Origin of the sequence: Oceanivirga miroungae, assembly GCF_902505095.1 — a bacterium.
In the GTDB taxonomy this organism is placed as follows: domain Bacteria; phylum Fusobacteriota; class Fusobacteriia; order Fusobacteriales; family Leptotrichiaceae; genus Oceanivirga; species Oceanivirga miroungae.
Map to the genome: position 1 here is coordinate 692,058 of NZ_CABWIB010000001.1, position 57,671 is coordinate 749,728.

At 26.6% G+C, this 57,671-nt stretch carries 60 protein-coding genes, 1 tRNA gene and 1 other annotated feature (2 of these 62 cut by a window edge); of the genes, 60 read left to right on the top strand and 1 reads right to left on the bottom strand.

Annotated elements, in window-relative coordinates; genetic code table 11:
- The 4 genes in view from OMES3154_RS03420 to OMES3154_RS03435 are tightly spaced (at most 21 nt apart) and all read left to right on the top strand, a layout consistent with a single transcriptional unit that may run on beyond the window.
- Nucleotides 1-411: the end of a mannose/fructose/sorbose PTS transporter subunit IIA gene (locus OMES3154_RS03420; RefSeq protein WP_156683400.1), read on the top strand. Its footprint begins 546 nt before the window's first position; 411 of the gene's 957 nt are visible here — the last part of the coding sequence; its start codon lies off the left edge, out of view; its stop codon occupies nt 409-411.
- Between the two features lie 13 nt (nt 412-424).
- Nucleotides 425-1,240 carry a PTS mannose/fructose/sorbose transporter subunit IIC gene (locus tag OMES3154_RS03425; protein ID WP_156683401.1) on the top strand — a complete coding sequence of 272 codons (816 nt, stop codon included), beginning with the start codon at nt 425-427 and terminating at the stop codon, nt 1,238-1,240.
- A 21-nt stretch (nt 1,241-1,261) separates the two neighbouring features.
- Complete coding sequence (locus OMES3154_RS03430) at nt 1,262-2,122, top strand: PTS system mannose/fructose/sorbose family transporter subunit IID (RefSeq protein WP_156683402.1); 861 nt, start codon at nt 1,262-1,264, stop codon at nt 2,120-2,122.
- A 1-nt stretch (nt 2,123) separates the two neighbouring features.
- Complete coding sequence (locus OMES3154_RS03435) at nt 2,124-2,486, top strand: DUF956 family protein (protein WP_156683403.1); 363 nt, start codon at nt 2,124-2,126, stop codon at nt 2,484-2,486.
- Nucleotides 2,487-2,532: 46 nt separating this feature from the next.
- Here OMES3154_RS03435 and OMES3154_RS03440 read toward each other — a convergent pair whose 3' ends face one another.
- Nucleotides 2,533-3,411, bottom strand: a complete 879-nt coding sequence (locus OMES3154_RS03440; RefSeq protein ID WP_156683404.1) for a metal ABC transporter solute-binding protein, Zn/Mn family — start codon at nt 3,409-3,411, stop codon at nt 2,533-2,535.
- A 234-nt stretch (nt 3,412-3,645) separates the two neighbouring features.
- Here OMES3154_RS03440 and OMES3154_RS03445 point away from each other — a divergent pair, with 234 nt between their 5' ends.
- From OMES3154_RS03445 to metG, 56 genes are all read left to right on the top strand, one after another.
- On the top strand, nt 3,646-4,644 hold the full coding sequence (locus OMES3154_RS03445; RefSeq protein WP_156683405.1) for a class II fructose-bisphosphate aldolase: 999 nt from the start codon (nt 3,646-3,648) through the stop codon (nt 4,642-4,644).
- A gap of 66 nt (nt 4,645-4,710) precedes the next feature.
- On the top strand, nt 4,711-6,306 hold the full coding sequence (locus OMES3154_RS03450; protein ID WP_156683406.1) for a CTP synthase: 1,596 nt from the start codon (nt 4,711-4,713) through the stop codon (nt 6,304-6,306).
- Entirely contained in the window at nt 6,306-6,749 is a 444-nt protein-coding gene (locus tag OMES3154_RS03455) for a COG2426 family protein (protein ID WP_156683407.1), read from the top strand. Before OMES3154_RS03450 ends, OMES3154_RS03455 begins: the two co-directional genes overlap by 1 nt.
- Before the next feature lie 82 nt (nt 6,750-6,831).
- Nucleotides 6,832-8,979: a peptidase U32 family protein gene (locus tag OMES3154_RS03460; protein WP_156683408.1), complete on the top strand. Its 2,148-nt coding sequence runs from the start codon at nt 6,832-6,834 to the stop codon at nt 8,977-8,979.
- Between the two features lie 112 nt (nt 8,980-9,091).
- The gene (locus OMES3154_RS03465) at nt 9,092-9,370 is read left to right on the top strand and encodes a hypothetical protein (protein ID WP_156683409.1); all 279 of its coding nucleotides are present in this window, start codon (nt 9,092-9,094) and stop codon (nt 9,368-9,370) included.
- A gap of 63 nt (nt 9,371-9,433) precedes the next feature.
- A complete protein-coding gene (locus OMES3154_RS03470; protein WP_156683410.1) occupies nt 9,434-10,576 on the top strand; it encodes a GTPase in 1,143 nt (380 codons plus the stop codon).
- Nucleotides 10,570-10,692, top strand: coding sequence for a hypothetical protein (locus OMES3154_RS06590; RefSeq protein WP_269432412.1), 123 nt, complete (start codon nt 10,570-10,572; stop codon nt 10,690-10,692). The genes OMES3154_RS03470 and OMES3154_RS06590 overlap by 7 nt, the downstream gene beginning before the upstream one ends.
- On the top strand, nt 10,670-11,440 hold the full coding sequence (locus OMES3154_RS03475) for an MBL fold metallo-hydrolase (protein ID WP_156683411.1): 771 nt from the start codon (nt 10,670-10,672) through the stop codon (nt 11,438-11,440). The genes OMES3154_RS06590 and OMES3154_RS03475 overlap by 23 nt, the downstream gene beginning before the upstream one ends.
- A 5-nt stretch (nt 11,441-11,445) precedes the next feature.
- Nucleotides 11,446-11,994: a hypothetical protein gene (locus OMES3154_RS03480; protein WP_156683412.1), complete on the top strand. Its 549-nt coding sequence runs from the start codon at nt 11,446-11,448 to the stop codon at nt 11,992-11,994.
- Nucleotides 11,991-13,097 (top strand): redox-regulated ATPase YchF, encoded by a 1,107-nt coding sequence (ychF, locus tag OMES3154_RS03485; protein ID WP_156683413.1) that lies wholly within the window; start codon nt 11,991-11,993, stop codon nt 13,095-13,097. The genes OMES3154_RS03480 and ychF overlap by 4 nt, the downstream gene beginning before the upstream one ends.
- Before the next feature lie 8 nt (nt 13,098-13,105).
- On the top strand, nt 13,106-13,960 hold the full coding sequence (locus tag OMES3154_RS03490; protein ID WP_156683414.1) for a mechanosensitive ion channel family protein: 855 nt from the start codon (nt 13,106-13,108) through the stop codon (nt 13,958-13,960).
- Nucleotides 13,961-14,815 carry a mechanosensitive ion channel family protein gene (locus tag OMES3154_RS03495; RefSeq protein WP_156683415.1) on the top strand — a complete coding sequence of 285 codons (855 nt, stop codon included), beginning with the start codon at nt 13,961-13,963 and terminating at the stop codon, nt 14,813-14,815.
- An 8-nt stretch (nt 14,816-14,823) separates the two neighbouring features.
- On the top strand, nt 14,824-15,441 hold the full coding sequence (locus OMES3154_RS03500; RefSeq protein WP_156683416.1) for an MBL fold metallo-hydrolase: 618 nt from the start codon (nt 14,824-14,826) through the stop codon (nt 15,439-15,441).
- A 16-nt stretch (nt 15,442-15,457) separates the two neighbouring features.
- Nucleotides 15,458-16,030 (top strand): elongation factor P, encoded by a 573-nt coding sequence (gene efp / locus OMES3154_RS03505; protein ID WP_156683417.1) that lies wholly within the window; start codon nt 15,458-15,460, stop codon nt 16,028-16,030.
- A 56-nt stretch (nt 16,031-16,086) separates the two neighbouring features.
- Complete coding sequence (locus OMES3154_RS03510) at nt 16,087-17,985, top strand: ABC transporter ATP-binding protein (RefSeq protein WP_197271485.1); 1,899 nt, start codon at nt 16,087-16,089, stop codon at nt 17,983-17,985.
- Nucleotides 17,982-19,703: an ABC transporter ATP-binding protein gene (locus OMES3154_RS03515; protein WP_156683419.1), complete on the top strand. Its 1,722-nt coding sequence runs from the start codon at nt 17,982-17,984 to the stop codon at nt 19,701-19,703. The genes OMES3154_RS03510 and OMES3154_RS03515 overlap by 4 nt, the downstream gene beginning before the upstream one ends.
- Nucleotides 19,704-19,756: 53 nt before the next feature.
- Nucleotides 19,757-19,873: a sequence feature (ribosomal protein L10 leader region), on the top strand.
- Nucleotides 19,874-19,887: 14 nt separating this feature from the next.
- Nucleotides 19,888-20,376, top strand: coding sequence for a 50S ribosomal protein L10 (gene rplJ / locus OMES3154_RS03520; protein ID WP_156683420.1), 489 nt, complete (start codon nt 19,888-19,890; stop codon nt 20,374-20,376).
- A 34-nt stretch (nt 20,377-20,410) separates the two neighbouring features.
- Entirely contained in the window at nt 20,411-20,782 is a 372-nt protein-coding gene (gene rplL / locus OMES3154_RS03525) for a 50S ribosomal protein L7/L12 (RefSeq protein WP_156683421.1), read from the top strand.
- Between the two features lie 128 nt (nt 20,783-20,910).
- Complete coding sequence (rpoB, locus tag OMES3154_RS03530; RefSeq protein WP_156683422.1) at nt 20,911-24,369, top strand: DNA-directed RNA polymerase subunit beta; 3,459 nt, start codon at nt 20,911-20,913, stop codon at nt 24,367-24,369.
- A complete protein-coding gene (gene rpoC, locus OMES3154_RS03535; RefSeq protein ID WP_156683423.1) occupies nt 24,366-28,322 on the top strand; it encodes a DNA-directed RNA polymerase subunit beta' in 3,957 nt (1,318 codons plus the stop codon). Before rpoB ends, rpoC begins: the two co-directional genes overlap by 4 nt.
- 36 nt (nt 28,323-28,358) lie before the next feature.
- Nucleotides 28,359-28,922, top strand: a complete 564-nt coding sequence (gmk, locus tag OMES3154_RS03540; protein WP_156683424.1) for a guanylate kinase — start codon at nt 28,359-28,361, stop codon at nt 28,920-28,922.
- Complete coding sequence (locus OMES3154_RS03545; RefSeq protein ID WP_156683425.1) at nt 28,909-29,097, top strand: DNA-directed RNA polymerase subunit omega; 189 nt, start codon at nt 28,909-28,911, stop codon at nt 29,095-29,097. The genes gmk and OMES3154_RS03545 overlap by 14 nt, the downstream gene beginning before the upstream one ends.
- Before the next feature lie 59 nt (nt 29,098-29,156).
- Entirely contained in the window at nt 29,157-30,944 is a 1,788-nt protein-coding gene (dnaG, locus tag OMES3154_RS03550) for a DNA primase (RefSeq protein WP_156683426.1), read from the top strand.
- 29 nt (nt 30,945-30,973) lie between these two features.
- On the top strand, nt 30,974-32,080 hold the full coding sequence (gene rpoD / locus OMES3154_RS03555) for an RNA polymerase sigma factor RpoD (RefSeq protein ID WP_156683427.1): 1,107 nt from the start codon (nt 30,974-30,976) through the stop codon (nt 32,078-32,080).
- 11 nt (nt 32,081-32,091) lie between these two features.
- A complete protein-coding gene (locus OMES3154_RS03560; RefSeq protein WP_156683428.1) occupies nt 32,092-33,903 on the top strand; it encodes a hypothetical protein in 1,812 nt (603 codons plus the stop codon).
- A 135-nt stretch (nt 33,904-34,038) separates the two neighbouring features.
- Nucleotides 34,039-34,473, top strand: coding sequence for a division/cell wall cluster transcriptional repressor MraZ (mraZ, locus tag OMES3154_RS03565; RefSeq protein WP_156683429.1), 435 nt, complete (start codon nt 34,039-34,041; stop codon nt 34,471-34,473).
- Between the two features lie 14 nt (nt 34,474-34,487).
- Complete coding sequence (gene rsmH, locus OMES3154_RS03570) at nt 34,488-35,408, top strand: 16S rRNA (cytosine(1402)-N(4))-methyltransferase RsmH (RefSeq protein ID WP_156683430.1); 921 nt, start codon at nt 34,488-34,490, stop codon at nt 35,406-35,408.
- Nucleotides 35,409-35,410: 2 nt separating this feature from the next.
- Nucleotides 35,411-35,731, top strand: coding sequence for a hypothetical protein (locus OMES3154_RS03575; protein WP_156683431.1), 321 nt, complete (start codon nt 35,411-35,413; stop codon nt 35,729-35,731).
- Between the two features lie 96 nt (nt 35,732-35,827).
- The gene (locus OMES3154_RS03580) at nt 35,828-36,991 is read left to right on the top strand and encodes a M20 metallopeptidase family protein (protein WP_197271486.1); all 1,164 of its coding nucleotides are present in this window, start codon (nt 35,828-35,830) and stop codon (nt 36,989-36,991) included.
- The gene (gene rlmD, locus OMES3154_RS03585; RefSeq protein ID WP_156683432.1) at nt 36,988-38,340 is read left to right on the top strand and encodes a 23S rRNA (uracil(1939)-C(5))-methyltransferase RlmD; all 1,353 of its coding nucleotides are present in this window, start codon (nt 36,988-36,990) and stop codon (nt 38,338-38,340) included. The genes OMES3154_RS03580 and rlmD overlap by 4 nt, the downstream gene beginning before the upstream one ends.
- A 49-nt stretch (nt 38,341-38,389) precedes the next feature.
- Nucleotides 38,390-38,962, top strand: coding sequence for a glycerol-3-phosphate 1-O-acyltransferase PlsY (plsY, locus tag OMES3154_RS03590; RefSeq protein WP_156683433.1), 573 nt, complete (start codon nt 38,390-38,392; stop codon nt 38,960-38,962).
- A 12-nt stretch (nt 38,963-38,974) separates the two neighbouring features.
- Complete coding sequence (locus OMES3154_RS03595; protein WP_156683434.1) at nt 38,975-39,967, top strand: NAD(P)H-dependent glycerol-3-phosphate dehydrogenase; 993 nt, start codon at nt 38,975-38,977, stop codon at nt 39,965-39,967.
- Between the two features lie 8 nt (nt 39,968-39,975).
- Nucleotides 39,976-40,815 carry a sigma-70 family RNA polymerase sigma factor gene (locus OMES3154_RS03600; RefSeq protein ID WP_156683435.1) on the top strand — a complete coding sequence of 280 codons (840 nt, stop codon included), beginning with the start codon at nt 39,976-39,978 and terminating at the stop codon, nt 40,813-40,815.
- An 11-nt stretch (nt 40,816-40,826) separates the two neighbouring features.
- The gene (dnaN, locus tag OMES3154_RS03605) at nt 40,827-41,948 is read left to right on the top strand and encodes a DNA polymerase III subunit beta (RefSeq protein ID WP_156683436.1); all 1,122 of its coding nucleotides are present in this window, start codon (nt 40,827-40,829) and stop codon (nt 41,946-41,948) included.
- A gap of 119 nt (nt 41,949-42,067) precedes the next feature.
- On the top strand, nt 42,068-42,217 hold the full coding sequence (rpmG, locus tag OMES3154_RS03610; RefSeq protein WP_067142062.1) for a 50S ribosomal protein L33: 150 nt from the start codon (nt 42,068-42,070) through the stop codon (nt 42,215-42,217).
- Between the two features lie 6 nt (nt 42,218-42,223).
- Nucleotides 42,224-42,299, top strand: a tRNA-Trp gene (locus tag OMES3154_RS03615).
- Between the two features lie 23 nt (nt 42,300-42,322).
- On the top strand, nt 42,323-42,529 hold the full coding sequence (gene secE / locus OMES3154_RS03620; RefSeq protein WP_197271487.1) for a preprotein translocase subunit SecE: 207 nt from the start codon (nt 42,323-42,325) through the stop codon (nt 42,527-42,529).
- Nucleotides 42,530-43,105: a transcription termination/antitermination protein NusG gene (nusG, locus tag OMES3154_RS03625; protein WP_156683438.1), complete on the top strand. Its 576-nt coding sequence runs from the start codon at nt 42,530-42,532 to the stop codon at nt 43,103-43,105.
- A gap of 46 nt (nt 43,106-43,151) precedes the next feature.
- Nucleotides 43,152-43,577, top strand: coding sequence for a 50S ribosomal protein L11 (gene rplK / locus OMES3154_RS03630; RefSeq protein ID WP_156683439.1), 426 nt, complete (start codon nt 43,152-43,154; stop codon nt 43,575-43,577).
- Between the two features lie 50 nt (nt 43,578-43,627).
- Complete coding sequence (rplA, locus tag OMES3154_RS03635; protein WP_156683440.1) at nt 43,628-44,335, top strand: 50S ribosomal protein L1; 708 nt, start codon at nt 43,628-43,630, stop codon at nt 44,333-44,335.
- A gap of 199 nt (nt 44,336-44,534) precedes the next feature.
- Entirely contained in the window at nt 44,535-44,903 is a 369-nt protein-coding gene (locus OMES3154_RS03640) for a prepilin-type N-terminal cleavage/methylation domain-containing protein (protein ID WP_156683441.1), read from the top strand.
- Entirely contained in the window at nt 44,903-45,316 is a 414-nt protein-coding gene (locus OMES3154_RS03645; RefSeq protein ID WP_197271488.1) for a prepilin peptidase, read from the top strand. The genes OMES3154_RS03640 and OMES3154_RS03645 overlap by 1 nt, the downstream gene beginning before the upstream one ends.
- 17 nt (nt 45,317-45,333) lie before the next feature.
- The gene (locus OMES3154_RS03650) at nt 45,334-45,657 is read left to right on the top strand and encodes a hypothetical protein (protein ID WP_156683443.1); all 324 of its coding nucleotides are present in this window, start codon (nt 45,334-45,336) and stop codon (nt 45,655-45,657) included.
- The gene (locus OMES3154_RS03655) at nt 45,635-46,033 is read left to right on the top strand and encodes a hypothetical protein (RefSeq protein ID WP_156683444.1); all 399 of its coding nucleotides are present in this window, start codon (nt 45,635-45,637) and stop codon (nt 46,031-46,033) included. Before OMES3154_RS03650 ends, OMES3154_RS03655 begins: the two co-directional genes overlap by 23 nt.
- Nucleotides 46,030-46,218, top strand: a complete 189-nt coding sequence (locus OMES3154_RS03660; RefSeq protein ID WP_156683445.1) for a hypothetical protein — start codon at nt 46,030-46,032, stop codon at nt 46,216-46,218. Before OMES3154_RS03655 ends, OMES3154_RS03660 begins: the two co-directional genes overlap by 4 nt.
- A gap of 16 nt (nt 46,219-46,234) precedes the next feature.
- Nucleotides 46,235-47,071, top strand: a complete 837-nt coding sequence (locus OMES3154_RS03665) for a hypothetical protein (RefSeq protein ID WP_231679260.1) — start codon at nt 46,235-46,237, stop codon at nt 47,069-47,071.
- On the top strand, nt 47,058-47,576 hold the full coding sequence (locus OMES3154_RS03670; RefSeq protein ID WP_156683447.1) for a hypothetical protein: 519 nt from the start codon (nt 47,058-47,060) through the stop codon (nt 47,574-47,576). The genes OMES3154_RS03665 and OMES3154_RS03670 overlap by 14 nt, the downstream gene beginning before the upstream one ends.
- Nucleotides 47,569-48,300, top strand: coding sequence for a hypothetical protein (locus tag OMES3154_RS03675; RefSeq protein WP_156683448.1), 732 nt, complete (start codon nt 47,569-47,571; stop codon nt 48,298-48,300). The genes OMES3154_RS03670 and OMES3154_RS03675 overlap by 8 nt, the downstream gene beginning before the upstream one ends.
- 7 nt (nt 48,301-48,307) lie before the next feature.
- Nucleotides 48,308-49,309, top strand: coding sequence for a type II secretion system F family protein (locus OMES3154_RS03680; RefSeq protein ID WP_156683449.1), 1,002 nt, complete (start codon nt 48,308-48,310; stop codon nt 49,307-49,309).
- 71 nt (nt 49,310-49,380) lie between these two features.
- Nucleotides 49,381-52,878 (top strand): pyruvate:ferredoxin (flavodoxin) oxidoreductase, encoded by a 3,498-nt coding sequence (nifJ, locus tag OMES3154_RS03685; protein ID WP_156683450.1) that lies wholly within the window; start codon nt 49,381-49,383, stop codon nt 52,876-52,878.
- 81 nt (nt 52,879-52,959) lie between these two features.
- Nucleotides 52,960-54,111: a lactaldehyde reductase gene (gene fucO, locus OMES3154_RS03690; protein WP_156683451.1), complete on the top strand. Its 1,152-nt coding sequence runs from the start codon at nt 52,960-52,962 to the stop codon at nt 54,109-54,111.
- A 104-nt stretch (nt 54,112-54,215) separates the two neighbouring features.
- On the top strand, nt 54,216-54,617 hold the full coding sequence (locus OMES3154_RS03695) for a hypothetical protein (protein ID WP_156683452.1): 402 nt from the start codon (nt 54,216-54,218) through the stop codon (nt 54,615-54,617).
- Between the two features lie 29 nt (nt 54,618-54,646).
- The gene (locus OMES3154_RS03700; RefSeq protein ID WP_231679261.1) at nt 54,647-55,684 is read left to right on the top strand and encodes a ComEC/Rec2 family competence protein; all 1,038 of its coding nucleotides are present in this window, start codon (nt 54,647-54,649) and stop codon (nt 55,682-55,684) included.
- 26 nt (nt 55,685-55,710) lie between these two features.
- Complete coding sequence (gene ruvC, locus OMES3154_RS03705) at nt 55,711-56,274, top strand: crossover junction endodeoxyribonuclease RuvC (protein ID WP_156683953.1); 564 nt, start codon at nt 55,711-55,713, stop codon at nt 56,272-56,274.
- 6 nt (nt 56,275-56,280) lie between these two features.
- Nucleotides 56,281-56,733, top strand: a complete 453-nt coding sequence (gene trmL / locus OMES3154_RS03710; protein ID WP_156683454.1) for a tRNA (uridine(34)/cytosine(34)/5-carboxymethylaminomethyluridine(34)-2'-O)-methyltransferase TrmL — start codon at nt 56,281-56,283, stop codon at nt 56,731-56,733.
- Between the two features lie 10 nt (nt 56,734-56,743).
- Nucleotides 56,744-57,671 carry the 5' end (the start) of a methionine--tRNA ligase gene (metG, locus tag OMES3154_RS03715; protein ID WP_156683455.1) on the top strand. 947 nt of this gene lie beyond the right edge of the window, so only the first 928 of its 1,875 coding nucleotides appear in the window; it begins with the start codon at nt 56,744-56,746; its stop codon lies beyond the right edge, outside the window.

Genomic DNA, 57,671 nt, shown 5'->3' on the forward strand with positions numbered 1-57,671 from the left:
ATTGTAGTTTCAGATGCAGTTTCAAGAGATGCACTAAGAAAGAAAATGATAGAGGAAGCTGCACCACCAGGTGTTAAAGCTCACGTTGTACCAATTGACAAAATGATAGCTGTTGATAAAGACAGAAGATTTGGTGGTACAAAAGCTATGCTATTATTTGAAACACCTCAAGATGCTCTAAGAGCTATAGAAGGTGGAGTAAGAGTTAAATCTTTAAATTTAGGTTCAATGGCTCACTCTAAAGGAAAAGAAGTATTAACAAGAGCAGTAGCTATGGATATGGATGATGTTAAAACATTTGAAAAAATATTAAGTTTAGGTATAGAAGTAGAAGCAAGAAAAGTGCCTTCTGATTCACCTGAAAAAATTGAAGATATATTAGATAGAGCAAGAAAAGCATTTTCAAACTAGGAGGAATTAAATTATGTCAATAATAACAATAATATTAATTGCTATTGTAGCCTTTCTAGCAGGTATAGAAGGAGTTTTAGACCAATGGCAATTCCACCAACCAATAGTTGCATGTACTTTAGTAGGTTTAGTTACAGGAAACCTAGAAGCAGGTGTAATATTAGGTGGATCATTACAATTAATAGCATTAGGATGGTCTAATGTTGGAGCGGCAATAGCTCCAGATGCTGCATTAGCATCAATAGCATCAAGTATCATAATGGTATTATCAATAGGAGCAAATCCTACACCAGAAACAATAAGAACAGCTATAAATACTGCAATTGCGGTAGCAATACCTTTATCAGTAGCAGGATTATTCTTAACAATGATAGTAAGAACTGTTAGTATACCTATTGTTCATATAATGGATAAAAAAGCAGAAACTGCAAACTTTGCTGCAATAGAATTATGGCAATATGTTGCAATCTCATTACAAGGTTTACGTATAATGATACCAGCTATTTTCTTATGTTTAATACCATCAGAATCAGTTCAAGCAGCATTACAAGCAATGCCAGCTTGGTTATCAGAAGGAATGGGAATTGGTGGAGGAATGGTTGCTGCTGTTGGGTACGCAATGGTAGTTAACATGATGTCTACTAAGTCAGTATGGCCTTTCTTTATTTTAGGATTTACTGTAGCAGTTTTAGCAGACTTAACACTAATCGCATTAGGTGCAATAGGTGTTGCAATGGCTTTAATCTATATTGGATTAAAAACTATGGCTACAAGCAATAGTGGTGCAGGTAGTATGGATCCATTAGGTGACATTTTAAATGATTATTAGGATTTGGGGGTAGAAATACATATGGAAAAGAAAATAACATTATCAAAAGGAGAACGTTTTCGTGTAGCACTACGTCACCAATTCCTACAAGGTTCTTGGAACTATGAACGTATGCAAAACGGTGGTTGGGGTTATGCAATGATACCAGCTATCAAAAAACTTTATCCAAATAAAGAAGATCAAATAAAAGCAATGCAAAGACATTTAGAATTTTATAATACTCACCCTTATGTTTCATCGCCAGTATTAGGTGTTACATTAGCGCTAGAAGAAGATAGAGCAAATGGAGCAGATATTGATGACGTTACAATACAAGGTGTTAAAGTTGGTATGATGGGACCATTAGCAGGTGTTGGGGATCCAGTATTCTGGTTCACAGCTCGTCCAATTTTAGGAGCATTAGCAGCTTCATTAGCATTAACTGGAAGTATAATAGGACCATTATTATTCTTTATAGTATGGAATATAATGAGATTAGCATTTGAATGGTATACACAAGAATTTGGTTATAGAGTAGGAACTAAGATAACTAAAGATTTATCTGGTGGATTACTAGGTAAAATTACAGAAGGTGCATCTATATTAGGTATGTTTATAGTTGGTGCTTTAGTTAAAAGATGGGTTTCAATTAACTTTACTCTAACAGCTTCTCGTCCAATTGATACTGCAACATTAAATGCTGCAGGAGAAGTAGTAAGAGAAATTAAAAATGTTGAATACTTTAACTTACAACATACATTAGATTCATTAATTCCAGGATTACCTGCATTACTACTTACATTATTATGTTGTTGGTTATTAAGAAAGAAAGTTTCTCCAATAACTATAATAATTGTATTATTCGTAGTAGGGGTAGTAGCTCACGTTGCAGGAATTATGTAATATGATAAAAGGAATAAATACTGAAATTGATTATTCAATTAAATGTATTTCATACTTGGGTATTAGTAGTTATGGAAAAATGTACATTGGAAATATGGGAATAGAATTTTTTAATGATAAAAATATTAAAGATTTTATTCTAATTCCTTGGACTGAAGTTGAATATATATCAGCGTCTGTTATATTTGGAAGATATATAAATAGATTTTCTGTATTTACAAAGAAAAATGGACATTTTGAATTTTCAACAAGAGATAATAAAAAAACATTAAAAGCTATGAATAAATATATAAGTAGCGAGAAATTACTAAGATCCCCATCCTTTTTAGGGTATGTATCTAAATTTTTAAAAAAGATATTTTAATAAAAAAGCCTTATAAGTTATGCTTATAAGGTTTTTTCGTATAATTTTATTTTCTACCATTAATATCTAGTAGTGCATCAACTACTGAATCTAAATTCTTTTTAATAAATTTTTCAAAATTATCTTTAGTGTATTTACCACTAGTTAAATGATATAAGGTAGCAACATAAATACCTGTTTCATTTTTAATTAAATTTGCATTATTATGATTACTTGTTGCTTCGTCAAATAAGATATTTATTTTTTCTTTTTTAATAAGTTCTATAGCATTTTTAAGATCAACTGCACTAGGAGAGTGTATTACTGAAGGCTCTATTACAACGCTTACAGTAAGTCCAAAATCCGCTAGTAAATAATCATACCCAGCATGTGTTGTTGATATTTTTATATTATATAAATCAACATTTTTTAATTTCTTCTTAGCTTCAATTAACATAAGTCTTAGCTTTTTATTGTATTGACTTGCATTTTTTAAATAAAATATTCTATTTTTTTTGTCTATACTACCTAATTTTCTTGCAATTTGATTAACTTGTTCTATACTTCTACTAATTGAGATAAACGTATGCATATTAACTTGATCTATACTTGTTCCTGAAGCCTTCATAAGACCAACATTTTCATTTGCATTTATCACCTTTATTTTAGGGTCATTTAATGCGTCCAACATCTTATATGCATATTCGTCATGTCCTATTCCATTTACAACAAGAATGTCTACGTCTTTTAACCTAGTTAAATCTTCATAGCTAGGATCATAATTATGAGCATTAATATTTTCAGGTACAATTGACACAACATTCATTTTATCTCCAACAATATTTGTTACATAACTATAATACGGAAGCATAGTAACACCTACTGTTAATTTTGCAAAAATTATACTAGGTAGAAAAAGTAAAATTACTAATAATTTTTTTCTCATTTTTACCACCTCTTAAGTCAAATATTAACAAAAAAACATAATATTTTCAATAATACAATTCAGTTACAAGATCTATATTTTTCTAAATCTATATTATATAAAAGAAAATATTTATTAAAATTTTTTCAGTTATAATGTGTATAAAATCAGAAAAATAGTAAATTTAACATTTTATAGTTGAAAAAAACTAATAAATTTGATAAAATTATCACATAAGAATAGGGGAGGAAAAATATGAGAGAAGTAAAATACAATTACAGAGATTTAGGATTATCTAACACAAAAGAAATGTTATTAAAAGCAAATAGAGAAGGATATTCAGTACCAGCTTTTAACTTTAACAACTTAGAACAATTACAAGCTATAATAGAAGCATGTGTAGAAATGGGAGCACCAGTTATATTACAAGTTTCACCAGGAGCTAGAAACTATATAGGAAAAGATATGATACCATTCATGGCAAAAGCTGCAACATCTTACGTAGCTGCAAGTGGATCTGATATACCAGTAGCATTACACTTAGACCATGGTCCAAGTTTTGAAATAGCAGAAGACTGTATCTTAAATAGTGGGTTCTCATCAGTAATGATAGACGCTAGTAAATATGACTACGATGAAAACGTAGCTTTATCTAAAAAAGTTGCTGAATTTGCACACCAATATGATGTAACAGTTGAAGCAGAATTAGGAGTTTTAGCAGGAGTTGAAGACGAAGTATCTGCTGAAGAACATATATTCACTAAACCAAGTGAAGTTGAAGACTTTGTTTCTAAAACAGGTGTAGATTCATTAGCAATAGCAATAGGTACATCTCATGGAGCATTCAAATTTAAACCAACAGATGATCCACATATAAGATTAGATATTTTAAAACAAATAGAAGAAAAAATACCAGGATTCCCTATCGTATTACACGGTTCATCTTCAATACCACAACAATATGTTAGAATAATTAACGAAAATGGTGGAAAAATAGAAGATGCTTTAGGTATACCTGATAAACAATTACATGAAGCTTCAAAATCAGCAGTAGCTAAAATAAATGTTGACTCTGATGGAAGATTAGCATTCACTGCAGGAGTTAGAAAAGCATTTATGGATAATCCAGCTGAATTTGACCCTAGAAAATACTTAGCTAAAGGTAAAGAATTCATGAAGAAATACTATAAAGAAAAAATAGTAGATGTTTATGGTGCAGAAGGTGCATACAAAAAAGGGACAGAAAGAAAATAAGTAAAATTAAATAAAGGGGGTGTAAAAGCCCCACTTTTAATATATATAAAGAAAGGGTAATACTATATGACGAAATATATATTTGTAACTGGTGGAGTTGTGTCATCTCTAGGTAAAGGTATAACTGCTGCCTCACTTGGTAGATTACTTAAAGAAAGAGGTTATAAGGTAACAATACAAAAATTTGATCCATATATTAATGTTGATCCAGGTACTATGAGTCCATATCAGCATGGAGAGGTTTTTGTAACTGATGACGGGGCTGAAACAGATTTAGATTTAGGACATTATGAAAGATTTATAAACGAGGATTTAACAAAATATAATAATGTTACTAATGGTAAAATAATGTCATCAATAATAAATAAGGAAAGAAAAGGTGAGTACTTAGGAGCAACTGTACAATATATACCTCATGTAACAAATGAAATAAAACAAAATATATTAAATGCAGTTAACTCTACAAATTCTGATATAGTAATAACTGAAATAGGTGGAACTATAGGTGATATAGAAAGTGTAGCTTTTATTGAAGCTATTAGACAATTTAGATATGAAGTTGGTAGAGAAAATGTAGTATTTATCCACGTTTCTTTATTACCATATTTAAAAGCTGCAAAAGAATTAAAAACAAAACCAACTCAACAAAGTGTTAAAATATTACAAAGTATGGGGATTAATCCTGATATTATTGTTTTAAGAAGTGAGTACCCTGTATCTAAAGAAATAAAGAAAAAAATCTCCTTATTCTGTGATGTTGATGAAACATCTGTTATAGAAGCACTAGATGCAAATAGTATATATGAAGTACCAGTAAATATGGAGGAATTAGGTTTAGCTGATGAAGTTTGTAGAAAGTTATCATTAAAAAATATCAAACCAAATTTAGCTAAATGGAAAGAAATGTTAGATACATTTAAAAATTATGATAGAGAAATAAAAGTTGCTGTTGTTGGAAAATATGTTGAATTAAAAGATGCATATATTAGTATAACAGAAGCACTAGAACATGCAGCATATCAATTAAAAGCAAAAGTTAATATTGATTATTTAAAATCAGAAGAAATAGATATAAGTATGCTTGCAAACTATGATGGAGTACTAGTACCAGGTGGATTTGGTGGCCGTGGAATTGAAGGTAAAATAGCGTCTATAAAATATGCAAGAGAAAATAAAGTTCCATTTTTAGGTATTTGTTTAGGTATGCAAGTTGCTGCTATTGAATTTGGTAGAAATGTACTAGGTTTAGAAGATGTAAATACGGAAGAAATAAATGAAAATTGTAAAAACCCAGTAATACATTTAATGAAAAGCCAAGAAGGTATTGATAATTTAGGTGGAACAATGAGACTTGGAGCATATCCATGTAAATTAGATAAAAATAGTATAGCGTATAGAGAATACAAAGAAGAACTAATTTCAGAAAGACATAGACATAGATTTGAATTTAATAATAGCTATAAAAAAATGTATGAAGAAAAAGGATTTAAATTTAGTGGAGTATCACCAAATGGTAATTATGTAGAAGTAATAGAATTAGAAAATCATCCATATTTTGTAGCATCTCAATATCACCCAGAATTTAAAAGCCGTCCTAATAAAGCACATCCTCTATTTAAAGGCTTTATAAAGGCGATACTAGAAAGTGTTGAAACTAAATAATGATTTATTTACATCTATTTATAATCTCAATGCTACCTTTAATAGAATTAAGAGGAGCTATTATTTATGCTGCGGTATATAAATTAAATATATTTTTATCGATTGCAATTTGTGTTTTAGGAAATATTATTGTAATACCTATTATCTACATATTTGCAATGAAAACGATAGATTTATTAGCAAAAATTAAATATACTAAAAAAATTGCAGACTTTATTTTACATAAAGGACATAAGGCTGCATTAAAATTAAAAGCTAAAAAATCAAGCTATATTGCATTACTATTATTTGTTGGTATACCATTACCTGGAACAGGAGTTTGGACAGGAACACTAGCTTCAATACTATTAGGACTAGATCCTAAAAAAAGTTTTGTAGCTATGTTATTTGGTTGTATATTAGCAAGTATAATTATGTATTTAAGCTTATATGTAGTTATATAAAAGAAGTACAAAAAAAAGTGCTTCTTTTTTTCTATGTAGATGTTATGGTATAATAAGAAAAAAGAAAAAAACAAGGAGAATTATGGATATAGTAGGACCAGCAGGTAATTATGAAAAATTAAAAGCAGCGATAAAAGCTGGAGCTAATGAAGTATATATGGGTCTAAAAGGGTTTGGAGCTAGAAGAAATAACGATAACTTAGGATATGAAGAAATATTTGAAGGAATAGATTATGCTCATACAAGAGGTGTTAAATGTCTACTAACTTTAAATACTGTAATGAAAGATATAGAATTAAAAAATGCTATAAATGCTTTCATGCCAATATACGAACATGGAATAGATGCAGTTATTATACAAGATTTAGGGATGATATCAGTACTTAAGAAAAATTTTCCAGATTTAGTACTTCATGGTAGTACGCAAATGACAGTTGCAAATAGTGATGAAGCAAACTATATGAAAAGCTTAGGATTAAAAAGAGTTGTATTAGCAAGAGAACTTAGTTTTGAAGAAATAAAAACAATTAGAGAAAATACAGATATAGAATTAGAGGTTTTTGTATCAGGTGCTATGTGTATATCTTATTCAGGAAACTGTTATGTAAGTAGCTTTATAGGTGGTAGAAGTGGTAACCGTGGTATGTGTGCTTATACTTGTCGTAAAAAATTTAAAGAGGATAACAATGAATTAAAATATACCTTATCTCCAAATGATCAACTACTAAAAAAAGAGGAAATAGAAAAGTTAAAATCTATAGGAATAAACTCTATAAAAGTAGAAGGTAGAAAGAAAAATCCAAATTATGTTTTTGAAACTGTTTCATATTATCGTGATGTACTAGATGGAATAGAACATGAAAGTATGAGCTATAAGTTATTTAATAGAGGTTATTCAAAAGGATATTTTTATCTGGATAATAAGTTAATGAATACTAAATACTCATCTAACTTTGGTTATTTAATTGGTAAGAATAAAGAGGGTAAAATTACTTTATTAGATGAATTAGAAAATGGTGATGGAGTACAGTTTGTTGATGAAAACTTTGAAACTATTGAAGGTATTTTTGTTAATAGAATAATGTTAAATAATAAGAAAGTGGCTATTGCAAAAAAAGGTGATGAAATAGAATTGAATATGCCTAAAAACACTAAATATGTATACAAAAATTATTCGAAAAAAATAAATGATATCCTAGATAATCAAAGAAAAATAGTAAAAAGATACTTAGATATTAATGCAAAACTAATTGTAATGAAAAATGAAAAATTAAGTTTAGAGTATAGTTATAAAAATATATCTGCAAAAATAGAATATGATGTAGTAAAAGAGGCTAGTAAAAAGCCAATAACAAAAGAAATGTTAGAAAGTAAAATTTCAGAATTAGGTGATACTAGTTTTAATGTGAAAAATGCAGATATAGTATATGATGGAATAAGCTTTGTATCATTTAGCGAGTTAAAAAAATTAAAAAGAGAATGCCAAGAACTTCTGCATGAAAAAATTATTGATAGCTATAAAAGAGAAAAAGTTTTAGTTAATTACAATGAATATGATAAAACAGCAAGTAAAAAGGAATATATAATATCAGCACTTGTAGAAAATGAAGAACAAAAAAGAGCATGTATTGATTTTGGTATAGAGAAAATATATGAAGCAGGGTATGATATTTCAAAACAAAAAAATATTGATAGAAAAGAAATAACAGATACTAAAAATTTAGCATATAACTTTAAGCAGTTATTAGATGGTAAAAAGAAAAATATTAAGCAGAGCGTAAACTGGAATTTCAATATATTTAATAACTATGCAGTAGATGCATTTTCTTCATTTCCAAATATAGATACAATATTTTTATCACCTGAATTAAGTTATAAGCAAATAAGAAGAATAACTACAAATTCAAATAAAAAAGGATTAGTTATATACGGTTATCTAAAAGCAATGTACATAGAACACCCTCTTATAACTAAAGATTATATGGAAATACAAGGTGAATTTTACGATAGATATAGACTTAGAAAAAACTCATTAGATAATATAGAACTTTATTTATATAAGCCAATGAATTTAATACCAAAACTTGATTTAATAGAAGAGCTAGGTTTAGATGAATTAAGATTAGATTTCACATTTGAAACATATGATGAAGTAATTAAAATCTTAAAAAGTATTAAAAATAGAAGTGGTAAATACAATGGATATTCCTTTGATATGGGTGTAAGTTAGGTAGAAGTATTATAAATAAAAAATTAAGCAACTAGAAAAGGTTGCTTTTTTGCACTACAATAATTAAGCTATTTATAGTATAATAAATATATAAAAAATATTGGGAGAGAAGATGAAGAAAAAATCAAAAATAGAAGAAATAAAAGAAATAGATGAGTTTCACGATTACTTAGAAAGTCTTAGTATTGATGAACTAGATGAATTAGAATATATGGTTTGTAGAGATTTTGAAATGATGTCTAGTGATAAAAATATTGTAGAGAAACTAAATAAATCTGATAAAGAAGTTATAAGCTTATTTAATTGTTTAGTTAAAATGTATGAATTAGCAAAGATAAAAGAACTTAAAATAAAAAATGTAAAAAAAACAATATCTAGTGTGATTAATTAGCTTTTACAAAACAATTCATATATGTTATTATTTACATAGAATATACAAATATTAGGAGCTAGAATGAAAATAAGAAAATGCGTTGGTTGTGGTGAAATACTACAAAGTGATGATGAAAATAAATTGGGATATATACCATATGAAAAATTATTGCATGCAAGTGATGCAATATGTAAAAGATGTTTTAGATTAAAAAACTATAACGAACTACCTGATGAAAAAGATGAAAAGAAAAACTATTTAATTGAGCTTAAAGAAATCATAAATACAGTTGATTTAGTTATGCCAATTTTTGATGTTATTGATCTTGAAAGTTCTATGACAACTGAGATATTAGATTTAATAGAAGGTAAAAATATAATTGCAATATTAAATAAGGTAGACTTATTACCTAAAAGTATGCCAATGACTGATATATCTTCATGGTTTAAAGAAATAATAAATGGTGAAAATGTATTCCCATTAGATATATGTATGGTATCATCTAAAAAAAGCTTTGGGATAAAAGGAATAATAAAGAAAATATATAACTTATCGAATAAAAAAGATATTAAAGTATTAGTTTTAGGAGTATCTAATGTTGGTAAATCTTCAGTATTAAATAAACTTTTAGGAAAAGAAAAACTAACAGTATCAAAATTCTCAGGGACTACTAAAAAAGCAACAAAAAACTTAGTTAAGTTTAAAGAGAAAAATATATACTTTTATGATACAGCAGGTCTTATACCAGATGGTAGATTAAGTGAATTATTACCAAAAAATAAGGCAGATAAGCTAGTATTTGCAAAAGAAATTAGAAATACTAAGTTTAATATAAAAAAAGATCAAATATTAATGTTTTCTAACCTTATGTATATGAAATCAAATGAAAATATAGAACTTGATATTTTCGTAAGTCCAAAAGTAAAATTACATTTAACTAATATGGATAAATATAAAGACTTAATTGATAGAGTGGATTTATTTAATATACTAGATAAAGAAGAATTAGATACATATTTTGATAATAATGAATTTGTAGAAGAAAATATAGTTCTAGAAAAAGGATATGATTTAAGTATTTCAGGCCTTGGATTTATAAAACAAATAAGAGGAAAGTTTGATGTAAATATGATATATCCAAAATCAGTAAAGATAAAAGAAAGAATAAGCATAGATAGAAATAATAGAAAAAAAATTGATATGGAAGAAGAATTATTATGGTAAAAAAAATAGTATATAGTTTTCTATTTATTTCAATAATAACTTCAATAATATATGTTGATAGCATAAACAAATTAGAAAGTAGGATGCAAGAAATTGAAAATATCAGTTCTAGGTAGTGGAAGTAAGGGAAATAGTAGCTTTATAGAAATTGGGGATAAGAAGTTTTTAGTTGATGTTGGCTTTAGTATGAAAAAAATAGAAGAAAAATTAAATATGATAAATCAAAGTTTTTCTGATATTGATGGCATATTTATTACCCATGATCACGGAGATCATATAAGATCATTTGGTGCAATATCAAGAAAGTATGACATTCCATTATACATACATAAAAAGTCATTAAAAGAAGTATCCCATAAAATGGGTAAATTAAATCAAGATAAAATAGTTCTTTTAGAAGAAAAGAAAATATTAATAGATAATATAATGGTAGAAAACTTTGATGTTATGCATGATTCTGCTAATAATCTAGGTTATTCGTTTAGTTATAGAAATGAAAAACTAAGTTATGTTACAGATATTGGTAGAATTACAAATATCGTGAAAATGAATTGCATGAACTCAGATATATTAGCGTTTGAAACTAATTATGATTTAGATTTATTATTAGAAGGAGAATATCCATGGACTCTTAAAAATAGAGTTAAGGGTAATTATGGACATATTTCAAATGAAGAAGCTGCGAAAATGTTTTCAGATGTGCAAGAAAATAGACTAAAAAAAATAATAATGCTTCATTTAAGTGATGAAAATAATGATGAAAGTTTAGCATATGAAACAGTTAGAAAGTATGTTAAAAATGATATAGATATAGAAGCTTCAAAGCAAGATGAGCCAACTAAAATATATATGTTAGAAAAGTAGGTAATATGTGGGAAGAATTAGAAAAAGAAATTAAGTTATATGATGAATGCAATTATCTTAATTTAGATGTAGAGCCAATATTAGGTGTAGGAAATAAAAAAGCAAAATTTTTTGTTTTATTTGACTCTGTTACAGATTCAATGAATGAAAATAAAGATGTTGAAAAAAGTAAGGAATATGAAAAGTTAAAGGTAATTTTTAATTTTTGTGAGATTGATTTGAATAATTGCTATTTTACTTGCCTTGATAAGTATTATAGTAAAAATGAGAAAATTGATTTTGAAAAAAGAAAATATGCTATGTCAATATTACTAAAAGAGCTTTTTATAGTAAAACCAGAGTATGTAATAACTATAGGTGAAAATATTTTAAACTATATTTACTACTATCTAACAGATAGGAAGGATAAAATTGATATATTAAAAAGTGTAGGTAAAATATTTGATATAAATAATATGAAATTTGTACCGATATATGATATAGAGCATATAGGTAAATTAGATAAAAAAAAGAAAAAAGAATTAGTTGAAATATTAAAGGAGATAAATAAATGATAGGAATAGGAATAGTAGGTTTACCTAATGTAGGTAAATCAACATTATTTAATGCAATTACTAAAAGTAATAATGCACTTTCTGCAAACTACCCGTTTGCAACAATAGAACCAAATATTGGTACAGTATCAGTGCCTGATAAAAGAATGAGAGAGTTAGAAAAAATAATAAACCCTAAAGCTGTAGTTGAAGCTGTTGTTAAATTTGTTGACATTGCAGGACTTGTAAAAGGTGCATCAAAAGGTGAAGGACTTGGAAATCAATTTTTAACAAATATTAGAAATACTGAAGCAATTTGCCAAGTTGTTAGATGTTTTGATAATGATGATATAATACATGTTGATGGAAAGGTAGACCCTATAAGAGATATAGAAACAATAAACTTAGAATTGATATTTTCTGATATTGAAACTATAAATAGAGCACTTCAAAAACAAGTTAAACTTGTAAGAGCAAATGATAAAACTGCCAAAGCATTAGTTGAAGTTTTAGAAAAATGTAAAACACATTTAGAATCTGAAAACTTATTAAATAGTTTAGAATTAGATTCTGATGAATTAGAATTGATTAAAGTTTATCAATTTTTAACAATAAAACCTATGATGTATGCACTAAATATAGCGGAAGACGACCTAAAAGATCCAGAGTCAAATAAATATGTAAAACTTGTAAGAGAATACATAAAAGATAATAAAGAATCAGATATAGTAATTTTTTCAGCAAAAGTAGAATCTGAGTTAATTGATATTGATGATGAGGAAATGAAAATGGAATTTTTAAAAGAATTAGGAGTAAGTGAACCTAGTTTAGATAGACTAATATCAACAGGATATAGATTATTAGGACTTATTACTTTTTTCACAGCCGGTGTAAAAGAGTTAAGAGCATGGACTATAAAAAATGGAACGAATGCACAAAATGCTGCAAGTGAAATACATACTGATATATCAAGAGGATTTATTAGAGCAGAAACAGTATCTTATGATAAGTTTATAGAAGATAAAGGTTGGCAAGGAGCTAAGGCTAATGCTAATGTAAGACTAGAAGGTAAAGAATACATAGTAAAAGATGGAGATGTTATGTATTTTAGATTTAATGTTTAGGTGATAGTATGGATAGTATAACAAATATATTTAATGACAATCTAATTTTGTTTTTAAAATATAATAAGTTTGCGATTGTATTTCTAATAATCTTAATATTTACTTATACAAGAACTAAAAGATTTCTAGTTAGATTTTCAGAAAAGCTTTTAAAAACAACATTTGAAAAAAAACCAACGCTAGCTGGGTTTATAAATTCAATAATTAAAATATTACCAGATTTAATGATAATATATTTAATATTTAATATATTAGGCATAACCTTAATGCAAGCTTCAATAATTATTGCATCTGTGTCGGCTTTTGTAGGTTTTGCATTTCAAGGAGTTTTAGAAAACTTTTTTGGTGGAATGATAATTTTATCATTTCAACCATTTTTAGTTGGAGATGTAATAGAGTATAGTGGTAATTTTGGAGAAGTAAAAAAAATTGAACTTTATTATACAACTATAACAACATTTAATAATGAGGTTGTATTGATACCTAATGGATTATTAATAGCTAATAGAGTAAAAAATTTAAATGTATATGACCAAAGAAGATTAGATTTAAGAGTAGGTGTATCTTATGATGCTAATATAGAGCATGTAAAAGAAACTATAAATAAAATAGTACATAAAAGAAAAGATTTATTTGATTTTAGTATGCCAAATAAAATAGGTTTAGGCAATATTGGGGCCTCTAGTTTGGAATTTGAAATAAAAATGTTTGTTACACCAGGTAATTATTTACTTGCAAGATTCTATATACTAGAGAGTGTAAAAACAGAGTTTGATAAAGAAAATATCGGATTACCATATGATATAATAGATTTACAAATAAATAAGTCATATAATAAACTAGATATAAGTGAGGTGAAATAGATGGAGTTAATAAAAGAAATATTAAGTATAAACGAAATTGTTCTATATTTAAAAACTAATGGAATAAAGATAATTATATCAATTCTTTTAATACTATTTTACTCTAAAATTAAAAATAAAGTTATTAGTACATTAAAAAACATAACAAAAAAATTATTAAGTTCTAATATAGAGTTAAGAACTTTTATAAATTCAATAATAAATATTTTAATACAATTTATACTAATACTATTTATACTTTCATTATTTGGATTTGATTTTACAAAGCTAGCTGCAATGATAGGAGCAATATCATTAGTATTAGGGTTTGCATTCAAAGAAGTTTTAAGTAATTTTTTTGGAGGATTAATAATTTTAATATTTAAACCTTTTTTAATAGGTGATTTAGTTCAGTATTCTGGAGAATATGGAAATGTATATAAGATAGAATTATTTTATACAACTCTAATTACATTTAATAATGAATTTATTATTATGCCAAATAGTAACTTAATAAATAATGAAATAAAAAATATAAATAAAAATAAAGCAAGAAGAATGGATCTTGTAATAGGGGTTGGCTATTCATCTAATATAGAAGAAGTAAAAAGTACAATAGCTGAAATTATAGAAAAAGAGGATAAGGGCTTATTTATAAAAGATATACCTGTTTTAATAGGAATGACTGAAATTGGAGCGTCATCACTTAATTTTGCAATTAAAGTACATGTAAATCCTGAGTTATACTTAGATGCTAGATATTATTTAAATGAACAAATTAAGACAATATTTGATGAAAAGAATATAGAATTACCATATAACATAATAGATTTACAAATAAATGGTGGATTTAATGAGATAAAATTAGTAAAATAGGAGTTATTATGGAATATAAAATTGTAATAAGTGAAACATTAGATGAGAATACATACATACTACATAATGATAAAAAAGAATGTCTTGTAATAGATCCAGGTAATGAGGTTGCAATTGAAGTGATAGACTATATAGAGTCTAATAACTTAGATTTTAAAGCAATATTTATTACACATGGACATTTTGATCATATATTAGGAATTGAAAAATTAGAGGAGTATAAAAAAGTTCCTATATATATGGGTAAAGAAGATATTGACTTTTTATATAACAGTTATTATTCTTTATCAAAAAAATGGCTTAATATTGACTACAAATTAAGTGAAAATTATGATATAATTGGTGTAAATGATAATGAAGAAATATTTGGACTTACATGTATAAAAACACCAGGTCATACAAAAGGTAGTATTTGCTACATAGATAGTATAGAAAAAAATATATTTACAGGTGATACTATGTTTAGAATGACATATGGAAGAACGGATTTTCCAAGTGGGGATTATATTGAAATGTTATCATCATTAAAAAGACTTTTAACATATGATGACTACTATGTTTTTCCAGGACATGGTCCAAGTACAACAATAGAAAAAGAAAAAAAGACATACTTTGGTATGATATAATTAGGGAGGAAATGAAATGAAACCAGCAAGTGAATTAAGACAAGGAAATACTTTTCAAAAAAATAGTATACCTTATATCATTTTAAAAGCTGAAAGAAAACAATCAACAGCAGGAAGAAGAGCGCAAGCTGCTGAAATGAAATTTAAAATTAAAGACCTAATAGGTGGGAAAATTGAAGAAATAAGAGTTTTAGCTACTGATATTATGGACGATATAATCTTAGATAGACATAACATGCAATTTTTATATGAAATGGATGGAGACTATAACTTCATGGATCAAGAAACTTTTGAACAAATTGCATTAAGACAAGAAGACTTAGAAGATGCAGTAAACTTTTTAGAAGAACAAATGGAAATACAAGTTTTAATGTATGAACAAAGACCAGTTGGTGTAGAATTACCAAATACTGTAATAAGAGAAATAACATATACTGAACCTGGATTAAAAGGGGATACAATAGGTAGAGCAACAAAACCAGCTCAAATAGCAAATGGTTACCAAATACTAGTTCCTTTATTTGTACAAATTGGAGATAAAGTAAAAATAGATACAAGAACTGGTGAGTATATGGAAAGAGCTAACTAGTAAAAAAATAAATGGAGAAAATATTAGTTTTCTCCTTTTTAAATAGGGAGGTAAAAGTGAGAAAATACACAAAATATATTATTTTAATAATTATATTTACAGCATTGCAAGTTTTATTTAACACTCTTATACCTAAATATACAGCAAGAAATATAAATATAGGGATAATGCAAGAAGGTGTAGAGTATGCAGTATTAGAAAAAATAGATGTGGATGACTCTATAAAATATAATGAGGATATTTTATCTAACTATAATTTTGAATCGAATGGCTATGTACTTAAAAATAATGTAGATAAAAAGAGTTTAGAAGAAAAATTTATAAAATCAACAAAGCTAAGTAAATTACAACTTATTAATAAGATAAAAAATGATAATAAGAAAAATAATGTAAATAAAAGTCTAGACTTTATAATAAAAAATTCTTATATGATGTTTATAGCAGCACTTTTTTCAGCAATATTTATAACATTATCTAATGTTAGTATATCATACACAGTAGCACTTGTAAGTAAAGACTTAAGAGAAAAATTATATAAGAAAATACAAAACTACACAGACTATAATATGGGTAAATTTGGAATATCTAGCTTAATAACAAGAACGACAAATGATATAACTAAAATAAAAGATTCTCTTAACATGCTTTTAAAGATATCATTAATCTCACCACTTATATTTATTTTTTCATCATATCAAGCATATCAATTAGCACCTGCTATTACACCAGTATTAGTATACATTGTTTTATCAATAATAATTATAATGGGAGTTGGTCTATATTTAGTATTACCAAAATTAAGTGAAAGACAAAAAATAGTAGATGATTTAAATAATATAGTAAGAGAAATACTAAGTGGTAAAAGAGTTATAAGAGCCTTTAGAAAGCAAGAATTTGAAACTGAAAAGTTTGAAAAGGTTAATGTAAGTTCAAAAAAATTAGAGATATTAATAAATGTAATAGCATCTACAATTAACCCTGTAGTTGACTTTATATTCAATATTTCAGCTGTAATAATACTATATTTTGTAATATTAAAAATAAATACAGTATATATAGGAGTTGGAAGTATTATTGCTTTTATACAATATGCAATAAATATAATTGTTTCATTTATCATGGTGTCACAAATATTTTTTGTAATACCTAGCATGATGATTTCTTATAGAAGAGTTAAAGAAGTATTAGATGAAAAAATACTTTTAGAAAATACTGAAAATGCAGTTGTATTAGACAAAATAAAAGAAATTGAATTTAAAGAAGTTGATTTTAAATACGAAGGATCTGAACTAAACGTTTTAGATAAAATTAGTTTTAAAATTAAAGAAAATGAATTTATTGGAATAATAGGATCTATAGGAAGCGGGAAGTCTACGATTATTAAGTTATTATTAAGATTTATTGATAAGACAGCAGGTGAAATTTTAATAAATGGAATAGATATTACTAAATATGATTTAAAATCACTAAGAGAACAAATTTCATATACGCCACAAGTTGCAAAGGTACTAAGTGGTACAGTTTTTAATAATGTAGCCTTTGATAGTAAAGTAAAAGATGAGAATAAAGCTAAAAAAGCTATTGAGTATGCTAATGCTTTAGAGTTTGCCAATTTAGATAGAGAAATAAGTCAAAATGGTACTAATTTATCTGGTGGTCAAAAGCAAAGAATAGGTATAGCAAGAAGTATATATAAAGAATCAAGCCTTATGGTTTTTGATGACAGTTTTTCAGCATTAGATAATAATACTGATAGAAGTATAAGAGAGAATTTACAAGAACTTAATAGAATGAAAATAGTAATTTCTCAAAAAATATCAACTATAATGAATGCAGATAAGATATTAGTTTTAAATGATGGTGAAGTAGTAGCCTTTGATAATCACGAAAATTTACTAAAAACTTGTGAGATATATAGACAAATATATGAAACACAAGTAGGAGGAAGCCTATGATAAAAAATCTATACAAACTACTTAAAAACAATATTTATATCATACTATTTACAGCTATTTTATCAATTATACAAGTTATAATTAGTATTAATGGGCCTTTGATATTAGGAGAAATTACAGATAATATAATAAAAGGAATAAAAATTAATAATATAGATTATGATACTTTATACAGATTAATATTTAAAACTATCTTAATATATTTAATTGTATTTCTAATGAATGTTTTTAATAATCAAATATTATCATATATAGCTGTAAATATAAGTTATGACTTAAGAAGTAAAATTAATAAGAAAATAAATAACTTATCAATATCAAATTTAGATAAAAAACTAGATGGAGATATTATGTCCATAGTTACAAACGATGTTGAAACATTAACTACATCTATACAAAATTTCTTGATATGGACACTACCTTCAATTGTAGGTATTATAGGTATCCTATTTTATATGTTTAGAATATCAGCTAAATTATCATTAGTTGTATTAGTATTTTTACCAATAAGTTTTACAGGTATAGGATTACTTGTTAAATTTTCTCAAAAATACTTTAAAAAACAACAGGATAAACTTGCAACAATGAACTCTCATATAGAAGAAATTTACTCTAATCATGATATAGTTAAAGCATATAATATGGAAGAAAATACATATGATGAGTTTAAACAAATTAATGATAATTTATTTAAATCAGCATTTTTATCACAATTTTTATCAGGTATGATGTTTCCAATGATTAGAATTTTAAATAATATTAACTATGCCTTTATATCATTACTAGGTGCAGTTGTATTATTCCATAATACAATTACAATAGGGCAATTTCAAACATTTATTCAATATATGAATAGCTTCCACCCTAAGATGATGTCTATATCACAAATGATGAGTTATTATCAAAAGATAAAAGCAACAAGTGATAGAATATTTGAGTTTTTAGAACAAGACGAAATGCAAGATGATAAAAACTTAGATAGAGATTTAAGTTTTGTTAAGGGAAATATTGAATTTGTAAATGTAAACTTTTCATATAATGGTAAGGATAAGATAATAAATAACTTAAACTTTAGTGTTAAAAAGGGAGAAAAAGTTGCAATAGTAGGACATACCGGAAGTGGAAAGACTACTATAATAAATTTACTTATGAAGTTTTATGATATAGATTCTGGTAAAATATTAATTGATGGAGTTGATATAAAAGATTTATCAAGAGATGACATAGCTAGTATTTTTACAATGGTATTACAAGATACTTGGCTATTTAAAGGAAGCATAAAAGATAATATCTTATTTGGAACAAATGAAGAAAAAAGTTTTGTTGATATAAAAGGTGCGAGTATAAAAGCAAATGCAAATCACTTTATAAAGACATTAGATAAAGGATACGATACTATTTTAAATGAAGAAATATCTAATATATCAAGTGGTCAAAAACAACAATTAACAATAGCAAGAGCTTTTCTAAAAAATAGCAAGATACTTATATTAGATGAAGCAACAAGCTCTATTGATTCAAGAACAGAAAAATTAATACAAAAGTCTATGAAAGAATTAATGAAGGATAAAACAAGCTTTATTATAGCTCACAGATTATCTACAATAAAAGACGCTGATAAGATAATTCTTTTAGATAAGGGAGAGATTATAGAAATTGGAAACCATAAAGAACTTATGGAAAAAAATGGTGCTTATGCAAGACTATATAATTCGTAAAAAAATCTAGTGAAAAAATTTGACAAATAAAAAAAAATGTGCTAATATTATTCATAACGAAAAACAAAAGGCCAAAGACAGTAGGTACAAAGGTAAATCCTACCGAGGTAGAGAATAATATATATGCATATATTTTACCTCTGGCTATAGAGGTTTTTTTTAATTTTACAGGAGGTGAATATATATGGCAGCACAATATAAAGTGGAAGAAGTTGCAAAATTAGTTGAAAAATTAAGAGACGCTAGATCAGTTGTATTTTCAGATTATAAAGGTATAACAGTTAATGAAGATACTAAATTAAGAAGAAATGCTAGAGAAGCTGGTGTTGATTATTTTGTAGCTAAGAATAGATTAGTTCAATTAGCATTTAAAGAATTAGGGTACAATTTAAATTTCGGAGAAATGTTAGAAGGAACTACATCATTTGCAGTAAGTAAAGTTGATGCAGTAGCACCAGCTAAATTAATTTACAATTTCCAAAAAGAATCTAAGAAATTAGAAATAAAAGGTGGTTTCTATAATAATGGAATAGCTGATAAAGCTACTATGGAAGCAATAGCTAAGTTACCATCAAGAGAAGAAATGCTAGGAATGATAGCATACGGATTATTAAGTCCAGTAAGAATGTTAGCAGTAGGATTATCAAATCTTGCAGAACAAAAAGAAGCGTAAGCTAAATTAAAAGAATAAATAGGAGGAATAAAAAATGGCATTCAATAAAGAACAATTTATAGAAGATTTAAAACAAATGACAGTATTAGAATTAAAAGAAGTAGTAGAAGCAATAGAAGAAACTTTTGGAGTTTCAGCACAACCAGTAGCAGTTGCATCAGGTGCAGCACAAGGTGGAGCAGAAGTTGAAGAAAAAACAGAATTTGATGTAATCTTACAATCTGCTGGATCAGGAAAAATCGGAGTTATAAAAGAATTAAGAGCTATAACTGGATTAGGATTAAAAGAAGCTAAAGAAATGGCTGAAACAGCTGGAGCTAAAGTTAAAGAAGGAGTTTCTAAAGACGAAGCTGAAGAAATTAAAGCTAAATTAGAAGCTGCAGGAGCAACTGTAGAAGTTAAATAATAAAAATATAATCAATTCTAGACACTCCAGGTAGTGGAGTGTCTTTTGCACATTTCAAGAAATTCAAATAAAATCAGTTTATATATTTAAAATATTTTTTAATTTCATTTATAGGAGGAAAAATTTAAATGAGAAAACTTGTAAATAGATATAGTTTTGGGAAAGTTAGCGATAGAGGTGAAATGCCCAACTTTTTAGAGTTTCAGTTAGCTTCTTACGAAGATTTCTTACAATCTAAAGTTACGCCATCTCAAAGAGAAAATAAGGGGTTTGAAGCAATATTTAGAGAACTATTTCCAATAGAATCAGGGAATGGTACTTTAAAATTAGAATATCAATACTATGAAATTCATGAAAGTGAAGAGCCTTTAAATGATGAGTTAGAATGTAAAAAAAGAGGTAAAACATATTCAGGTCAATTAAAGGTTATGTTAAGACTAATAAATAATAAAACAGGTGAAATACAAGAATCACTTGTACATTTTGGTGAAATACCTTTAATGACAGATAAGGCTACATTTATAATAAATGGTGCTGAACGTGTTGTTGTATCGCAATTACATCGTGCTCCTGGTATAACATTTAACAAAGAATTAGACATGCAAACAGGAAAAGACCTATTTGTTGGTAAAATAATACCATATAAAGGAACATGGTTAGAGTTTGAAGTAGACAAAAAAGATGTTTTAAATGTAAAAATTGATAGAAGAAAAAAAGTTCCAGCAACAGTATTCTTAAAAGCAGTTGATTTTTTCAAAACAAATAGCGAAATAATGGAAGAGTTTTTTGAAACAAAAAAAATCAGCATAGAAGAAGTAAAAAAAGAGTATGATAAAGAAGAATTAATTTCAGTATTACAATCTAAATTACAAGGTTCATTTATTAAAGATGAATTTGTAAATTCAGAAACTGGAGAATACGAATTAGAATCTGGTATGCAAATTGATGAATCTGTAATTGAAAAATTATTATCTCTAGGTATAGATAATGTTAATTATTGGGAAGTAAAACCAGAAGATATACCAATTGCTAATTCAATACTAAATGATGTAACTAATAATAGTGATGAAGCTATAATAGAAATATATAAAAAGCTAAGACCTGGAGATTTAGTTACACTAGAAAGTGCTAGAACATTAATAAAACCAATGTTTTTCAATCCGCAAAGATATGATTTAGCAAATGTTGGTAGATACAAGATAAATAAAAGATTAAAATTAAACTTATCTGATGATGATATAGTTTTAGCTAGAGAAGATGTTATAGCTACAATAAAATACATTAAAAAATTACTAGGTGGAGAAGGTAAATTAGATGATATAGATAACTTATCAAACCGTCGTGTAAGAGGTGTAGGAGAATTATTAGCTATACAAATTAAAGGTGGAATAATTAAGATGTCTAAAATGGTTCGTGAAAAAATGACAACTCAAGACATAAATACACTAACACCACAAAGCTTACTTAATATTAAGCCATTAAATGCTTTAATATTAGAATTCTTTGGTTCTGGTCAATTATCACAATTCATGGACCAATCTAACCCATTATCAGAATTAACACATAAAAGAAGAATATCAGCTCTAGGACCAGGTGGACTTAGTCGTGATAGAGCAGGATTTGAGGTACGTGACGTACATAACTCACACTATGGTAGAATCTGTCCAATAGAAACACCAGAAGGACCAAATATCGGACTAATATCTAGTTTATCAACATATGGTAAAGTTAATAAATATGGATTTATAGAAACTCCATACATTGTAGTTAAAAACGGTGTAGCTGATTTTAATGATATAAGATATTTAGGAGCAGACGAAGAAGAAGGTCTATTTATAGCCCAAGCGGATACTCCAACTGATAAAAATGGTAAATTATTAACAGACCCAGTTTGTAGATATGATGATGAAATAGTAACAATAGATAAAAATAAAGTTGATTTAATGGATGTATCTCCTAAACAATTAGTATCAGTTTCAGCAGGTTTAATACCATTTTTAGAACATGATGACGCCAACCGTGCTCTAATGGGATCGAACATGCAAAGACAAGCAGTACCTTTATTACAACCAGAACCACCAAGAGTAGGAACAGGACTTGAAAGAAAAGTTGCTATAGATTCAGGTGCAGTAATTACTTCAAAAGCAACAGGGACAGTAACGTCTGTAGATGCTAAAAAAATTATAGTAACTGATAGTGAAGGAAAAGAACACTTACACAGATTATTAAACTTTGAAAAATCAAACCAATCTATGTGTTTACATCAAAAACCAATTGTTGATTTAAATCAAGAAGTTACATTTGGACAAATATTAGCAGATGGACCAAGTACAGCTGGTGGAGATTTAGCACTAGGAAGAAATATATTAATGGCATTTATGCCTTGGGAAGGGTATAACTACGAAGATGCTATATTAATTTCTGAAAGACTTAGAAAAGATGATGTATTTACATCATTACATATAGAAGAATTTGACGTAGAAGCAAGAACTACTAAATTAGGTGACGAAGAAATAACTCGTGAAATACCTAATGTTTCAGAAGAAGCTTTAAGAAACTTAGATGAAAGAGGAGTAATAAGAGTAGGAGCTTACGTTAAACCAGATGATATCTTAGTTGGAAAAGTTACTCCAAAAGGAGAAACTGAACCACCTGCAGAAGAAAAATTATTAAGAGCTATCTTTGGTGATAAAGCAAAAGATGTTCGTGATACTTCACTAAGATTACCACATGGTGTAAAAGGAACTGTAGTTGAAGTACTAGAGTTATCAAAAGAAAATGGAGATGACTTAAAAGCAGGAGTTAACAAATTATTTAGAATATACATAGCAGAAAAAAGAAAAATAACTGTTGGAGATAAAATGTCAGGAAGACATGGTAACAAAGGTATAGTATCAAGAATTTTACCAGTTGAAGATATGCCTCACTTAGAAGATGGTACTCCAGTAGATATTTGTTTAAATCCATTAGGAGTTCCATCACGTATGAACATAGGACAAGTACTAGAAGTACACTTAGGTTTAGCTCTAGGAACACTAGATGAGTATATATCAACACCAGTATTTGATGGTGCAACAGAAAAAGATGTTGAAGACAAACTAGAAGAAGCAGGATTTAGTAGAACTGGTAAAGTTAAACTAATAGATGGTAGAACTGGTGAGCCATTTGATAACTTAGTAACTGTTGGTAGAATGTATATGTTAAAACTACACCACTTAGTAGAAGATAAAATGCATGCTCGTGCAATTGGACCATATTCATTAGTAACTCAACAACCATTAGGTGGTAAAGCACAATTTGGTGGACAAAGATTAGGAGAAATGGAAGTTTGGGCATTAGAAGCATATGGTGCATCTAATGTATTACAAGAAATGTTAACTGTTAAATCAGATGATATAAACGGAAGAACTAAGACATATGAAGCTATAGTAAAAGGTCAAGCAATGCCAGAAGCTGAAGCTCCAGAGTCATTTAAAGTTCTTATGAAAGAATTCCAATCATTAGGATTAGATATTAATCTATACAGTAATGATGGAGAAAAAATTGAATTAGATAATAATTTAGAATTACAAGGAGTCAGTAAATGAGTATAAGAGATTTTGATAGTATACAAATTAAGTTAGCTTCACCAGAAAAGATCTTAGAATGGTCAAATGGGGAAGTTACTAAAGCTGAAACAATAAATTATAGAACATTAAAACCTGAACCAAATGGACTTTTCTGTGAAAAAATATTTGGACCATCTAAAGACTATGAATGTGCTTGTGGTAAATACAAAAGATTAAAACATAAAGGTATAAAATGTGAAAGATGTGGTGTAGATGTTACTACATCAAAAGTAAGAAGAGAAAGAATGGGGCATATTGCTCTAGCTTCTCCTGTTGCTCATATTTGGTATTCTAAAGGAACTCCAAATAAAATGAGTATATTACTTGCAGTTTCTACAAAAGATTTAGAAGCTGTATTATACCACTCAAAATATATTGTAATACAAGGTGATGAAGAAAACCCTAATGGAACCATTATATCAAGTAGAGAATATGAAGGTTTAAGACAAAAAGGTGTTAAAATTGTTGCTAAAATGGGTGCTGAAGGGGTATTAGAACTTCTAAGACAAATTGATTTAGAGCAAATGGAAAAAGAATTAGACCAAGAGCTAGAAGGTGCAAATTCAGCACAAAAAAGAAAGAAAATCGTAAAAAGATTAAAAATATTAAGAGATTTAATACAATCTGGAAATAGACCAGAATGGATGATATTAACTAACTTACCAGTTATGCCAGCAGATTTAAGACCAATGGTACAATTAGATGGTGGACGTTTTGCAACTTCTGATTTAAATGACTTATATAGAAGAGTAATAAATAGAAATGCAAGACTTAAAAAGTTAATTGAAATAAATGCTCCAGAAACAATGATAAAAAATGAAAAAAGAATGCTACAAGAAGCTGTTGACTGTTTAATAGATAACGGTAGAAGAGGGAAAGCAATTCTAAGTCAAAATAATAGAGAATTAAAATCTCTATCTTCAATCTTAAAAGGTAAACAAGGTAGATTTAGACAAAACTTACTAGGTAAACGTGTTGACTATTCAGGAAGATCTGTTATAGTAGTAGGTCCAAGTTTAAAGATGAATCAATGTGGTCTGCCTAAGAAAATGGCTTTAGAATTATACAAACCTTTCTTAATGAGAGAATTAGTTAAAACTGAACACGCAGCTAATATTAAAATAGCAAAAAGAATGGTTGAAGATGAAGATGAAGCAGTATGGGAATTAATAGATAAGGTTATTAAAAATCACCCAGTACTATTAAACCGTGCGCCAACTTTACATAGATTATCAATACAAGCATTTGAGCCAATATTAATAGAAGGTAAAGCTATTAGATTACATCCATTAGTATGTTCAGCATTTAATGCCGATTTTGATGGAGACCAAATGGCAGTTCACTTAGTATTAAGTCCAGAATCGCAAATGGAAGCAAAAATACTAATGTTATCTACTAACAACTTATTATCACCATCAAGTGGTAAACCAATTGCAGTTCCATCACAAGATATGGTAATGGGATGTTTCTATATGACTAAATCAAGAAAAGGTGAAAAAGGAGAAGGATTAAATTTCTCTACTAAAAATCAAATGATAACTGCTTATCAAACTGGTAAAATAGACACACATGCATTAGCAAATGTTAGAATTGATGGTCAAATGATAGAAACAACACCAGGTAGATTAATATTCTCATTAATGTTACCAAAAGAAGTTAGAGATTATAGTAAAACATATGGTAAAAAGCAAATAGCTGATTTAATAATGATGTTATACAAAAAATATGGTTCACAAAAAACAAGTGAATTATTAGATAAAATAAAAGAATTTGGATATCACTACTCTACAATAGCAGGTGTTACTGTATCAGTATCTGACTTAGAAATACCACAAAGTAAGAAAAAACTACTAGAAGAAGCTGACAAAGCTGTTAAATTAGTTGATGAAGAATATAGAAGTGGTAAGATTATAAATGAAGAAAGATACAGAAGAACTGTTGAAATTTGGAGTAATGTAACAAATAAAGTAACAAATGACATGATGGACAACCTTGATGAGTTTAACCCAGTATACATGATGGCTACATCAGGAGCCCGTGGTAGTATTGCACAAATGAGACAATTAGGTGGAATGCGTGGATTAATGGCAGATACACAAGGAAGAATTATAGATAAACCAATTAAGGCAAACTTTAGAGAAGGTCTTACAGTATTAGATTACTTTATGAGTTCACATGGAGCTAGAAAAGGATCAGCAGATACAGCCTTAAGAACTGCCGATTCAGGATACTTAACAAGAAGATTAGTTGATATTTCTCATGAAGTAATAGTTAACAAAGAAGATTGTTTAGCATTTGAAGTAGGTATAAATGTTTCTCACTTAGTTGAAAACGGAGAAGTTATTGAAAAATTATCAGAACGTATTTATGGTAGACATTTAGCTAAGGATTTAGTAATTGCAGATAAAACTATAGCTAAATACAATGACTTAATTGATGATGCATTATTAGCTAAAATAGAAGAATTAGGTATATCAGAAGTAATGGTAAGATCACCTCTAACATGTAAGTTAGAAAAAGGTGTTTGTAGAAAATGTTACGGAATTGACTTATCTAATCACAAACCAATATTAAAAGGAGAAGCAGTAGGAGTTATTGCAGCTCAATCAATAGGAGAACCTGGTACACAGCTTACGATGAGAACTTTCCATACAGGAGGGGTAGCAACTGCAACAGCAGCACAAAGTTCATTTAAAGCAGATGTAGATGGTGAAATTAAATATATAGATGTTGTACTAATAAAAGATACAAATAATGAATCTATAGTAGCAACACAAGGGGCTAAAGTAGAAATAGGTAAATATAGATATGAAGTTCCAAGTGGATCTAAATTAATGTTTGAAGATGGTGCTACAGTTAAAAAAGGTGATGTTATAGTAACATTTGACCCATACCAAACACCAATAATATCTACAGCTACAGGTAGAGTTAGATATAGAGACATCTATATTAAAGAAAACTTTGATATTAAATATAATGTAATGGAAAAAATGGCAGTTAAACCTAGTGAAAATGCTGAAATTAATCCAAGAGCAATTATATATGATGATAATAATAAAAAGATAGCTGAACTTCCAATTCCTTATGGAGCATATTTAATGATAGATGACAATAAGAAAGTTAAATCTGGAGAAATTGTTGCTAAAATAATTAAAGAAGGGGAAGGAAATAAGGATATTACAGGAGGTCTACCTCGTGTACAAGAATTATTTGAAGCAAGAAATCCTAAAGGTAAAGCTATATTATCTGAAGTTACAGGTCGTGTAATATTTAATGAAGACAGTAACAAAAGAGGTGCTAGAACAATATCAATAGTAGACCCTGAAACAGCAGAAGAAATTAAACAATACAGTATTCAAGGGGGAGACAGATTAGTTGTTACTAACGAAATGCTTATTGAAAAAGGTGCTAAGATAACTGATGGACCTATATCACCACATGATATTTTAAGAATAAAAGGTGAAGTATCTGCACAACAATTTATACTAGAATCTGTACAAGGTGTTTATAGAGGACAAGGTGTTACAGTTAATGATAAACATATAGAAATTATTGTAAGACAAATGTTCCAAAAAGTAAAAGTTGTTGATTCAGGAGATTCACTATATTTAGAAGATGAATTAATTGATAGAAGAATAGTTGAAAAAGAAAATGAATCACTAAAATTAAAAGGTAAAAAAGAAATTATATTTGAACCAATCATACAAGGTATAACAAAAGCAGCTGTAAACACAGAAAGCTTTATATCAGCATCTTCATTCCAAGAAACTACAAAAGTATTAGCTAATGCAGCTATAGAAGGAAAAGTAGATAGATTAGAAGGATTAAAAGAAAATGTAATAATTGGTAAGAAAATACCTGGTGGAACTGGATTTAGAGATTATAAAGAAATTGAAATTGAAAAAAAAGTTGAAAGTGAAGAGACTGTTTAATTAAACAGTCCTAACTTTTCATAATTGGAGGAGAAAATGAAGGGAAAATTATTTGTTGTTTCAGGGCCAAGCGGTAGTGGTAAGTCAACAATAACAAAGATAGTAAGAGATAAATTAAATATTCCTTTATCTATTTCAGCAACAAGTAGAAAATCCCGTCCAGGAGAAGTTAATGGCGTTGATTACTATTTTTTAACAGAAGAAGAATTTTCTAAAAAAATAGAAAATAACGAATTTTTTGAATATGCAAATGTGCATGGAAATTATTATGGGACTTTAGTATCTGAAATTAATAGCAAATTAGATAATGGGCAAGATGTAATACTAGAAATTGATGTACAAGGAGCAATTATTTCAAAAAATAAATATGATGATATTGTTTTAATTTTCTGTAAGACTGAAAATGATGAAGTTTTAAGAAATAGACTTCTAGGTAGAAATACTGATTCAAATGAAGTAATTGAAAAAAGATTAAATAACGCTAAAAAAGAACTAGAATATGAAAAATATTATGATTATACAATAATAAATAAAAATCTAGATGATTCTGTTAATAAGCTAATTAAAATAATAAAAGGTGAATATAATGAAAAAGAATAATAAAAATATAACAGTAGATGAATTATTAGAGGTATTTCCGAATAAATATGAGTTAGCAATAGCTTGTGGTAAAATTGCTAGATCTGAATATCTTGAAGGTGAAGAAAAATACGTTGTAATGTATAAGGTCTTTAAAAAAATTATTGATAAAGAAGTTATAATAAAGGAATTATAGATATAATTATAATTTGACAAATTAAAAAAACATAATAAAATTAAAGTAGGAGTGTTACTATGAAAATTAGAGATAAACTTTTAGAAAAAATAGATATAGTTGACTTTATTTCAAAGTATGTTGATTTATCTAAATCAGGTTCTAATTATAAGGGTTTATCTCCATTTAAAGAGGAGAATACCCCTTCTTTTGTTGTAAGTCCATCTAAGAATATATTTAAAGATTTTAGTTCTAATAAAGGTGGAGATGCAATAAAATTTTATAGTTTAATAAAAAATATATCGTATAAAGATGCAATGCTAGAACTTGCAAAAGAATATGACATTAAGATTTCTAACTATGAAAATAAATATAATAAAAATAGCAAGTATTATGATTTATTAGATAGAGTTAATTTACATTTTAATAAAAATTTAGAAAAGAATGAAAAAGCATTAGATTATCTTAAAAGTAGGTCATATAATGAGGATGATATAAGAAAATTTGGATTAGGCTATGCTAGTAAATCTTTTATTGATCTTTTAAATAATTTTGATAATGAAATATTGTTAGAATTAGGATTAATTACCAAAAAAGAAAACAAAGTATATGATAGCTTTATAGATAGGATAACGTTTCCTATATATAATCTAAATAGAAAAATAGTAGGTTTTGGTGCAAGAATTTTAGAAGATAATGCTAATATGCCAAAGTATTTAAATTCGCAAGAAAGTATAATATTTAAAAAATCAAATGAACTATTTGGTATATACGATTCAGGAGAAAAAATAAAAGAGTTTGACGCAGTTATTTTAGTAGAAGGTTTTTTTGATGTATTAAGATTGCATAAGAATGCAATTGTAAATACAGTTGCTAGTCTTGGGACAAGTCTTAGCAATAATCAAGCCTATATGTTATCAAAATTAACTAAAAATATTGTAATAGCATATGATGATGATACAGCTGGATTTAATGCTAAGATAAGAAGCATTAATATTTTAAATAGGTATGGCTTTAATATTAAAGTAATGTCACTAAATAAAATGGCAAAAGACCCTGATGAGTTCATAACTAAATATGGCAAGGAAAAGTTTATTGAATTATTAAATGAATCTTGTGACGGATTTGATTTTCTATATGATTATTATTCAAAAAATTTGGATGTAAAAAAAACTGCATCTAAAATGGAAATAATAAATAAAATGCAAGATTATTTTTCGACAATATCAAACAAGATATATTTTGATATATATTTAAAAAGACTAAGTGAAAAGTTAGACTTAAGTATATCTAGCTTAAGTTATAATATTAAGTTTATAGATAAAAAAGAAAATATATATTTAGAAAATATAGAAAATGATAATAAAAGAAAAGTAAAAAAAACAAGAACTATATACGATAACATAGAAGAATTAGAAGAATATACTATGCTTTTATTGTATTATGATAAAAGCCTTATTAGAGACTATAAAAATTTTAATTTTTCTAATGAAAATGAAGAAATATTTAAAAAACTACTAGAGGAAAATACAAATATTAGAGAAATTTTAAATTATGATTTTTTTAATAACGCAGAAGATAAAAATAAATTCTTTTATATTTTATCTAAAATTGATAAAAATGAAATAACTGACGATTTTAAATTTAGAGTATATGTGGAGTGGGTTAGTAGGTATATGAAAAGCTCTTTGGATGATATATTAAATTTAGTGTATTCTTCCAATTTTGATAATATGTCAAAAGAAGAATACAATAAGTATTTGGAATATAACAAGAAGCTAAAAAATCTAAAACTAGCCAAAAACATACACGATGTAAAAAAAATTTTTTACGAGTATTTAGAATACGAAGGTGAAAAAAAATTATAATAACTTTTTGATAAGAGAAAGGGACTTGTATGCCTGAGAATAAAACAGATTTAAAACAAGAATTATTCGAAGTATTAAAATTAGCTAAAAAAAATAAGGAGATAGATAAGTCTTATCTTGATGAAATTCTATTAAGTAAACTTGGTAAAGAAAAACTTAATAAATTTATCGATAAAATGAAGTCTATGGGTATTAAGGTTAACTATGAAAAACCAGAAATAACTATTATACCCTATGAAAAAATAGATGACGAAGAAGTTCAAAAAATGTTAAGTGACGATATAATGAAAATTGCAGAGCAGCTTGATGTTGATGAACCTATAAAGATGTACTTAAGAGAAATAGGAAATATTCCTTTATTAACTCATGAGGAAGAGATTGATTTAGCCCAAAAAGTTTTAGCTGGTGATGAGTACGCAAAAAATAAATTGATAGAGTCAAATCTAAGATTAGTTGTAAGTATTGCTAAAAAGCACACTAATAGAGGTCTTAAATTACTTGATTTAATACAAGAAGGAAATATGGGACTTATGAAGGCTGTTGAAAAATTTGAATATGAAAAGGGATTTAAATTTTCAACATATGCAACTTGGTGGATAAGACAAGCAATAACAAGAGCAATTGCTGATCAAGGTAGAACTATAAGAATACCAGTTCACATGATAGAAACTATAAACAAAATAAAAAAAGAAAGTAGATTAATACTACAAGAAACTGGAAAAGAACCAACAGCAGAGGAGTTAGCTAAAATACTAGAAATACCTATTGATAAAGTAAAAAGCATCTTGGAGATGAACCAAGATCCTATCTCACTAGAAACTCCAGTTGGAAGTGAAGAAGATAGTGAATTAGGAGATTTTGTTGAGGATGATAAATTCTTAAATCCATATGCAGCAACAGAAAGAACTTTATTAAGAGAAAAATTAGAGGATATTTTAAAAGATGCCTTATCTGAACGTGAGGAACAAGTAATAAGACATAGATTTGGATTAGATGACGGAGCTCCAAAGACTTTAGAAGAAGTAGGTAAAATATTTAAAGTTACAAGAGAGCGTATAAGACAAATAGAAGTTAAGGCAATAAACAAATTAAAAGGTAAAAAATATACTGATAATTTAGAAAATTATAGAAAATAAAAGGAGGATATATGTTAAAACAATTAAAACTTATATCTATATTCGTTTTAAGTGTATTTACAATATCATGTTCTACTACTAGTGAACAATATTTTAAAAGAGGCGAATATATAAATGCCATAAAAACAGCTGATGTTGAATTAGCAAAAGTAAAAGACAATAATGAAAAAAATGAGCTAATAAGTAGAGTAAATACAATTATTTCTATCTATGAAAATAACTATAATTTAGCAAATACTAACTATTCAATAGCAGAATCAAGCTTTAATTTATTTAAATTATTACATACTATTGAAGATAATAAGCAGGTTTTAGTTAATACAAACATACAAAAAAAATATAATGCTATTGATATACTAGAAAAGTCAATAAAATATACTAAACTTTATTCAAAGGAAAATAATAGTTTAGATTCATTATACATATTACTATCTAAACTTAAAGATGAAAAGTTAATGGGAACTAAATATCTTGGGGTCTATCAAAACTATAGTAAGTATGTTGCTGATAAATACTATGAACTAGCAGTTTTTTATGAAGGTTCAAATAATTTAGAAATGGCATTAGAAAATTATATAAAGGTAAATGATTCTTATGAAGATTTTGATAGAAATTATAGAAATTCGTCAAATAAAATATATGAAATTAAAATGACAATAGATCTAAATGATGCTAACAAGCTAGTTAAAAAAGCTAATGAATATTATTTAGCAGGAAATATAGAAAAATCAATTTCTTTATATAAAGAAGCAGTAAGTATATATTCAAGATATAATCTAGATGAAAAAGCGGATATCTATAGAGCTATTGTGAAAAGACTTACAAGAGAGTTAGATTTAAAGACTGCTAGAAAATATTATGATGAGGCTGTTAATTACTACAACTTAAAATCATATAAATATGCTTTAGAAAGATTTAAAGATTCATATAAACTATATGATAAATATGATGACAATGACATGAAAAAATTAATAGAAGGTTATTTAGAAGTAGTTAATTTTAAAATAAAAGAAGAAAAAGCTAAATATCTATTTGATAGAGGAGTCAACTTATATACAAACGGTGAATATGAAAATGCAAAGTATAATTTTAATGAATCAAAAAAACTATATATTTCATTTTCTAACCTAGAAATGCTAAAAAAAATTGATCTATATCTAAATGCAATAGAAAATAAGATGAATACAAAAAATGTAGATGGAGAAAAGCTACTAGAAAATGCTAAGCAGTATTTAAATAAGGCTGTTATTGAGAGAAATGAATATAAAGTAAATGAATATTATGAAAAAGCCTTAGATAATCTTAATGCAATAATTAAATTAAATTTATTACCAAATAAGATTGATGAGATAAATTCATATATTAAATATATAAAGAGAAATAAAAATATAAGTCCAAATAATTTATTATATAATAAGTACTTTAATAATGGATTAGAATATAAAAAGGAAGCTGAAAAGTATATAGATGTTGAAAAAACAAACTACTATTATACATTAGCATATGAAAATTTTGAAAAAGCACTAGAAAATGCTACAACAAAAAAGGAAAAAGATGATGCAAGTAGATATGTGAAGTTAATAAAAAAATTTATAATCATTAAAGAGGAAGATATTAATTTATATAATCTATATTATGAAAAAGCTATGAAAGATCTTAATGATTCAAAATACACATATATTGTATCAAATAGAGATGAGATGTATAAAAGCGCAATAAAGAATCTAAATGAAGCTAAAAAATACACAAATGACTATAATTTAATAAATAAATTAAATTCTATGATAAAAGAAATTGAATCTAGAATAACATTTAAATTCTAAAATTAGGTGAAATGAGTTTATGCTCATTTTTTTTTTGCTGAAAAATAAAAAAAAACTTGCATTTATGCGAAAAAAGGAGTATAAATATATTAGAAGTGGGGAATTGTGGTAAATTGTGGTAGAAGGTGGTGAATTATGAATACTTTTAAAGGAAAATATGAATGTAAAATGGACTCAAAAGGTAGAATAATAATACCATCTAAATTTAGAGAAGAATTAACAAAAAATAATAATAGTTTTGTAATAACTCGTAGCTTAGATAACGCAATTGATATATTTCCATATGAAGCTTGGGAAAAATATGATGAAAAAATATCTAGATTAAGCGATTTTAACCCTAAACAAAGAGCTGTAAAAAGATTTTTAACACATGATGCAACTAGTGTAGAATGTGATGCACAAGGAAGAATTAATATACCAAAAACACTAATTGAACACGCAAATCTTAAAAAAAATATTTTAGTAGCTGGGTACGGAGATAGAATCCAAATCTGGGATAAAGAAACATATGATGAAATTTTATTAAAAGATTTAGAAATAATGAACGATCTAGAATTAGATATACTGTAGGAAGGTGATAATTTATGTATCATAAACCCGTACTTTATGACGAGGTTATAGAGTATATGATAAATGATAAATATAGGATTTACCTAGATTGCACCTTAGGCGGCGGTGGTCATGCTCGGGGCATTCTAGAGAATTCAAACAATAATTCAAAACTTATAGGAATTGATCAGGATATAAATGCGATTAATTATGTAAGTGAGAGTTTAAAATCGTATAGCGACAGATTAATGATATTTAAAAATAATTTTGAGAATATGAAAACAGTCGTATATATGGCAGCTTATGATAAAGTAGATGCAATTTTAATGGATATAGGAGTATCATCAGAACAACTTGATAACAAAGAAAGAGGATTTTCATATAAGTATGATGCAAAACTTGATATGAGAATGGATACAAATCAAGAATTAAGTGCTTATGAAGTTGTGAATGAATATAGTGAAAAAGAAATAGCAGATATTTTATATAAATTTGGAGAAGAACCAAAATCAAAGAAAATAGCATATAACATTGTAAAAAAAAGACAAGAGAAAAAGATTGAAACTACACTAGAATTATCTGAAATTGTAATTAGAGCTATTGGAAAAAGCATGAAAAAACATCCTGCTAAAAGAACTTTTCAGGCACTTAGAATTTATGTTAATAGAGAGCTAGAAGTGTTAGAAAAGGCAATTGATGAGGCAGTGGATATTTTAAATCCTGGGGGTAGATTACTAATAATTACATTTCATTCACTAGAAGATAAGATGGTGAAAAGAAAGTTTAGAGAATTAGAAGATCCTTGTACTTGTTCAAAAGATATACCTATATGTATTTGCAATAAAAAACCTTTAGGTAAGGTTATAACTAGAAAAGTGGTTATGGCTAAAGAAAATGAATTACAAGCAAATAATAGATCTCATTCAGCTAAACTCAGAGTTTTTGAAAGGATATAGACATGGTAACAGTAAATAGAAAAATAATAACAGAAGCCAAAAAACTGAGTATAATAGATGTTAAAGCTTTAGCAAATTACGCTACAATTTTTGTTTTTGCAGTATTAGCTACAATAGCAATAGTAGTAAATGTAAAATATAATAATGAATTAGGATACATTGCAAATACAAATTATGTACTAGAAACAAGATTAAATAAATTAGTAGAAGAAAATTCAGTTTTAGAAGGAATAAAAGCAAACTCATTAAATATGAGAGAAATACAAAAAAAAGCTTTAGAATTAGGATTTGTGTATAATAACGACATAAATTATGTAAAATAGATTAAACTAAATATTACTATAAATAGGCTAGAATTAAAGTATATTCTAGCTTTTATTTATTACAAAAATTTAGTATAATCTATGTGAGGTGTTTATATGAATGAATATATTAAAAATTTAGTTGAAAAATTAAAAGATGAAGTTATATCATACAGAAGATGGTTTCACGAAAATCCAGAATTAAGTGAAAAAGAATATATGACAAAAAATAAAATAATAGAATTTTTAAATGAAAATAATATACAATATAGATTAGTTTTAGAAACTGGAATACATGCTTATATAGAAAATAAAAAAGGCTTAAGTTTAGCTTATAGAGCTGATATGGACGCCCTTCCCATAAAAGAAGAAAATGATTTAGAATATATATCAAAAAATGTTGGAGTTATGCATGCTTGTGGTCATGATGTACACCTAGCAGTACAACTTGGACTAATTAAAGCTTTAAATGAAAGTAAAGATAAATGGCATGGGACTGTAAACTTTTTTTTCCAACCTGCAGAAGAAACTGTTGGTGGAGCTAAAAGAATGCTAGAATGTGGAGTAAATAATCCTAAAAATGATGCTTTGTTTAGTTTTCACTCAGCTCCTGAAATACTAGCAGGCAAGGTAGGAATTAAATATGGTAAAATGCATGCAACATCAGCAGTTTTTAAATTAGAGATAATAGGAAAAGAAGCACATGCTGCATTAGCATATAAAGGAGTAGATGCTATAAGTATATCAGCAAAAGTTATAGAGTATTTATCGTATATTGTTTCAAGAAAACTAGATGCTAGAAATAGTGGGGTAATAACAGTAGGTAAAATTAATGGAGGAACAGCCGAAAATATAGTAGCTAATAAGGTTGAATTAACTGGAACTATTAGGACCTTAGATAAAAAAACAAAAGAATATATAGTTTCTATTTTAAATAACGAACTAAAAGATTTTGTAAAATCGTTTAATGCTAATTTAAATGTATTTATACGTGATAGTTATGTGCCTGTTATTAATGATAAAGAATTTACTGATTTTTTAAAAGAAAATGCAGTTGATATATTAGGTGAAGATAATGTTATAGAAATTAATGAAACTAGAATGGATGTAGAAGACATTGGGTATTTTTTAGAACAAATACCAGGGAGTTTTTATAGACTAGGTGTTTCAGCAAGTGAAAAATTTTCAGACCTACATACAAAAAATTTAATGATAGATGAAAAAGCATTAGAAGTAGGACTTATGCTTAATATTAAGTTAGCATTGGAGTATTTAAAATGATAAAAGTAAATGATATATTAGAAGTAAAGATTGAAAAAGTTGTATATGGTGGAGAAGGTATGGCATATATTGATGATTTTGTCATATTTGTACCGCTTAGTTGTGTAGGAGATTTATTAAAAGTAAAAGTAATCTCTACTAAAAAAACATATGCAAGAGCAATAATATTAGAAATTTTAAAAGCATCAGATGACAGAGTAGAGGGCGATAAAATAAGTTTTAAAGATTTTAATGGCTGCGATTTTGCAATGTTAAAATATGAAAAACAATTAGAGTACAAAAAAAATATGCTAAAAGAATTATTTTCAAAAATGTCTAATGAAAATATAGAAAATATTGAAATTATAGGTGCTAGTAAGACAACAAATTATAGAAATAAGGTAGCAGAACCATTTTTCATAGATGAATTTGCTAAGATTAATACAGGTTTTTTTGAAAGAAAATCTCATAATGTATTTAGCAATGAGAAAGATATACTTAAATCTAGCATTGGAATAAAAATAACAAAAAAGGTATTAGATAAATTAAATGAAAAAAAATTTACTGTATATGATGAAAAAACAAATGCAGGTTTTTTAAAACATCTAATTATTAGAAATAATAGTAATGATGATGTTATGCTGGCAATTGTTGTTTATAAAAAGTCTATGATAGATAAACTTTCAAGTGTTTTAAAAAGTTTATATGAGGAAAATAAGGAAATTAAATCGGTATATATTTCAGTAAAAAATAGTATAAATAACGTAATATTAGGTGATGAGAATATACACATAATAGGAGATAAAATATTACATGAAAATTTATCAGGAATTAATTTTAAAATATATTTAGATTCGTTTTTTCAAGTTAATTTGGAGCAAGTAAATAAACTTTATGACATTGCTTTAGGATACATAGACGATAAAAAAGAAATGGCAATAGATGCTTTTTCAGGAACTGGTACAATTTCAATGCTAATGTCTAATAAGTTTTCTAAAGTATATGCAATAGAATATACTAAAAGTGCAGTAGTAGCTGCTAAAAAGACAGCTAAGGAAAATAACATAGAAAATATTAAGTTTATTGCAAGTAAGGTAGAAGATAAGATAGAAAATATTGTTAAATATGAAAATATTAGCCACATAGTATTTGATCCACCAAGAAAAGGTATAGATAAAACTGTACTTGATAGCGTAGCTAAGAATAATATAAAAAACATTGTATATATATCATGTGAACCATCAACATATACAAGAGATTTAAATATATTAAAAGAGTATGGCTATAAATTAAAAAAAATAAAAGCAGTTGATATGTTTCCTCAAACACATCATATTGAAATAGTTTCACTAATAAGTAAAGATATATAGAAAAATAGTTTATTTTGTGATATAATTTGATTTGAAAGAAGGTAATTTTATGAGATATTTATTTATATTTTTAGCCTATCTAGTAGGCTCAATACCATTTTCTTTAATACTTGGCTTAATATTTGTTAAAAAAGATGTTAGAAAAGAGGGAAGTGGTAATGTAGGTTCAACTAATGCTGCAAGAGTTTTAGGCTATAAAATAGGGCTTGCAACTTTAGTTTTAGATGTATCTAAAGGATTTATACCGACATATATAGCTAGTCTATATGATCCTAATTTAGCAATATTAGTTGGATTGTTTGCAATATTAGGACACGTATTTCCAATTTATTTAAAATTTAGAGGAGGAAAGGCTGTAGCTACTACTATTGGAGTATTTTTAGCAATATTTCCAAAAGGAATTTTAATAGCTTTAGTAGTTTTTTTACTAATTTTTATGTTAACAAAATATGTAGCATTAGCCTCAATGTCAATGGCTATTAGCTTACCAATTATAGCGTATTCATTAGGCAGTAGTTTAAATATGATATACTTTTCATTATTTATTGCGATACTTATAGTATATAGACATAAATCAAATATTAAGAATTTATTAACAAAAAAAGAAGATAAATTTATATAGGTTAGGAGAAATATGAAAATATTAGTAATCGGTGGAGGAAGTTTTGGTACTTCATTATCAGTAGTACTTTCTAAAAAAAATTATAATATCTATTTATACGAACATAATAAAGAATATAGAGAAGATCTAAGAAAATATAGAGAAAATAAAGTATTTTTAAAAGGATTTAAATTAGATGAGAATATAAACATTATTGATGATTATAACGACTATGTAAATGATGTTGATATAGTTTTACTTACAACTCCGACTCAGTTTGTAAGGTCAATACTTGAAAACATGAAATTAACTAAAAAAGATCAAATTATAGTTAATGTTGCAAAAGGGATAGAAATTAAGACATTAAAAACAATATCACAAATAGTGGATGAATTATTAGGTGATATTACAAAAAATTATGTTTTACTAACAGGACCAACACACGCTGAGGAGATTGCATTAAATAAACCATCAGCAATATTAGCAGTATCTAATAATGAAAAAGTTGCTAAGTTTGTACAAGAAAGTTTTAGCACAGAGTTTTTAAGAATATATACAGGAACTGATATATTAGGTTCTGAGTACTCAGGAGCTTTAAAAAACTGTATAGCAATATCTGCAGGAATTTGTGATGGACTTGAATATGGTGATAATACAAAAGCAGCACTTATGACAAGAGGCTTTAATGAAATGGTAATAATAGGAGAATTCTTTGGAGGATCTAAAGAAACTTTTTCAGGTCTTAGTGGTCTAGGAGATTTAATTGTAACTTGTACAAGTAAACATAGTAGAAATAGATATGTAGGTGAAAAACTAGGTAGAGGTTATAAATTAGATGAAATAACAAGCAGTATGAAAATGGTATCAGAAGGTGTTAGTACTATAAAAGCTCTAAAAAAAATTATAGATGATAATAATTTAAGAGCTCCAATATTTACAGAACTATATAATATTTTATACAATAATCAGTCAGTTAATACAGTTACAAAAATACTTATGTCAAGAGATTTAAAATCTGAATTTTAGGAGTTTTAATGCAAGAAAAGAATGAAACAAACTTAATTTCTCTTTATTTAACAGATTTAAAAGAATATAATTTGTTATCAAAAGAGGAAGAATTTGAACTTATAGAAAAAATAAAAAATGATAATGATGAAGAAGCAAAAAATAAATTAGTCATGAGTAATCTAAGACTTGTTATATCAGTTGCTAAAAAATCATTAGGAAATGGACTTAGTTTAATTGATTTAATAAGTGAAGGAAATATTGGATTATTAAAAGCAATAGATAAATTTGATTTAGAAAAAGGTCTAAGATTTAGTACCTATGCAGTTTGGTGGATAAGACAGTCAATAAAAAAAGCTATTATAAATACAGGAAGAGATATTAGAATTCCTAGTTATAAACATGAACAATTAGCTAAAATGAATAAAATTATAAATAATTACATAGGTGAATACGGAGAGAGTCCAAGTGTTACATATATAGCACGAGAAATGAATATAAAAACAAGTAAAGTAGTTATTTTAATGAATGAATTTCAGGATGTTATTTCATATAATGAAGTAATAGGAGATAATATATTTTTAGAAGATGTTATAGGAGAAGATGATGACATTGAAGAAAATATAATAAAAAAAGAACAATTAGATGAAATGAATAGACTATTTGATTCAATACTAACAGAAAGAGAAAGAGAAATACTAGTTTTAAGATTTGGGATAAATAATAATAAACAACATACTCTAAAAGAAATTGGAGAAAAACTAGATGTTACAAGAGAAAGAGTAAGACAAATAGAGAAAAAAGCTATTGAAAAATTAAAAAATGAGTTTGAAAATAAAAAAGAAAAAGATTTTGAAATGTTGTTTTAAAAGGGGGAAAAATGCTTAGAATAAAGGTAAAAACAAGTGATTTTCTAAGAGCTATTAGAATTGTTGAAAATGCTATAGAAGATGATAAAGCTAACGGTCAAAATTCTGGAATATATATCCAAAGTGTTGATGGTAAGTTAGTATTTAAAGGTGTTGGATTTAATTTATTTATTAAATGTGAATGTAATGCAAGTATTTTAGAAGAAGGTAATGTAATTATAAAATACAAACTTATAGAAGAACTTTTAAGAAAAATTGAAGATGAAGAAGTTTTAATTGAAGAAACAGGTTCTAATATAGAAATAAAATCTAAAGGTACTAATGCAAGCTATAATTTAATTAAATATAATGATCCACAAGAGTTTTCAATGATAAATGGTAGTGAATATGTAGTTGATAAAAAAATATTTACAGAAGGTATTGAAAATACAAGCTTTGCAGCATCAACTGATGTATCAAAACTTACAATAAACTGTATTAAAATGGACATTGAAAATAATTTATTAAAATTAGTATCAACAGATTCATTTAGATTGATATATAGAGAAGTAGAATTAGAAAAAAATGAATCTAATGAAAATGCAAGTATTAGTCTACCACTTAAAACAGCTCAAAATGTTTTAAAAGTATTAAAGGAAAGTAAAGACGATAATTTACTATTACAAACTGATGGAACAAAGCTTTTATTTAAAATAGATGATATAGAAATAATTGCAAAGGTAATAGAATTACAATTCCCTGACTATGATGGCATTTTAAAAAGTGTAAAATCTGATAAAATTGTTAAAGTAAATTCAGAAGCATTAAAAAAGAAATTAGATTTAGTATATTTATTTGTTAAAGATAAAAAAGAAAGAAAAGATGTTGCAGAATTCATATTTAATGATAAAGAATTAGATATAATAGGATTTAATGATACAGCAAAAGTAGAACAAAAAATATCAATCTCAAAAGATACTGTAGAAAACCTAAAAATATATTTAAATACAAAATTCATATTAGATTATCTAAATACTATCAAAAAGAGTACAATCTTAGAAATTAAGATGTCTAGTGAAATAGCTGCAATTTTAATAAAAGAGGAAGATATAAATAATAATGATATTTATCTAACAATGCCTTTAAAAATATAAAAAAGGCAGTTGTAAAAAAACTTGACAAGGATCGTCAAATTGTGTTAATATACCTTTGTTGACGATTCATGTCAATATCTGTATTACCAATACAAATAATTTGATTGGGAGGAATGTAAATGAGAGTACAAGTAATTTTAGAATGCACAGAAACTAAGTTGAGACATTATGTAACAACAAAGAACAAAAAAACTCATCCAGAAAGATTAGAGTTAAGAAAGTTCAATCCAGTTTTAAAGAAATACACTCTTTATAGAGAAGTTAAGTAAGAAAATAGGCTAGTAGTTCAATTGGTAGAGCGTCGGTCTCCAAAACCGAATGTTGCGGGTTCAAGTCCTGCCTGGCCTGCCATTTTTATTATTATGGAGAAAAAAATGAAAGACAAAGAGAAAAAAAGCCTTTTAACTAATATTATAAACGAATATAAAAAGGTAACTTGGGCAAGTAAAAGCACTGTTTTCCAAGTAACTGTTATAGTATTACTAATAACATTATTCATAGCAGTAATGGTAACAGCTTTTGACTTTTCATTTAATTATCTTTTAAGTAGAATATCAGAAATACTAAGAAGGGTGATATAAATGATAGGTAAACGTGAAAAAAGATGGTTTTTAATACACACATATTCAGGGTATGAAAAAAAGGTTAAATTAGATTTAGAAAAAAGAGTTGAATCTTTAGGATTAGGAGATAGAGTTTTTAGAATAATAGTTCCCGAAGAAGAAGTAGAAGAAGAAAAAAGAGGGAAACTAGTTAAAGTTCTAAGAAAAATATACCCTAGTTATGTAATGGTTGAAATGAACTGTGAAGAAGAAATTGTTGAAGGTAATGGTTTAATATATAGAGTGGACAGTGAAGCTTGGTATATTATACGTAATACAAATGGAGTAACAGGATTTTTAGGAGTAGGTTCAGATCAAATACCTATGACTAATGAAGAAGTTGAAAGAGTATTTAAAATGATGTCTAATGAAAAATTAGATATAAATATTGAATTCAATGTTGGAGATTCTGTTTTAATTAAAGAAGGAGCATTTGAAGGAGAATACGGTAAAGTTTTAGAAATTGATAGAAAAACTGGAAATGTAAAAGTTGAGGTTTCTACATTAGGAAGAAATTTACCAATCGAAATAAATGCAAAAAATTTAGAAATTTAAATATTTAGTGGGAGAATAATTCAATTACCACAGAGGAGGAAAATAAATGGCAAAAGAAGTAACTGGTAAAGTTAAATTACAAATTGCTGCTGGAAAAGCTACACCTGCTCCACCAGTAGGGTCTGCATTAGGACCAAAAGGGATTAACATTCCTGAGTTCTGTAAAATGTTTAATGCGCAAACACAAGATAAAATGGGATTCGTTATACCAGTAGAAATTACTGTATATTCTGATAGAAGTTTTACTTTCGTATTAAAAACACCACCTGCATCAGATTTATTAAAAAAAGCTGCTAAAATTGAAAGTGGTGCTGCAAACTCTAAAAAAGAAGTAGCTGGTAAAGTTACAAAAGCACAATTAAAAGAAATAGCAGAAGTTAAAATGCCAGACTTAAATGCAAGTTCAATTGAAACTGCAATGAACATAGTTGCAGGTACTGCAAGAAGTATGGGAATAAAAGTAGAAGACTAAGATTATTAAGTGGAAGGTTTTTACCAATGACCACAGAGGAGGATAAATTAATGGCTAAAAGAGGGAAAAGATACGAAGAAATTTCTCAAAAAGTAGATAAAACTAAGATATATACACCAGAAGAAGCTTTAGAAGTAGTATTCGATACTAAAAGCGCTAAGTTTGTTGAAACAGTTGAATTAGCAGTTAAATTAGGAGTAGATCCTAGACATGCTGACCAACAAGTAAGAGGTACAGTTATATTACCACATGGAACAGGTAAAAATGTTAGAGTATTAGCTATAACATCTGGTGAAAATATACAAAAAGCATTAGATGCTGGTGCTGATTATGCTGGTGATGATGAATATATAGCTAAAATAGGTCAAGGATGGTTTGAATTCGATATAGTTATAGCTACTCCAGATATGATGCCTAAATTAGGTAGATTAGGAAGAGTATTAGGAACTAAAGGATTAATGCCTAACCCTAAATCAGGAACAGTTACAACTGATATAGCTAAAACTGTAGAAGAATTTAAAAAAGGTAAAGTTGCATTTAAAGTTGATAAATTAGGATCAATACATTTACCATTAGGTAAAGTAAACTTTACAAAAGAAGCAATTGAAGAAAACTTCAAAACAGCTTTAAAACAAATAATAAACTTAAAACCAGCTGCAGCAAAAGGACAATATTTAAGAACAGTTGCAATCTCATTAACTATGGGACCTGGAATTAAAATCGATCCTTTATTAGCAGGAACATTCGTAACTAAATAAAGAATATATAAAATGGCAATATGCCATTTTTTTTTACCCAATTATTTAGTTAACCATACATATATTATTTTTTTTATCAGTAGTAAAATAGACTCTACAAAAAATATATTTAGTTAATATGATATATATATTAGATATTAAATAAATATCGCTTATACAAAATTTTCTTTAATGCTAATATGTAAAAAAAGGGGGAATTATGAAAAATAAGGCATTTAGTTTAATAGAAATGATAGCTGTAATGGCAATAATTGCGATAATATCTTCACTAGCTGTTCCAAAGATAAGCAGATATATAGATGAAGCAAATAAGACTAAAGTAATTGCAGCAGTTTTAGAATTAAATAACTATATCTTATTAGAAGATATAGATAAAATATCAAATGTATCTGATTTATTAAAAAACTTTGATAATCTAGATTCACTTAAAATAAATCTAAATATAAACGGTGAATTTAAAATAGGAAATGTAAAAGGGGAAATGTTTTTACAAGACAAATATGTAAATGCAAAGATATTTGAGCCAGACTATTATAGTAATTTAATTATCGGACCTAGCGTGAAATGATGAATATTTTAGTGCATATATTTTTAATAATATTGCTTATACAAGATCTACTTTACAAAGAAGTAGAAGAACAAATTATTAGGATAATATTTATATTAGCAATTATTAAATTAGTTTTATATGATAACTACATTGTATCCTATATATCACTTAGTATTTATGTACTCCCTTTTTATATCATGTATATAGTTTCGACATATTTAAATAAAGAATTGGTAGGCTTAGGTGATTTTAAGATGATAATTATATTTGCTATTTTAATATCATCAGATGATATTTTAAAATTAATAACTTTTTATCTTGTAACATACCTATTTGCTTTTATATACTCAATTATTGTATTTAAAAAGACAAAGTATATACCATTAATCCCTTGGATGTATTTAGGATATATCTATGTGATGTATATATGAAAAATAAGGGGGAATTATTGATTGAAAGCCTAATTAGTCTTTTTTTTATCAGTATTTTAATAACATATCTAAGTAAAAATATATTAGTAAATTTTGAAGTTGAAAAAAAATTTAGAATAGAACAAATGATAGAAAATGATAAAAAGAATTTAATTGAATATGTTAAATCAGTAAAAGATATAGATAAGTTTAGAGTTGATAAAAAGTATTTTAAATATATAGATACAAGTATCTTAAAGATAACCAAAACTAACATGTATATACTTTTTAATGCTGATGATAAAAGATATATTTACAAAATAGAAGTAGGTGATATTTATGATTACTACATACCAAAATAAGGGGAGTTTGATAATAGAGCACCTATTAAGCCTTTTATTTATACTCCTATTTATATTCATACTGTATATAAATATAAATAGCTTTAATATATCAAGATTAAAAATATCAGATAGTAGAAGTATTACAAATACTCTAAGAGTTCTAGACAGTATAAATGAGAAAATATCTAATTCAAAAACTAAAAAACTAATAGCTAATAGATTAGAACTAGATGATATATCAATAATATTTGATGATAATAGTGTATTTGTAGTTAAAAATATAGGGGGAAATAAGTTTAAAATGATAGAGAATAAAAAAATTAGATTAGAGCTACATAAAAATCTTTTAGTTATTAGAGTCGGAGATATATATAAGCTGGTGTCAATAAGATGAAAAATAAAGGAACTAGTTTAATAATTGTAGTTATAATATACTTTATTTTACTAGTAATTTCGTTTAGTTTATTAAACTATAACATATATTTAAAAAATAACTTGAGTAATAAAGAAACTTGGGATAAAGAACAAATTTTAAAGGAGTATAAGATAGAAATTGATAAGGATTTTAATTTTAGATAAAAAGATACTAGTATATATGGATAAAAAAATATTGGAATTTAAGGTATCTAATGTATACAAAGAGATAGAAGATATACTTTATGAATTGGATATATCAAAGGCAGTTTTAATAGTAGAAGATCTTTTGATAATAGATAAACTAAAAGAAGTTTTAAAAGTAGCTAATATTAAAATATCTGGAATATATAACTTATATGAAATAGTATTTAATGAGTATAAGGAAGTTATTGTTAAAGAAAATGAAGAGTATTTTTTTATTTCTGATAAAGATAAGAAAAGTTTAAATTTTACAGATGATGATAATATAGATCTATCTGGTATGAGAGTTTTTGATGCAAATATACTGTATGAAAATATTTTAGCCTTAGATAAAATAAGGGCAAAAAATTTAAACAAAAATGATATAAATATTAAATACTATATTCTTTTATTCATACTACTATTTAGCATATCGTATCTAATATTAGATAAAATATATGATGTAAGTAAATTAGATATGGAAAAGAAAAATAAAGAGCTTAATTTGAGAAAAATAGAAAGAGATTATCAAATATATAACTTAGAAATAGAAAAAGAAATGGAGAAAAAAGAACTCATATTTATATATGATAGTATAGAAAAATATAGTTTAAAAGAAAAAGTAGATAAATTGCTAAATATGTCAAAAAACTATTTCTATTTTACTGAAATATATATAAATAATGAAAGTATTAGATTAAAAGGTGAATGTAGTAGTTTGAAAAGCTTAGATGAAGAATTTAAAAAATATACCATATATGAACTTTTAAAATATGATAAATACATATATTTTGATATTAGTTATACATTAAAGGAGAAAAATGAAAAGATATAAAATTATCGGACTCTGCTTACTATTATTAGTATTCTCTATTGGGATTTTGTATATTAAAAAACATGATAACTATTATTTAAAAGAACTAGAGATAAAAAGTATAGAAGATAAAATAAGAGAATTTGAATATAGAGTAGAAAAGTTAAAAGTAAAGAAAAAACAGATAGGTAAAGATAAGAAGTATAGCCTGACGAAAGAAGAAGAAAAAATATTAGATAAGAATAGATATAGTAAAAATGAGATATTAAACTTGATATATAAAAAGGCAGTAGAGTTTGATGTTGATGTAATAAATATTAGTAAAAGTGTTTTAAAAGTTAGTAATGGCAAGTATGCCTTATTTGATATTAGTTTAGAATTAAGATCTAGTCTATATAACATAGAAAGATTTATATTATCATTAGATAATTTTGATAAGATAATTGATTTTAGTAGCTTTTCTCTGTTTTCTAAAAATGATTCTAGCATAATAAATATTTCGTATATAGGTGATAATGATGAATAGAATTAAGCTAATTTTATTTATCTTTTTTTCCTTTGTCGTATTTTCAAAAGAGGATAAATTCATTAAGGTATTTAATAAAGAGGATGAAATAATTACATACGTATACGAGCTAAAAAATAAGGAAGCAGAAGATATTAAAAAAAGTATAAAAATATTTGATGATTTGAAAGTTAGCTCATATGAGAATAAGTTAATATTACAAGGACCTAAAAAGAATGTAAATAATTTAAAACTAATTTTAAATAAATTAGATACTCTAAAAAAGCAAGTAGTTATAAAGCTTTCTTTGTTAGATGTATCACATGATTTAATTACAAGGCTTTTAGTAAATTTGGATAAAAAAGAAAAAGAGTCCTTAATTAAACACATTGAACTAGATAGAATGCAAAAATTAAAAAAGTATAAAGAAAGTGGAGATATAAAGTTAAAGTTAATGCCATCAATAATTGTATTAGATGGTGAAAAAGCAATTGTTAGTATATCTAATCTTACTATGAAATTAGAAGCAAAAATAAAAAAAGATTATGTAGAATTAGCATTAGATATTGAATTTATAAGCTCTAATAATAAAAAAGAATACATTAAAACAAAAATAAATGTTGAAAATAATAAGGTGGTATCTGTTAGTAAAAATAAGACGTATGAAAATTACTCATTTAGATATAAGACAAGTAAGAAAAAGTTAAGAGATTTATATATTGAGATAGAGGTTAATATAATTTAGGTGATGTATGTTAGATGATTTTAAATTAAGGTATGAATTTGTAATAAGACTATATAGTCTAATAAATGAAGATATTGAGCTTATAAAAGCACTAGAATTAATATCGAATATAAATAAAAGGAAAGTAAATAAAGCAAGACTTATGCTTGAAAAAGGTTATTCAATAGAAAAATCATTTTCGTATATTTCTAAAAATAAGGAATTTTTAAGTTTTTTTGAAACTGCAGAAAGAACTGGAGATTTAAAAAATGCTTTAATGATACTTAAAGAAAAATATGAGTTTACAAAAGAATTTAAGTCTAAAATAATAAGTCTTACAATTTACCCTATAATAGTAGTAATTATAAGCATAATAATTATAAATATTTTGCTAATCTTAGTAGTACCTAAATTTACAGATATATACAAAGATACCAATGCAAAATTGCCAAATATGACAAAACTTATAATATTCTTATCTGATAATGTATTTAATATCTTTATTATTTTCACCCTATTTTTAATAATAATAAGTATCTCTATTGTATTTTTAATTAGTAAATACCCTTCATTTTTTGATGAAATTATTTTAAAAATTAAAATTGTTAATTTAATTCAAATGACTAGATTAAGCAAAAATATATCAATGCTATTAAATTCTAACTTAAGTTTAGTAGAAGCTTTAGAAATAAGCATGCCCTCTAATATATTTTTGAAAAATAAGCTTAGATTAGTAGTTAGGGGAATAAAAAAAGGAGAGAGTATATATTATTCATTTAAAAAGGCTCATATATTTGATGAGCTATTTTTAACATACATAAAAATATCGGAAAATACAGGGAATATAAAAAAAGCATTTTTAAATATATCAAGCATTTATGAGTATGAAACTAAAAACATGATAAATCTATACTTAAAGCTATTTGAGCCAATTCTAATAATAATAGTCGCAATATTCATCGGAGGTATTACTATAGCAATTATGATACCACTATTAGATATTTCAAGTTTTGTAATGATTGATAAATAAGCTTTATTTTGCTATAATTTAATATATAAAACTTTTTGCAATATAACTAATTGCCATACTAGGAGGAAAAAATGAAAACAATGGACGGAAATGAAGCTTGTGCGTATGTATCTTATGCATTTACAGAGCTAGCAGCTATTTATCCGATTACTCCATCATCAACTATGTCTGAATATATAGACGAATGGTCCTCAAAAGGAAAGAAAAATATTTTTAATGAAACTGTGAAAGTTGTTGAGATGCAATCAGAAGCAGGGGCAGTTGGTGTAGTACATGGAGCATTACAAACAGGAGCATTAACAACAACATATACAGCATCTCAGGGTTTATTGCTAAAGATACCAAATATGTTCAAAATTTCAGGAGAATTACTACCTGGTGTAATACATGTTGCATCAAGAAGTTTATCAACACATGCACTTTCTATTTTTTGTGATCATCAAGATATATATAGTGTAAGAACAACTGGATATGCAATATTAGCAAGTAGTTCAGTACAAGAGATATTAGATATAGCACCAGTAGCTCATTTATCAACTATAAAGTCAAGAATACCTTTTGTACATTTTTTTGATGGATTTAGAACATCACATGAACTTCAAAAAGTAGATCCTATTGAATACAGTGAAATGGAAAAATTAATAGATAAAAAAGCTCTAAAAAGATTTAGAGATAATAGTTTAAATCCAGAAAGTCCTGTGACTCGTGGAACAAGTCAGTCTGATGATATATATTTCCAAGTAAGAGAATCACAAAATATATTCTATGAAAATGTAGCTGATATAGTAAATGACTATATGAATGAAATATATAAAATAACAGGAAGAAAATATGCGCCATTTATGTATTATGGTGATAAAGATGCAAAAAAAATAATAATTGCAATGGGAAGTGTTACTAAGACAATAGAAGAAGTAGTAGATGATTTAAATAGTAAAGGTGAAAAAGTAGGTCTTATTACAGTCCATCTATACAGACCATTTTCTACAAAATACTTATTCGATGTTATGCCTAAAACTGTTGAAAAAATAGCAGTTTTAGATAGAACAAAAGAACCTGGAGCAAGAGAACCTTTATTTTTAGATATTGTTTCTGCCTTTAATAATTATGATAAAAAACCTTTAATTGTAGGTGGTAGATATGGGCTATCATCAAAAGATACAGATCCTAGTCAAATAAAAGCAGTATTTGATAACCTTGATTTAGTAGAGCCGAAAGACGATTTTACAATAGGAATTATAGATGACGTAACATATAAATCGCTTGTTGTAAATGATTATGAAATAAAGAAAAATGAGGGATTAGAAGCAATTTTTTATGGACTTGGGAGTGATGGTACAGTAAGTGCTAGTAAAAATACAGTGAAGATTATAAACTCATCTACAAATTTTTATTCTCAAGGATTTTTTGCCTATGATTCTAAAAAAGAGGGTGGACTTACTAGGTCATATTTAAGAATATCAAAAGATAAAATAGATAGACCATATATAGTGAAAAATGCAGATATTGTAAGTTGCTCGAGCTTTTCATATATATTAAAGTATGATTTATTAAAAAATATTAAACAGGGTGGAATCTTTTTATTAAATACAATGTATTCAAAAGATAAAATAGAAGAGAAATTACCTGATGAATTTAAAAAAGGCTTAGCTTTAAAAAATGTTAAGCTATATATAATAAATGCAACAAAACTAGCATATGAACTTAAAATGGGTACAAAGATAAATACTATAATGCAATCAGCTTTTTTTAATATTTCAAAAATAATAGACTATGATGAAGCTAAAAAGCTAATGATTGATTATGTAAATAAGGTGTACTACAAAAAAGGGAATGAGGTATTAGAAAAAAACTATAAAGCCATAGACTTCGGTAATAAGGTAGAAGAAATAGAAGTTAAAAAAGAATGGGGAAATATTGAAACATTCTTTAAGGAAATGAAATTAAATACTTTTATGGAGAAAATACAAAATAAGGTAGATAAACTAGAAGGTTATGATATACCAGTTTCGTTTTTTAAGGGATTTGAAGATGGTACATTTTTACCAGGGTCAGCTGCAAAGGAAAAAAGATCTATTGCAACTAAAGTACCTAAATGGAGACCAGAAGAATGTATACAATGTAATCAGTGTGCCTTTGTATGTCCGCATGCTACTATAAGACCATTTTTATTAAATGAAGAAGAATTAGAAAACGCTCCAAATAAATTAGCTACAATTAAACCAGTAGGAAGAAACACAGAAGGACTTAGATTTTTAATTCAAGTTGATCCGGAAGACTGTACAGGATGCACGGCTTGTGTTGACATATGTCCAGCTAAGAATAAAGCTTTAGTTATGGAACCAATTGAAGAAGCATTTTTAAGAGGTGATGATAAAAATGCTAGATATGTTTATGAAAATGTAACATACAAAGATAATATAATGCCAACAACAACAGTTAAAGGAAGTCAATTTGCAAAACCTTTATTTGAATTTAGTGGAGCTTGTGCAGGTTGTGGTGAAACACCATATATTAAATTAGTTACACAGCTATATGGCGATAAAATGTTAATTGCAAATGCAACTGGATGTTCTTCAATTTATGGAGCAAGTGCCCCTAGTACACCTTATACAACAAATGCTTGTGGAAGTGGTCCAGCTTGGGCTTCAAGCTTATTTGAGGATAATAGTGAGTACGGATTAGGTATGCATGAAGGAAGTAAAATACTAAGAACAAGAGTTCATAATTTAATGAAAGAAGCATTATTATCTGAAAAAGTATCTGATGAAATAAAAAATGCGATAAATAATTTCTTTGAAGACGAAAGTGATGAAAATAAGAATAACTTAGTAAGTTTAATAGAAAAAGAAAAGTCTAATAATAAAATAATAAATGATATATATGACTTAAAAGCATATATACAAAAAAGAGTTGTCTTCATAATTGGTGGAGATGGTTTTGCTTACGATATAGGCTTTGGTGGACTTGACCAAGTATTATCTATGGGTGAAAATGTAAATATACTTGTACTAGATACAGAAGTATATTCTAATACTGGTGGTCAAATGAGTAGAGCAACAAGTATGGGGGCAGTTTCTAAATTTGCAGCAAAAGGTAAAAGACTTGCTAAAAAAGATTTAGCACTTCAGATGATGACATATCAAAATGTGTATGTGGCAAAAATTGCTATGGGAGCAAATCAAAACCAAACAATGAGAGCTATAAAAGAAGCTGTTGAATATGATGGACCATCTTTAATTATTGCATATAGCCCATGTATAGAACATGGAATAGTAGGAGGACTAAAAAGTCAAAGTGAAGAACAATTAGCAGTAGAAGTAGGTTATTGGCAATTATTTAGATATAATCCGACACTACTTAGTAAAAATAAAAATCCATTGCAATTAGACTTTAAAAAGCCTGATTGGGATAGATACGAAGAATTTTTAATGAATGAAAATAGATTTAGAAGACTTAAAAATGAAAATCCAGAAATAGCAGATGAATTATTAAATGAAAATAAGATTCAATCTCAAAAAAACTTCAAATATTATCAAATGTTAGCAAATATGGACTATAGTGAATAAAATATCAAAAAACACTTGACATTTATTTTGGATATGAGATAATAAGTTATAAAAATAACAAAAGGAAAGAAGGGATTTCAAATGCAAAGAATGATCTTAAATGAGACGTCTTATCATGGTTATGGTGCTATCAATCAAATTATTACAGAAGTAAATAATAGGGGGTATAAAAAAGCTTTAGTTGTTACTGATGCTGATTTAATTAAGTTTAAAGTTTCTACAAAAGTAACAGATTTACTTGATGAAAACAAATTAGAATATGAAGTATTTAGTGATGTTAAGCAAAATCCAACTATTGAAAATGTTAAATCAGGGGTTGAATTTTTCAAAAAATCTAATGCAGATTATATAATTACAATTGGTGGAGGAAGTGCAATGGATACAGCTAAAGCTATTGCTATTGTAATAAATAATCCTGAATTTTCTGATATAAGAAGTTTAGAAGGATTAACACCATCAAAAAATAAATCTGTACCAATAATTGCAGTTGCAACAACAGCAGGAACAGCTTCAGAAGTAACTATAAACTATGTAATAACAGATGTTGAAAAGAAAAGAAAATTTGTTGCAGTAGATCCACATGATATTCCAGTAGTAGCTATAGTAGATCCACAAATGATGGAAACTATGCCAAAATCATTAATGATAGCAACAGGTATGGATGCTTTAACTCATGCAATCGAAGGATACATTACAAAAGGCGCATGGGAAATGAGTGATATGTTCCATATTAAAAGTATAGAACTTATTGCAAATAATCTATATAAAGCAGCAAATGGAGATAAAAAAGCATTAGAAAATATGGCACTAGCTCAATATATAGCTGGTATGGGTTATTCAAATGTTGGATTAGGAATAGTTCACTCATTAGCACACGGTTTAGGTGCTTTATATGATATGCCTCATGGAATAGCAAATGCAAGATTATTACCAACAATAATGGAATTTAATGCTAGCGAAACTGGTGAAAAATATCGTGATATTGCTCGTGTATTCGGTGTTAAAGACGTTGATAATATGACACAAGCTGAATATAGAAAAGCAGCAGTAGATGCAGTATTTAAGTTAACAAAAGATTTAGAAATAGATCCTTCATTAAAAGAATTTATTAAAACAGAAGAAGAATTAGAATTCTTAGCACAATCTGCATTTGATGATGTATGTCGTGGAGGAAACCCAAAAGATACAACTAAAGAAGATTTAAAAGGAATATATTTAAAATTAATGAAATAGTAGATTTGGTAGGCAGCATGCCTACCTTTTTTTGACAAAAAAATATAAATATTGTACTATTTAATTAACCAAGACAATTAGTCCTTCCTAAAATGGAGGGAATGATGAAAAATAAAGCACATACACTTAGTGAAACAGTAGCTATTAGTTTTTTTTTAATAACATGTATGAGTATTTCAATTTACTATGCCGAAAATATAATAGACAAAGTTATAGCATATCAAATGAAAGAAAAAATAATAAATATATTAGAATCTAATAATGATATTCAGTTTGATTTTTACAAAAAAATAATTAAGGTAGAAAATAAAGAATATTTATTAGATAGTAGACTAAATTATAGCTTTTCTAATGGAGAAAAGATAAAAAGTATTAGCTTTAATGATAAAAACTATAGTAGAGGCTTAAGTGTATTTATAAAAAATAAGAAAAATAAAATACTAGATAATATAGTTTTTAGTAATAATAATCCGTTGAAAATATATATGCTAAGCGAAAAACAATGAAAAAGGTATACTGCTTTACAGCCTTATTATTGTATATTTTTTTTATTTACACTATAACATATAAAAATGAAGCGGTATTTGTAAAAGATGTATATATTACACAGAGCAATGTGTATGTTAGTAGAATAAATAATAAATTACTAATAAAGCCAAAATTTGAATATAACAACTATGAAATAACTAAAAACGGAAACTATAAACTATACTTTAAAAATGACGAATTTATTGGTTACAAAGAAAGTTACTTTAATAAGTTAAGAGATATTATAGATAAAAGAATAGAAAAAGTATTTGATTATAAATTAAGAGCATACGCAAAAGCCTTACTGCTAAGAGATAAGTCATATTTAGATGAATATAGTTTACAACATATAAAAAAGGCATCTATATCGCATATATTTGCAACATCAGCATTTCATTTATCTTTAATTTATATGATAGTTATACGACTACTATTAGGTTTAAATAAAAGAATTAAAGAGATAATTGCCTTAGTATTTATCAGTATATATGTATTTACCTTAGGTTTTAGTCCATCGATACTAAGAGCATACTTAATGATTTTAACACATACTTTATTTAAAAATAAATTTAAAAGTGAAAATGTATTACTTTATACATTTTTACTAACACTTTTAATAAACCCGTATCAAATATTGAGTGTATCATATATATTAACATATTTAATATCATATGTAGTTTTAGTATCAAAATACAACAATATATTACTAAAATCAGCCATTATTCAGTTAGTAACATTACCTATAATATATTATACATTTGGTGAATTTAATTTGATCTCATTTTTAGTAAATATAGTATATATACCCTTATTTATGTTTTTAATATACGGTTTAATAATTTCATTGCTTGTAAATTTTACAATTTTAATTAATTTTTTAGAAGAGTATGTAGTAATTTTAGAAACTGGTTTATACTATATTTCAAAAATAGAAATTACAATTATTAAGTACAATAAAGTTTATTTTATTTTTATTTTAATGTTGTATCTAATAGGCATTTTTGCTTATATACAGCACATTTACGGTTTGACTAGAAGGAGTTAATAGTATATAATATGAAGTATGAAAAAATTAGAGTTTTAGGGATAGATCCAGGAACTGCAATAGTTGGTTATTCAATTTTAGAATTAGAAAATGGAAAGTATAATTTAATAGATTATGGCTGCATATATACAGATAAAGATACAAAAATGGAAGTTAGATTAGAGCAAATTTATGATAGATTAGATACTATTATTAAACTATATAAGCCAAGTGAAATGGCGATAGAAGATCTATATTTTTTTAAAAATCAAAAAACTGTTATAAAAGTTAGTCAAGCAAGAGGTGTAATAAATTTAGCAGCTATAAAAAATGGGCTAGATATAACTGATTATACTCCATTACAAGTTAAAATGGGTGTTTGCTCATATGGAAGAGCTACAAAATCCCAAGTACAAGAAATGGTGAAACTAATACTAAGTTTAGATGAAATACCAAAACCAGATGACGCTGCAGACGCTATTGCTATTGCAATAACACATTTAAATAGTATGAATATACCTAAAATAGATAAAACTAATATCAAAAAAAGTAATTTAAAAACTGGAGCAAAAATTAGCGCAAAGGATTATAAAGAGCTTTTTAGGAAATGAGGAATCATGAATATAATACTATATGAACCAGAAATACCATATAATACAGGTAATATTGGTAGAACTTGTGTTTTAACGAATACAAATTTACATTTAATAAAGCCATTAGGGTTTAGTATAGATGAAAAGGCCATAAAAAGAGCAGGACTAGACTATTGGAAATATGTTAAGCTATTTGTATGGGAAAGCTTTGATGAATTTTTAGAAAAAAATCCTAATGCTAGAATATACTATGCAACTACAAAGACAAATAAAATATATACAGATGTAAAATACGAAATGAATGACTATATTATGTTTGGCCCAGAATCAAGAGGTATACCAGAAGATATTCTTTATCATAATAAAGAAAATTGTATAAAAATACCTATGGTTAAAATGGGAAGATCACTTAATTTATCAAACTCTGTAGTAGTTGTACTATACGAAGCATTAAGACAAAATAATTTTGAAATGTAGGAGAAAAAACATGAAAAGAAAATATATAACAACGCCAATTTATTATCCAAATGCAAAACCACATATAGGGACTGCATATACAACAGTAATAGCTGATACTTTAGCTAGATATGAAAGACTATATGGTAATGAAGTTATCTTTACAACAGGGATAGATGAACATGGTCAAAAAATAGAAGAAGTAGCTAAGAAAAATAATATTAGCCCACAAGAATGGGTTGATAATATGACAGAAGATTTTAAGAAGCTATGGAGTGCTTTAAATATTTCTTATGATAAATTTGTAAGAACAACTTCAAAAGAACATATAGAAGTTGTAAGACAAATAATACAAAAAGTATATGATAATGGTGATATTTATCTAGGATCATATAAAGGGAAATACTGTGTATCAGAAGAAACATTTGTAACAGAATCTCAATTAGTAGATGGTAAGTATTTAGGAAAAGAAGTAATTGATGTAGAAGAACCTTCGTATTTTTTCAGACTTTCTAAATATGCAGATAAGTTAATTAAATACTATGATGACAATGAAAACTTTATAATCCCTAAACACAGAAAAAATGAGATTGTTTCATTTATAAACCAAGGGTTACAAGACTTATCTATATCAAGAACAAGTTTTGACTGGGGAATACCATTAGAAATAGGAAAAGGACATATAGTATATGTTTGGTTTGATGCACTAAATTCGTATTTAACAGGTGCAAATTATCTTAATCAAGATGAATTTAACAAAACTTGGAATGAATCAAATATAGTTCATTTTTTAGGAAAAGATATACTAAGATTTCATGCTATGATATGGCCAGCAATGTTAATGTCAGCAGGTATTAAATTACCAAATCACATAGCAGCTCATGGTTGGTGGACAATAGAGGGCGAAAAAATGAGTAAATCATTAGGAAATGTAGTAGATCCACATGAAGAAATTAAAA

Bases quoted from the DNA above. Each gene is read 5' to 3' on its own strand.
- OMES3154_RS03425 (WP_156683401.1), top strand. From the start codon at position 425: ATGTCAATAATAACAATAATATTAATTGCTATTGTAGCCTTTCTAGCA.
- OMES3154_RS03430 (WP_156683402.1), top strand. From the start codon at position 1,262: ATGGAAAAGAAAATAACATTATCAAAAGGAGAACGTTTTCGTGTAGCA.
- OMES3154_RS03435 (WP_156683403.1), top strand. From the start codon at position 2,124: ATGATAAAAGGAATAAATACTGAAATTGATTATTCAATTAAATGTATT.
- OMES3154_RS03440 (WP_156683404.1), bottom strand. From the start codon at position 3,411: ATGAGAAAAAAATTATTAGTAATTTTACTTTTTCTACCTAGTATAATT.
- OMES3154_RS03445 (WP_156683405.1), top strand. From the start codon at position 3,646: ATGAGAGAAGTAAAATACAATTACAGAGATTTAGGATTATCTAACACA.
- OMES3154_RS03450 (WP_156683406.1), top strand. From the start codon at position 4,711: ATGACGAAATATATATTTGTAACTGGTGGAGTTGTGTCATCTCTAGGT.
- OMES3154_RS03455 (WP_156683407.1), top strand. From the start codon at position 6,306: ATGATTTATTTACATCTATTTATAATCTCAATGCTACCTTTAATAGAA.
- OMES3154_RS03460 (WP_156683408.1), top strand. From the start codon at position 6,832: ATGGATATAGTAGGACCAGCAGGTAATTATGAAAAATTAAAAGCAGCG.
- OMES3154_RS03465 (WP_156683409.1), top strand. From the start codon at position 9,092: ATGAAGAAAAAATCAAAAATAGAAGAAATAAAAGAAATAGATGAGTTT.
- OMES3154_RS03470 (WP_156683410.1), top strand. From the start codon at position 9,434: ATGAAAATAAGAAAATGCGTTGGTTGTGGTGAAATACTACAAAGTGAT.
- OMES3154_RS06590 (WP_269432412.1), top strand. From the start codon at position 10,570: ATGGTAAAAAAAATAGTATATAGTTTTCTATTTATTTCAATAATAACT.
- OMES3154_RS03480 (WP_156683412.1), top strand. From the start codon at position 11,446: ATGTGGGAAGAATTAGAAAAAGAAATTAAGTTATATGATGAATGCAAT.
- ychF (WP_156683413.1), top strand. From the start codon at position 11,991: ATGATAGGAATAGGAATAGTAGGTTTACCTAATGTAGGTAAATCAACA.
- OMES3154_RS03490 (WP_156683414.1), top strand. From the start codon at position 13,106: ATGGATAGTATAACAAATATATTTAATGACAATCTAATTTTGTTTTTA.
- OMES3154_RS03495 (WP_156683415.1), top strand. From the start codon at position 13,961: ATGGAGTTAATAAAAGAAATATTAAGTATAAACGAAATTGTTCTATAT.
- OMES3154_RS03500 (WP_156683416.1), top strand. From the start codon at position 14,824: ATGGAATATAAAATTGTAATAAGTGAAACATTAGATGAGAATACATAC.
- efp (WP_156683417.1), top strand. From the start codon at position 15,458: ATGAAACCAGCAAGTGAATTAAGACAAGGAAATACTTTTCAAAAAAAT.
- OMES3154_RS03515 (WP_156683419.1), top strand. From the start codon at position 17,982: ATGATAAAAAATCTATACAAACTACTTAAAAACAATATTTATATCATA.
- rplJ (WP_156683420.1), top strand. From the start codon at position 19,888: ATGGCAGCACAATATAAAGTGGAAGAAGTTGCAAAATTAGTTGAAAAA.
- rplL (WP_156683421.1), top strand. From the start codon at position 20,411: ATGGCATTCAATAAAGAACAATTTATAGAAGATTTAAAACAAATGACA.
- rpoB (WP_156683422.1), top strand. From the start codon at position 20,911: ATGAGAAAACTTGTAAATAGATATAGTTTTGGGAAAGTTAGCGATAGA.
- rpoC (WP_156683423.1), top strand. From the start codon at position 24,366: ATGAGTATAAGAGATTTTGATAGTATACAAATTAAGTTAGCTTCACCA.
- gmk (WP_156683424.1), top strand. From the start codon at position 28,359: ATGAAGGGAAAATTATTTGTTGTTTCAGGGCCAAGCGGTAGTGGTAAG.
- OMES3154_RS03545 (WP_156683425.1), top strand. From the start codon at position 28,909: ATGAAAAAGAATAATAAAAATATAACAGTAGATGAATTATTAGAGGTA.
- dnaG (WP_156683426.1), top strand. From the start codon at position 29,157: ATGAAAATTAGAGATAAACTTTTAGAAAAAATAGATATAGTTGACTTT.
- rpoD (WP_156683427.1), top strand. From the start codon at position 30,974: ATGCCTGAGAATAAAACAGATTTAAAACAAGAATTATTCGAAGTATTA.
- OMES3154_RS03560 (WP_156683428.1), top strand. From the start codon at position 32,092: ATGTTAAAACAATTAAAACTTATATCTATATTCGTTTTAAGTGTATTT.
- mraZ (WP_156683429.1), top strand. From the start codon at position 34,039: ATGAATACTTTTAAAGGAAAATATGAATGTAAAATGGACTCAAAAGGT.
- rsmH (WP_156683430.1), top strand. From the start codon at position 34,488: ATGTATCATAAACCCGTACTTTATGACGAGGTTATAGAGTATATGATA.
- OMES3154_RS03575 (WP_156683431.1), top strand. From the start codon at position 35,411: ATGGTAACAGTAAATAGAAAAATAATAACAGAAGCCAAAAAACTGAGT.
- OMES3154_RS03580 (WP_197271486.1), top strand. From the start codon at position 35,828: ATGAATGAATATATTAAAAATTTAGTTGAAAAATTAAAAGATGAAGTT.
- rlmD (WP_156683432.1), top strand. From the start codon at position 36,988: ATGATAAAAGTAAATGATATATTAGAAGTAAAGATTGAAAAAGTTGTA.
- plsY (WP_156683433.1), top strand. From the start codon at position 38,390: ATGAGATATTTATTTATATTTTTAGCCTATCTAGTAGGCTCAATACCA.
- OMES3154_RS03595 (WP_156683434.1), top strand. From the start codon at position 38,975: ATGAAAATATTAGTAATCGGTGGAGGAAGTTTTGGTACTTCATTATCA.
- OMES3154_RS03600 (WP_156683435.1), top strand. From the start codon at position 39,976: ATGCAAGAAAAGAATGAAACAAACTTAATTTCTCTTTATTTAACAGAT.
- dnaN (WP_156683436.1), top strand. From the start codon at position 40,827: ATGCTTAGAATAAAGGTAAAAACAAGTGATTTTCTAAGAGCTATTAGA.
- rpmG (WP_067142062.1), top strand. From the start codon at position 42,068: ATGAGAGTACAAGTAATTTTAGAATGCACAGAAACTAAGTTGAGACAT.
- secE (WP_197271487.1), top strand. From the start codon at position 42,323: ATGAAAGACAAAGAGAAAAAAAGCCTTTTAACTAATATTATAAACGAA.
- nusG (WP_156683438.1), top strand. From the start codon at position 42,530: ATGATAGGTAAACGTGAAAAAAGATGGTTTTTAATACACACATATTCA.
- rplK (WP_156683439.1), top strand. From the start codon at position 43,152: ATGGCAAAAGAAGTAACTGGTAAAGTTAAATTACAAATTGCTGCTGGA.
- rplA (WP_156683440.1), top strand. From the start codon at position 43,628: ATGGCTAAAAGAGGGAAAAGATACGAAGAAATTTCTCAAAAAGTAGAT.
- OMES3154_RS03640 (WP_156683441.1), top strand. From the start codon at position 44,535: ATGAAAAATAAGGCATTTAGTTTAATAGAAATGATAGCTGTAATGGCA.
- OMES3154_RS03645 (WP_197271488.1), top strand. From the start codon at position 44,903: ATGAATATTTTAGTGCATATATTTTTAATAATATTGCTTATACAAGAT.
- OMES3154_RS03655 (WP_156683444.1), top strand. From the start codon at position 45,635: ATGATTACTACATACCAAAATAAGGGGAGTTTGATAATAGAGCACCTA.
- OMES3154_RS03660 (WP_156683445.1), top strand. From the start codon at position 46,030: ATGAAAAATAAAGGAACTAGTTTAATAATTGTAGTTATAATATACTTT.
- OMES3154_RS03665 (WP_231679260.1), top strand. From the start codon at position 46,235: ATGGATAAAAAAATATTGGAATTTAAGGTATCTAATGTATACAAAGAG.
- OMES3154_RS03670 (WP_156683447.1), top strand. From the start codon at position 47,058: ATGAAAAGATATAAAATTATCGGACTCTGCTTACTATTATTAGTATTC.
- OMES3154_RS03675 (WP_156683448.1), top strand. From the start codon at position 47,569: ATGAATAGAATTAAGCTAATTTTATTTATCTTTTTTTCCTTTGTCGTA.
- OMES3154_RS03680 (WP_156683449.1), top strand. From the start codon at position 48,308: ATGTTAGATGATTTTAAATTAAGGTATGAATTTGTAATAAGACTATAT.
- nifJ (WP_156683450.1), top strand. From the start codon at position 49,381: ATGAAAACAATGGACGGAAATGAAGCTTGTGCGTATGTATCTTATGCA.
- fucO (WP_156683451.1), top strand. From the start codon at position 52,960: ATGCAAAGAATGATCTTAAATGAGACGTCTTATCATGGTTATGGTGCT.
- OMES3154_RS03695 (WP_156683452.1), top strand. From the start codon at position 54,216: ATGAAAAATAAAGCACATACACTTAGTGAAACAGTAGCTATTAGTTTT.
- trmL (WP_156683454.1), top strand. From the start codon at position 56,281: ATGAATATAATACTATATGAACCAGAAATACCATATAATACAGGTAAT.